Below are 56,733 nucleotides of genomic sequence, written 5' to 3'. Positions count from 1 at the left end.
CCGCAGTCCCATCCCGAAAGATACTCCGGAAGCTCCGCATAGCGCTTCATGCCGAGCCAATGAATATTCGGGCGCCGCGGTAGATCCGCCGGTTCAATTTTCACGACCGGGCCAATCATGACGAAATGCCAGTCAGGCCTGAGATCCGCCACTTGCGAGACCAGATCGACATCCATTCTCTCGTCGATCACGCCAAAGAAACCGATGCGCGGATGAGGGATCAATCGCTGATCGTCCGGTGCAGTCAATCCAAGCCGGGCCGTGGAGAAATGAGGCGCATCGATGCTTGAAGGAAAGGGATGGATGTTCGCATGTCGATGACGCTTGGCCTCGTAGAGGCTCATCCCGCCGGTGAAGACCAGGTCAGCACGGGCAAATAGCTCCTCCTCCAAGGTGATCAATTCCGGAGAGGCCCCCAGGAACGCGGATAGCTCGTCCATGTTGTCATACACGACCACATCAGCGGCAAGATCTCGACTGATGCATACCGCCTGGGCCGTATAATACCAGAGGACGCGGCCCAGTGAATCGCGATCTTCCAAAAGCGTTTCCAGGAGGTCACGCACGTGGCTGACGGCCTCGGATCTGTCGCAAGCCTCATCAAGGACCGGCACCACCACCGTGACGCCCTCGTCTGTCACCTTAATCTCCAGGTGCGCGCCCTCCGCTTGTCGAAACACGGGCTCTTCAATGAAGAAGACCTGAAAGTATTTTACGGCTCGAGACATCAGATGCTGCGGCCGCTGATAAACGAAATCCCACCTTAGATGTGAGAAGCAGATTAAATCCGGTAGGGCCGCAATGCTACGATGAAGTGTCATTTTACTCACATCCAAGCGTGAGCCGGGCAGGACTCGTTGCTCCCTTGCACAGCTCGCTTCAATTTGGCCTCTTTTCCGGATATTTACATCTGGAGAAGAGAGCCCCGCCGCTGAATATGACACATGAACGGCAGCATCCGTACATTACCTATGTTAATGAAATTGTTTAATTATGATTATTCCTTTCGGGAACAATTATAATATCCCCGGGCTTTAGCCTCGAACATAACATCGGAATCCAATCACCTTCCGACTTGCTTTCTCTTATAGCATATACCGCGCGCTTCATTGGGCTCTCCCTCTGGCGACTGAGGAACTCTTCATGTTCGATTGGCTGATTGTCGGAGCGGGATTTGCAGGCAGCGTGCTGGCGGAGCGGCTCGCCGTCGAACGTGGAGACCGTGTCCTTGTCATCGATCGCAGGCCTCACATTGGAGGCAACGCTTATGATTACTATAATGACGCCGGCCTTCTCGTTCACAAGTACGGCCCGCACATCTTCCACACCAACAGCGCTGAGATATTCCGTTATCTCTCCCGATTTACGGAGTGGCGTGAATACAGCCATCGCGTTCTTGCTGAGGTGGACGGACAACGGGTTCCTGTCCCGATAAATCGCACGACGATAAACCTGCTATACGGGTGTGATTTGAAGACGGACGCTGAAGCGGAAGATTGGCTGGCTTTGCGAGCAGAGGCACGGCCCTCCATTCAAACATCCGAAGACGTTGTTATCAGTAAAATCGGACGAGAGCTCTACGAGAAAATATTCCGCGGTTACACACGAAAGCAATGGGGCCTGGATCCCAGCGAACTCGACAAATCCGTTACTGCACGCGTGCCGACGCGTGTTAATACCGATGATCGTTATTTTACAGATACATATCAAGTCATGCCCAAGAACGGCTATACGTGCTTGTTCGGGCGGATGCTCGACCATCCGAATATCACCGTTATGCTAGACACTGACTATGCTGATATCTCTAGCATTGTAGAATATGATCGAATAATATACACGGGGCAGATCGATGAATATTTCGGAAGCTGCTTTGGACCGCTACCCTACAGATCGCTGCAATTCGAGCATGTCACACGCGCCTGCGAATGGTATCAGCCAGTAGGAGTCGTAAACTTCCCGCAGACGGAAGACTACACGCGTGTGACAGAATACAAGCACCTCACCGGACAAGAACATCCGATGACGGCCCTGACATTTGAATATCCAAGCGCGAGCGGCGATCCTTACTACCCTGTTCCACGAGCGGAAAATCAGGCGCGCTACCAGCTCTATGAAGAGCTTGCGCGAAATACTCCCAATGTTTGGTTCGTCGGGCGATTGGCGACCTACCGCTATTACAATATGGATCAGGTCGTCGGACAGGCGCTCGCAACGTATCGCAAAATCAGCTTGTCAGTCCCACGCTTGGCCGGCCACGACCTCCATGCGAGCAGCCCACCTGCCAACGACCCGGTGATCAATTGACCGCCGATAGCACGTGGGCGGAGAGCACCCAGGTCATTGGTACCGAGTTCGAGCGTCAAAGCGGTGTCAGGCAGCGTGCCGCAGTCGCCGATGCAGGTAATTCTCGTCAAAGCCGGCAATCTGCACCAGCCTGGCCGGATCATCGATGAGCAGACATCCACGTTGCAAGGTCATGGCTCCGCCTAAGCGCAGCTCCTTCAGGACGCGGTTCAGATGGACCGGGGTCATTCCCAGCGAGTCCGCGATCAACAGCTGAGACAACGGGAGCGTGAGCCTGGGTTCGTGTGTCAGTCCGATGTTGCGAGCCCTGAGATACAGCTCGCACATCAGATGTGCGACGCGCTCAATGCTCGTGCGACGTCCCATGCTTGTGATCCACGCGCGCATCGTGCCCTCATCGATGAGCTGCGCCACATAGATCGCTTTTGCTATCGCTCGGCGATTGTCCATCAGCAGGTCCATCTCAGCCCGATCGATGGTCGCGACAAGAGCGGGCGTGATGGTCTGAATGCTGTGGTCCATCTCCGCGAGCAGACCCACATGATGGTCGCAGCAATCGCCCGGCATTAGGAATGCCAGCACTTGCCGCGTGCCGCTCGGCAAGATCTTATAACGATAGGCCCATCCTTCGAGGATAACGAAAACAGGGCCAGGACGGTCGCCTTCCCGGATCAGGTCGCGCCGAGCCGCAACCTGTTGCGGCCGGGAGGTTGCCGCTCCCAATGCTGCGATGTCATCCTCGCCCAACTGACCAAAGCCAGCGAGCTTCTCGATGAAGCGGTTGTCCATCTCGCCACACTCTCATGCGGCAATATTTTTTAATATTGTTTAAAGTTATAGTAGAATGTTGATATGGATGATAGCAGGGCTCACACGCCGTGCTAAGCTCCAACCATCGTCGGCCCGTTTTCAGGCTCCGGCGGCTGAGAGACGAAGCGCTCTCGCCTGAATGGAGCTACGCCCATGGCCGAGGGAATCTCCAACAAGGATCCCGCCCGCGCTGCCGCTCAGCGATCAGAACCCGACGCTCACGGCCAAGCCGCGTTGCTGCTGGTGGAGAGTCTGATTCATGCCTTGATTGCGCGTGCACTGATCAGTGCGGAGGACGCAGTCGAGATCGTGGGTGTCGCGACAGAGGTGAAGGCGGAAATTGGTGCAGATCTTGGTGACTCACCCGCCACGATGGAGAAGTCGCTTACTCTTCTCAAATCGATCAGCGCAAGCCTGATGCACGATGTAGCACGCTGATGCGTGCCTGCTTGCGCTCACGATGAATCGCAAAGCTTAGCAGTATTATTTATATACAACTTTATAACCCATGTTGTACGCAGGTATTACTTAATCGGATACATTTGATCCACGGCGAGAAAACACTTTCTCCCTCCTGCCGCCGCCATGTCTCCATAGCGAGGTCTAGTCGAGCGCCCTCGCTAGCGGCTCTGTCTTGCTTCAGGATCCGGTCCAATAATGCGCACTCACGAGTCCCTGCCAAATGCAACGTCGTCGAAACCGGCCGCAGCTTCACACCTCGATGCCATCGCTTGGATGCGGAAACTGGCCCATTATCGGCAATGCTCATTCCGACGCAGCACCTTCGAACTTATCGTCACTCTGTTTCCCTTCGCCCTTGCATGGGGCCTGATGCTGGCTGCCCTGAAGCTTGACCAGGTTTGGCTTTACGGTGCCGTGCTGTTGCCGGCGGCTGGTCTTCTGGTTCGCCTTTTCATGATCCAGCACGATTGTGGGCATGGCTCTTTCTTTCCGAGCCGGCATAGCAATGACTGGACGGGCCGTATCGTCGGCATTCTGACCCTGACGCCCTACGATCATTGGAAGCGCAGTCACGCGGTCCACCATTCCAGCTCGGGCAATCTCGATCATCGTGGCATAGGCGACATCGACACACTGACGGTCCGGGAGTATCGCGCCTTGACGCGTTGGGGCCGCGCCCGCTACCGCATGTATCGGCACCCCTTGGTGATGTTCGGCCTGGGCCCGATCTATGTGTTCCTGCTGCAAAGCAGGCTGCCCCTCGGCGCCCTGCGTGGGGGATGGCGACCTTGGACCAGCACAATGGCCACCAATCTCGCCGTGACGCTGGTGGCCGCCGCAATCATCTATATGGTCGGATTCTGGTCGTTCATCCTGGTCCATTTACCCATCGTAGCGCTCGCCGCCGCCGCGGGGGTCTGGCTCTTCTACGTCCAGCACCAGTTCGAGGGAACGCATTGGGCGGGCGATGACAGCTGGAGCTTTCACGAAGCCGCCCTGCATGGCAGCTCGCACTATGACCTGCCGGCGCCCCTGCGTTGGTTCACCGCCAATATCGGTATGCACCACGTGCACCACCTCTGCAGTCGCATTCCCTTCTACCGCTTGCCGGAAGTCCTCCGCGACCATCCCGAACTTCGGGACATCGGGCGCCTGACTCTGTGGCAAAGCTTTAGCTGTGTCAGGTTGACCTTGTGGGATGAAGAAAGCCGGCGGCTTGTGGGGTTTGAAAGCGCAGATCATGCAGCGAATATTCCGTCAAAATAACTGGGAGGTTTGCGGGCCCCTCTTTGGATGTATCACGGCCTTCCGACCGCAGTGCCAGCTGATCGTCATGGGCGCGTTTAGTCATTATAATATTATTGTGCGATGCAACATTATGGGATTCTATGCGTTACTACAAAGGTTTTATAGAAGCGTAGGACCATATGTTACACATACAGAACGAAACTAAACAGCTTACAGAACTCGTCGACTTTGGATCAAATCCAGGTTGTCTGGGTTCCTATATTTACATCCCGACCGGTCTGGAGAAAGACTCCCCGCTTGTGGTCGTCCTCCATGGCTGCGATCAGACTGCAGAGAGCTATAATCGCGGATCCGGATGGTCTGAACTAGCCGAAGAGTATCGCTTCATTGTCCTGTTCCCGGAACAGCAAAAATCCAACAATCGCACACTTGCCTTCAATTGGTTTCGGATGGCTGACTTAGATCAGGGCGATTTCGAAGCGAAATCCATCCGGCAGATGATCCAAAAAGTCTCATTAGAGAACGCCGTTGATCTATCGAAGATCTATATTACTGGCCTCTCCGCTGGAGGCGCGATGACCTCCGCAATCCTCGCCGTTTATCCAGACGTTTTTGCAGGTGCGGCGATTATTGCCGGCCTCCCATATGGCCGAGCGAACACGCTGCTCGGTGCATACTGGCTCATGCAAGGGTGGGAACTCCCATGGGAGGCCTACTTGGACAAGCCATTGAAAATGCCGAAAAATCACCCCGAGGGACGCCCCAGCATATCGGTATGGCAAGGCAGCCACGACAGGGTCGTCTCCCCTTCAAATGCTGACGCCATCGTCAGGCAATGGCAGACGGCTCACGACCTTTGCCGATCTCCGACCCGAACGGACGAAGTGTCCGGTTTTACGCGCCGCGTCTGGTGCAACGGGGACGGCCGCGAATTGATCGAGCAGTTTATCATCCCCGATATGGGGCATGGTGCTCCGTTGGACGTTGCCTCGGGACAGGGGGGCGAAGCGGCCGGTGATTATATGCTCGACATCGGCATTTCATCGACGAGGCAGATCTCACAATTCTGGGGAATTTGCCAGGGGACGACCCTCGCAATTCCCGAGATCACGCCTGATCATGACGCCTCTAGAGCGCTGGAATGCGCGCTGCAGGGCTGATCATCTCAGCCCTGTCGCTTGCCTGGAGGAAGTTATGGATGTCGCTTGCAGCGATAGCGGCATGTCCGAATGCCACAGCGATCTGGTTGATCTCGTTGACGACATCACCGGCAGCATAGAGGCCGGGGATGGCGGTGCGCTGGTGTGAATCCACAATGAGGTTGCCGGCGTCGTCGCACTCCGCCCCCAACCCTATGGCGAGTGTTGACCGGATCGTGCATCCCATCGCCGGGTAAATTGTATCGAACGTGAGCGTCCTGCCGTTGGCCAGCGTGACGCTTGCCCTTGTGCCATCTGGTCGGATCGGATCTGTTGCGCAGACTGCCAGCTGAATCCCGGCATTCGTAAGCTGGGTGCGCAAGTCAGGGTCAGTTGCTGCGTCCGTCGCGAGCACGGTGACATCGCGGCTGTAGGTTCGCATGGACAGTGCCTTCTTTGCCGCGGCCTCAAGGGTCCCCATCACGGCCACACGCTTATCGATCACCTCGTAGCCGTCGCATATCGGGCAGAGCCGCAGGGTGCCAGCCTTGAGCATTGCCGGCACGTCCGGACTGTCGGGAAGCGCATCGACGATGCCCGTCGCCATCACCACGGAGCGCGCCCGGATGGGAAATGACGCGATTGCCGTAAATGCATTTTCGGCCCGGCAAAGATCGTGCACCGTGTCATCGAGAAGCACCGCACCATACTTTACGGCCTGCTGCCGCAGTCGCTCGAGCAGGTAGGGTCCGGTGACCCCATCCGGAAAGCCGGGACAGTTGCGGGTGACGGGAATCCACTTCGCACGGCTTTCTCCGGCATCGATAACGATAGTCCGACGGCGAAACCTCCCGAGATAGGTCGCAGCTGTCAGTCCGGCCACGCCGCCACCGATGATCAGGCAGTCGAAAACACCGTCGTCATTTGTCGTGTCCAGGTCCATCACTCTAAAATCCTGACTGGTCGCGGCAATTATTGAGGTAAATGCTACGGCGGCACTTGAGCGAAACGCCGAAGCGCCCGTTTGGTTACATTCACGACGAGGAGGCGCCGCGGAAATGGGGCTGTTTGCGGGGAATGCGCTGGAACTGGCGCCGCGCCTGATCGGAATGACGCTGCTTGTCGATGGTGTCGGTGGGACAATCGTGGAGGTTGAGGCCTATCTGCGGGACGATGCCGCTTCACACAGTTTCCGAGGACAGATGAAAACCAATGGCTCCATGTTCGGCGCCTCCGGCCATGCCTATGTCTATCGGTCCTACGGCCTGCATTGGTGCTTCAATGTCGTTGCCGAGGAGCACGGTGCCGTACTTGTACGCGCCCTCGCTCCGGAATTCGGCGCCGAGCTCATGCAGGCTCGTCGCGGCACATCCATCGATCTTTGCAGCGGACCGGGGCGCCTCACCCAAGCGCTGGGGATATCGGGCGTCCACGACGGCCTTCCGCTCGACCGATCACCATTCGAGTTCAGGGATCGCGCTGAGAAGCCGGAGATCGTCGTTGGCCCTCGCATCGGTATCACCAAAGCTAGGGAGCAGCCCTGGCGTTTTGGATTGAATGGCTCCCCTTATTTGAGTCGATCCTTCGGCAAGACATCGGCACAGATATTCTATAGTATCACAATATAATCATCTGATTACTCAGATTGTAAGACATAATTATTTTAATTACCGCTCCCCGTAGGCGAGCCAAACTGGGGGTTGACCCAGACGGCATATTGCGGCGCCCAAGCCCTGCTAAGCTTCTAATCTCCCAATACCTCCATGAAAATGATAGAGCTTATTCGTAAGCTAGGCGCTGCCCATTAGATTTCGTCGTGACGGAACGTTCACTCTTGTTGTTCGTTTTCTAGGTGGAAAATGCCTCTAAATTTCACCTGTAGCCGGAGCGCGGCCATGGATTCATCAAGCCTGAAGCAACAAGCGCATCAATTCGCCGATGAGAAGAAAGAGCAGGGCGCCGAGCGGATTGATGGCTTCGCGGACGCAATCCGAGGAGCCGCCCGTTCCCTCGAAGAAGAGATGCCCATGGGCGCCTCCTATATTGATAGCGCCGCCGAACAGCTTGAGCGCGCCGCCGCCGCTTTGAAGGGGCGCAGCGTAGAGCAATTGCTCGGCGACATGGAGAACCTCACACGGGGTCGTCCCCTTGTTCTCTTTGGCGGCGCCGTTGTCGCTGGCTTCGCCCTCACGCGGTTTCTGAAGAGTTCCGCACCCGCCCCGGCCCGTGAGCTGGGGAGGCCGTGATGCAGACCGACGCAAGATCCATCCCGAGCTTGATGCTTGATGCCTGCGGGCAGTTCACCACGTTGCTCAGCAAGGAGGGGCGGCTCGCACGGGCTGAGATTTCCGGAAACATCGCGAAGGCGGCCAACGGCTTGTCCTTTCTCGTCGGCGGCGCAGTCCTGCTGATCCCGGCGCTCGTGATCCTCATGCAGACCGCCATAGAACTCATGACCCGCCAGGGGATCGATCCGGTAACGGGCGGTGCCTTGCTCGGCGGTCTCGTGCTCGTCATCGGGCTCCTGTTCCTTCTCGTCGGAGCATCCCGCCTCCGGGTGGAACAAGTGATGCCCGACAAGACCATTCACCAGCTTCAGCAGGACGCCCGTGTCGCCCAGGAACAGATGAGGCCCAGCCATGACGCACACCGACCAACTTGAGCAAGAAGCGGAGTTCGCCCGCGGCGAACTCACCGGCACACTGGATCAGCTGCGGACGCGGATGAGCGTCGGGCAGATTCTTGACGAGGTGATGGACTATACAAGGACGGGAGCGGCCGGCGAGTTTGCTGGCAATTTGCGCTCTCAAGCCATGGCCAATCCTGTTCCCCTGGTGCTGATGGGCGCCGGCATGGCGTGGATGATGTTTGCTGCCAGCAAAGGTCCATCTAGCCACCACGATATCGCTACACGGGACAGCAAAGCCGCCGAAGCCCGAGACCGGGTCTCCCCGCCGGACTGGGGCGGGGTCGAAAGCAAGGCCAGTTCGACGGCGGACAAAGCATCCAGTCTCGCGAGCACCGCCGCTGCCGGTGTGCGCAATGGAGCCCAGGCGGTCGGCGGATCGCTCTCGGCCGCTGGCGGATATCTGAAAGATGGCGCGGAGCAGGGTCGAGATACGGCTCGGCGGACATATTACGACGTGACTGACGCCGTGTCGGACACCGCGCAGCAGGCTGCCCGCGTATCGCAGAATCTTGCATCCAGCACGGCGTCAGTCAGTCAACGATTCATGGCCTTCTGCAAAGAGCAGCCGCTTGTTCTGGCGGGGCTTGGTCTCGCCATCGGGGCTGGGTTGGGTGCCCTCCTGCCCAATACGGATACAGAAAACAATGCCATGGGAGAGGCAGCAGAGGACGCCAAAACGCATCTGGCGGACGCAGCAGGAGGCGCCATGGACAAAGCTACCGCGGTGGCCGAAAGCGCCCTGACTGCCGCGATGGACGAGGCGCAGAAGCAGGGCCTCGCTGCTCCTGCCGATCAAACGGCTGAAGCGCTGGAAAAGAACGAGAATGGTGAGGCCGCTTTACCACCGTCTCCCGAACTGACCGACGGCCAGAGGCGTCAGGATCCCGTGCATTGACGCTAAGGATCGGGCCGCCCACAGAACGACCTATGAAGACTGCTGCGCCCGCATTTCTATGCGGGCGTAGATCATCATGCCGGCCACTTGCGGGAAGGCTGACAGGTGCAATCAAAGACGACCGTCATACATCCAGGAGGCTGTAGCGAGCGCCACCAGCAGAACAACCAATCCACCGAATATTACCGCCCAAGTTCGGACGTTGGGCAGAGCATTAACAGGCGCCCGGTGATCTTCTTCTCCAGGGGTCTTGCTCCATTCGGTAGACACGGGCGCACCATGTATACCTTTGCTTAGTCCTTGTGGGGTTTCGCCTGCGGCTTCATCGTCGGTACCGAGAGGTGCGGCGGCATGGTCAGGAAAGGCGACCTTATCCCTGGTCGTCCCCGCATCGATGTTTGCCCTCAACTGGGGCGGCGCTGATTTGTGTTGCATGGTGTCAATCCTTCCTGAAGGGAACCCCATACAACACCAGCTGTTCCGGCTCCTCTCCCATCACGCCGGCGTTTTGCCGGTGAGGCCGGGTTCTCTGGGGAGCGAAGCGGTAGTCCCTCAAGCCAGGGCTGGTGGAAGGCTCCAGTGGACTTCCTGGAGTTGTTCTCCATGGCTGGAAAGCGCATAGACCGCCATGCCCGGCTCGCCGACCTTGATCCTGCCGGAGGCAAGATCGTCCAGGGCGTTGCCCAGGTCAGCGCGGCCCATCCGCCATCTTGCCGCGGCCGACTCCGGCGAGAAGTCGAAGGCCTTGCGCTTATCTCTCGAACCTGATCCGAATAGGCGATGTGCAGAATGGTGACCGAAGCTACCGTGCCGTGCCGCGAACGCTCGTCGAACAGCGCAGCGCGACGTTAGAGTCGCAATATCGGCCCGATGCCTCGTTCGGGCCTGGAGACGAGAGCTCCCGCGGATCCGCTTCGGACGATGGACTTTCGGACATTTTGATTCCTCGACGGTATGGCTCCGATGTCCAATGGCGACGCTTCATTGTCTTTCCACATCGTCGCCCGCGGGCGGAGCAGTCAGCCCGTCCGCGCGACGAGGTCGATTGAGATCTGAAGCCCGACGATCCGTTTAGCCGCGTTCAGCGGCCCCAGCCCGGACCGGGAGCAGGGCCTCCCATGCCACCGCGGTATCCCGGACCACCACCAACACGCACATTAGTGCATCGCTGCACAATGATGCGATGACCATTTCGCCATGTGGTTGTGGGGCGGCATACGCGGCGCCATGCCACTTGCTCCGATCCGAAAATGCCCGTGGCGATCGAATGCTGCAAAGAAGGCGCAGCAGATAGCGGAGAGGCCGAAGCTGCGGGCGCCCCTGCGATAAGGCCTAAAAACGCGGCGCCGCATAAGGACACATTAAGGTATTTCATAAAGTCACAGCTCCTACAAATATTCGACCCTACATAAGTGGGACCAAATATTATAACGCCGGTAATCGGCATCCGTTCCAGTGAACTGGATATATTATTAGATTAACTTGAAATAATATTTTCAGTTATAAATAATTAACCAGAAATTTTACGCTGAAGGGATGATGCACAAAGCGCCAACCTGTCTCCGCCTTCGCGTATGACTGAGTAAGAGCGCCGAATGGCGGCTACGTCAGCGCGTCCGGACATGCCGGGCATCCAGTAGAAGACATGCGGGCGCGGTGTCGTCCAGCTCGGCGCGGAATTCATCGACACGGGGGAAGGTCTTCACATCCAGATCGAGGGAGCGCAAAAGCCTGCTAACCCTACACACGCGAGGCTCTGGCAAGAAAACTCCGGCATGTGCTCGCGAATGCTCCGCAGCGAAGGGCTGGCCTCACTCCAACGCCGTTCGTAAACGCCGGTACGCCGGGAACTCCCGTGCGGACGCTGACCATCCTGGTGTGCGAGGGCGATCCCCTGATCCGAAGCAGCACCGCGGAGATGCTTCAGGCACTCGGCCACGTCGTTTTCGAAGCTGGCGACGAGAAGGCTGCTGTCGCAGTCGCCGAGCAGCACATGATCGACGTCTTGCTGACCGATGTTGGTCTGCCAGACATCTCCGGCATCCAACTCGCCGACGAGTTGCGGTCCCGCAAGCAGGGATTGAGAGTCATCTTCGCGACCGGAAGGGATCACATCGCTGGAAACATGCCGGATCCATCGGTCAGACTTCTCATGAAGCCCTATAGCTTGGAGAACCTGAAGGCTGTCGTTTCAGACATTGCCTGATGCTCCGCACAACCAAGCAGCCGAACGTCCCTACGGAAGCGCGCCTTCGCCTCCGGAGGCCCGACGTCCCTGGAAAGCTTCTCGGGCGTTCGGGCGAGCTGCATTGATCTTGAATCTCCAGACGCGTGAGGGAACGCCGTTAGATTGACCAATGCGATGGGCTGAATATTCCGATCACCGCCACATGCTTCGCATGCGGGCACCCACATCGATCCGGACGTTCCGGGCGGCCGCCTCGGCCTGTGTTTCCCGGCTGGCGAGGGGCCACGTCACCTGCTCGAAATGCCCGAGCAGGGTCTTCGGAATGAAGCGGGTGCGGGAGGCATAGACATGCCTGTCCCCCTGCGCCGCCTGGCCGTGGGTGAAGAAGCGTTGCGGGATCATGAGGTGAAGGCGGTCCCTCGCCCGCGTCATTCCCACATAGAGCAGCCGCCGCTCTTCCTCGATCTCGTCCACATGCCCGACGCCGAGATCGCTCGGGATGCAACCGTCGACGACATTCAGGATGAAGGTCGTCTTCCACTCCTGCCCCTTGGCCGAATGGAGCGTGGACAGGATCAGGTAGTCCTCGTCGAGTGTCGGAACGCCCGCCTGGTCGCTCGTTGCGTCTGGGGGATCGAGCGTCAGTTCGGTGAGGAAGCGTTCGCGCGACGGGTAACCTGACGCAATCTGCTCGAGTTGGATCAGATCGGCGAGCCGGGTGCTGGCATCCTCGTGAATTCGCTCGAGGTGGGGCTCATACCACCGCCTCACTGCTTCGATCTCGGCGGGCCATCCGACGTCGTCGGCACTCACCTCGCGAAGCATGGCAATGAAGGCGGTCCACTGGTCGCCCGCCCGCGCGGGCGGTGGAGCTTCGGCCAGCGCTTCCATTGGGCTGGGGTGTGCGCCCGCGGCATCGAGCGCCCGCTGGGCGGATGCAGGGCCGACGCCGGGAATCAACTGCATGACCCGGAAGCCCGCAACGCGGTCCAGCGGATTCTGGACGAACCGCAGGGTCGCCAGCAGGTCCTTCACATGCGCCGCATCCAGGAACTTGAGGCCGCCGAATTTCACGAAAGGAATGTTGCGGCGGGTGAGCTCGACCTCCAGGGGACCGCTGTGACTGGACGTCCGGAAAAGGATTGCCTGCTGCTTCAGGGCAACGCCTTCTTCCCGGTTCTCGAGCACCCGGTCGGCGATGAACCTTGCTTGATCCATCTCATCCCGGACGGTCACGAGTTGCGGCCGCTCGGCGGACGTGCGGTCGGTCCAGAGGTTCTTGGTGAACCGCTCGGGCGCGAGCTCGATCACAGCATTCGCTGCGGAGAGGATGGACTGTGTCGAGCGATAGTTCTGCTCCAGGGTCACGACCTCGGCGGGAGGACTGAACTGGCCGGGAAAGTCGAGGATGTTGCGCACCGTGGCCGCGCGAAACGCGTAGATCGATTGGGCATCGTCGCCGACCACGGTCAGCCCCTTCCCGTCGGGCTTCAGGGCAAGGAGAATCGTCGACTGAAGGCGGTTCGTGTCCTGGTATTCGTCGACCATGACGTGGTCGAACCGACTGCCAATATCCTCGGCGAGAATGGGATCGGTGACGAGCTGGGACCAGTAGAGAAGCAGGTCGTCGTAATCGAGAACGTTCTGTGCCTGCTTGGCTTCCACATAGCCCGCGAAGAGCTGGCGGAGCTCATCATGCCATCCCGCGCACCAGGGGAAGGAGCGCCGGAGGACATTCTCCAGCGGCATCTCAGCGTTCACGGCGCGGGAGTAGATGGACAGGCACGTGCCCTTCGCCGGAAACCGGCTCTCGGTCTTCGAGAAACCGAGATCGTGGCGGGCGAGGTTCATCAGGTCGGCAGAATCTTCGCGGTCATGGATGGTGAAAGCCGGGTCGAGTCCCATCTGCTCGGCATAGTCCCGCAGGATGCGGGCGCCGATCCCATGGAAGGTTCCAGCCCACATGAGGGCGTCGGCCGATAGCCCACCCTTGTCGTTCAAGACGCGGTTGCAAATGCGTTCGACGCGGCGGGCCATCTCGGAGGCCGCGCGCCGCGAAAAGGTCATCAAAAGGATCCTGCGCGGGTCGGCACCGTTGACGATAAGATGGGCCACGCGGTGGGCCAGGGTGTTGGTCTTCCCTGAGCCCGCGCCAGCAATGATAAGGAGTGGGGTCGTCGCTGAGGCCCGATCGCCCGAGACCCCATGCTCCGTTGCACGCCGCTGCTCCGGATTGAGAGCGTCAAGGTACGCAGCGGTCGCGGCCAACGATTCAATCCCCGTCCAAGCATTGGTGGCGGGAGGTTCTCAGATTCCCGTTTTGTTCGCAATGGCCGCTGGCAGATTGCTGCCTCGCTGCCAGGAGGATATCAATCTGAGATCAACGATGGAAAGGGCGGCGGCCGTGCCCCACGATTATCAGGCCGACATTGATGCAATATCGCGCATCCCGGCGGTTGCACAAATTCTCGACGTAGTCTGCGAGACCACAGGCATGGGTTTCTCGGCGGTCGCGAGGGTGACCGAGCAGAGGTGGATCGCCTGCAATGTCAGGGACCGGATCTCATTTGGGCTGACGCCCGGAGGGGAGCTGGAAGTCAGATCGACGATCTGCCACGAGATTCGCGCGAGCCGTGAGGCGGTGATCATTGACCATGTCGCCGAAGATCAGGAATTCTGCCAGCACCACACTCCGCTGAGATACGGCTTTCAAAGCTACATCTCGATGCCGATCATTCTGGCGGACGGGACATTCTGGGGCACGCTCTGCGCGATCGATCCCCATCCGCGCAAGCTCAACAACCCGACCATCGTCAACATGTTCAAGCTCTTCGCAGAGCTGATCGGATATCACCTCAACGCCGAGGAGCGCTTCCATCGGACGGAGGCAGCACTCGTTGACGAGCGCACGAGCTCCGAGTTGCGGGAGCAATTCATCGCCGTGTTGGGGCATGACCTGCGCAACCCCCTCGCCTCCATTGATGCGGGAGTCCGCCTGCTATCGAGGAAGCTCGTCGACGAGGAAAGCAGGTCCATCACGAATGCCGTCCAGGGGAGCGTGAGGCGAATGGCTCTCCTCATCTCCGACGTCATGGATTTCGCCCGCGGGCGCTTGGGAGGCGGCATCGCCGTTTTCGAGCAGCCGGATATCGAGCTCGGCGAGCTGCTGGAGCCAGTCATCGAGGAGTCTCGGGCAGCTCACCCCGACCGCCGCATCGTCAGTAAGTTTGCGATCCACGATACCGTCCGGTGCGACCCCTCCCGCATGCAGCAGGTTCTGTCGAATCTGGTCGCGAACGCGTTGATCCATGGTTCTGCTGCGTCACCCATTGACGTATGGGCGGCCACGAATGGGGGCACGTTCGAGCTCTCGGTCACGAACGCTGGCGAACAGATTTCGCCCGCAGTCATGGCTGATCTCTTCAAGCCCTTCGTTCGGGAGAGGCGAAGCGCGAGCAAGCAGGGCCTTGGCCTTGGACTCTATATCTGCTCCGAGATCGCCAAGGCTCATGGCGGAACGTTGACAGCCACATCCTCGCCGTCCGAAACGCGCTTCACTCTTCGAATTCCAATGACCTAAGTTCGTGACAGGCACCTCGGAAGGAATGTCAGCAATCAGTGCGGACGCGCGGAGTATCACCGGCAATCTTTCGGGGTTCTAACACGTGGCGCCCCGGACAGAGGCGCAATCTGATCGAACGTGCATTGCCGCGGCGCCTTGTCCGGGCGCCAGCGGATCAGCTTCGTGCCGTGGCGAAACCGATCGCCCGTAACATGGTCAAACCGCACCTCCACGACCAGATCGGGCCGTACCGCTACCCAATCTCCTGTCCGGTCCGTGCTCCAGCGACTTGGACCGCCAGGAGCCTTCCCCGTAAAGCCCGGAGAGTGCTCCATCGATTCAAGCCGATCGGTCAGTTCTGCCCGCTCCGCATTCGAAATGGTGGACGTGAACCCGACATGATCAAGCAAGCCATCATCGTCATAGAGGCCGAGGAGAAGAGAGCCGACCCCTCGTCGATCCTGGGCATAGCGAAATCCGCCGACGACGCAGTCTGCCGTGCGTAGGTGCTTGACCTTCACCATGGCACGCTCGCCCGTCTCATATAAACCATCACGCCGCTTGGCGATCACCCCATCGGTTCCGAGCACCCCTTCATCAAGCCATCGCTCGGCTTCCTGGTGCTCGTAGGTCAGGGGTGAGAGAGCCAAGGCTTCCGGTGCGTGGACACGGGCGAAGAAGGTCTCCAGTTTTTCCCTTCGACGATCCAAAGGTTGGTTCAGAAGAGAACGCCCATCCGAGCCGGCCAGGATGTCGAACAGCATGAGCCTGGCGGGCGTCGCCGCTGCGAGCTTCCGGACGCGACTTTCGGCCGGATGAAGCCGCATCTGAAGGGCATCGAAGGCAAGATGTCCGTCGATCTCGATGAGGAGTTCACCGTCCAGCACGAACCGGCGCACGGGAAGGGATTCCAGGTGGGCGACGACTTCGGGGAAATAGCGTGCGAGCGGCTTCCCGGACTTCGCACGAAGATCCACGTCCTGCCCGTCCTTGAAGGCGAGGCATCGGAAGCCGTCCCATTTCGGTTCGTATTGCCAGGAACCGTCCTGTACCGGAAGGCTGGCGGCCGCGCGCGCCTCCATCGGCGGCGTCTCGATGGGCAACGCAAACGATGGTCGTGAAGACCTTCCAACGTCAGCGTCGCCGATCGGCTCTGGTTTGGTCTTCCGGGCTCGATTTATCACGCGTCCATCATCTGCATTTTGCCTCGTGAGCCTCAGGAACAAACACCGTCTTTCTGTGTTCCGGCGTCACCTCACATGGGAGACGGTCATGGCCAAGGACAAGACACTTCACGACCTGTTCCTGGAAACCCTGAAAGACATCTACTACGCGGAGAAGCAGATCCTCCGGGCGCTTCCGAAGATGGAGCGCGGCGCGCAGTCGCCCGAGGCCAAGAAGGCGTTCGAGACGCATCACGACGAGACCGAGATCCACGTGGAGCGCTTGGAGAAGATCTTCGACTTGCTGGGCAAGCCCGCACGCGGCAAGCAGTGCCCGGCGATCCTCGGCATCATCGAGGAGAGCAAGGAGATCATGGAAGACTTCGCCGGCAGCCCGGCGCTCGACGCCGGTCTGCTGTCCGCCGCCCAGGCGGTCGAGCATTACGAAATCACCCGCTATGGCACCCTGAAGACCTGGGCCACGCAGCTCGGCATGTCGGAGGCTGCCTCTCTCCTCGACCAGACGCTCCAGGAGGAAATCCGGACCGACAAGCTGCTCACCCAGCTTGCCCAGTCCGGAGAGAACGCCAAGGCCGCATAATCAAGGAAGGCCCGCGCGCCACTCTGGCGCACGGGCCTTGCGTCGTGTTCGGAGTTGCGTCATGGACCCGTTGGAGATCCCTTCGTCATCGGTCCGACTGCGCCCTGCGCCGTCCGTTCCGGCCCGCTGGCGCCGCGCGGCCATCTTCAAGCAATTAGGTCCAGGGCTCATAACCGGTGCCGCGGATGATGATCCCAGCGGCATCGCCACCTATTCGCAGGCCGGAGCTCAGTTCGGCTTCAACATGCTCTGGACCATGATCCTGACCTATCCGCTCATGTCGGCGGTGCAATTGGTCAGTGCCCAGATCGGTCGAGTTACCGGGAAGGGCCTTGCAAGCAATATCGGATGCATCTTCCCGAAGCCCGTCGTGCTCGGCCTCGTCCTGCTGCTGTTCGGCGCGAACACCATCAATATCGGCGCGAATCTCGCAGCCATGGGCGCCGCCTCCGAACTCGTGGCGGGGGGATGGAGCCAAGTCTACACCGTGATCTTCGCCTTGGTATCCCTGACGCTTCAGCTCTTCATTTCCTACGAGACCTATGCTCGGTATCTCAAGTGGCTGACGCTGGCTTTGCTGGCCTATGTGGCCGTCGTGTTCGTGGTGAAGCTTGACTGGGGAGCAGCGGTGAAGGGCATCATCGCGCCGAGCTTTCCGCTGAACTCGGATAGCATCACCATGATCGTCGCCATCCTGGGTACCACGATCAGCCCCTATTTGCTGTTCTGGCAGAGCAGCCAGGAAGTGGAGGAGATCGACCAGGACGAGGAGGCCAAGCCCCTGAAGGATTCCCCCACGCAGGCATCCCGGGAGATGCAGCGGATGCGGCTGGACACCTTCGTGGGCATGGCGGTCTCGAACATCGTCGCTATCGCCATCATGATCAGCACGGCCGCCACGCTGCACGCCAGCGGCAAGACCGAGATCGCGAGCGCGGCGGAAGCGGCCGAGGCGCTCAGGCCGATTGCGGGAAACTTCGCCTTCTTCCTGTTTAGTCTCGGCATCATCGGCACCGGCCTGCTTTCGCTTCCGGTCCTTGCAGGGTCCGCCGCCTATGCGTTCGGCGAAGCCCAGGGCTGGAAGTGCGGCCTGGAAAACAAGCCATGGGAGGCCATCGGGTTCTACAGCGTGATCGTGGCCGCAACCCTCCTCGGCATCGGTATTGACCTGGCTGGCATCGATCCCATGAAGGCGCTGGTTTGGAGCGCCGTCATCAACGGCTTTGCCGCCGTGCCGATGATGGCGGCAATGATGTACGTGGCGACCCGGCGCGATCAAATGGGGCGGTTTACGGTGTCGCTGCCCACCCTGATCCTCGGATGGTGTGCAACGGGACTGATGGCGCTGGCCGCGGGTGCTTCGATCATCGTTTAGGGGATCGCCGCCTTCGAAGGGCGGAGGCCGATATAGGAGCTCACGCTCGGCGCTCCGGTCTCCCTAAGTCGCTCGGAGGAACAAGGGGAAGGCCGCTCGGTTAATGCCGCAGAACACCGAGTCTCATCAGCCGCGAAACCGTTCGGAGATCGCCCATGAAAGCTCTAACTTGGCATGGCAAGGGTGACATCCGATGCGAGAGCGTGCCGGATCCTCAGATCGAGGATGGGCGGGATGCGATCATCAAGGTGACGGCCTGCGCCATCTGCGGTTCCGACCTGCACATCTATGGCGGCATCATCCCCGGCATGGAGCATGGCGACGTGCTTGGGCATGAAACCATGGGCGAGGTAGTGGAGGTCGGCCGCGAGAACACCAAGCTGAAGGTCGGCGACCGGGTGGTCGTCCCCTTCACCATCGCCTGCGGCGAGTGCTTCTTCTGCAAGCGTGGCTACTTCTCGGGATGCGAGCGGTCGAACCCGAACAAGTCCGTTGCCGAAGAGATGTGGGGCTATTCCCCTGCCGGGCTGTTCGGCTACTCGCACATCCTCGGCGGCTATGCCGGGGGGCAGGCGGAATTTCTGCGCGTGCCCTTCGCCGACAGTGGTCCGATCAAGGTGCCGGAGGGCATGTCGGACGAGCAGGCGCTGTTCCTCTCGGACATCTTCCCGACCGGCTACATGGCCGCCGATTTCTGCAATATCCAGCCGGGCGACACTATCGCCATCTGGGGCTGCGGTCCCGTCGGCCAGATGGCTATCCGCAGTGCGTTCCTCCTCGGCGCCGAACGCGTGCTTGCCATCGACACCGTACCGGAACGTCTTGCGTTGGCGCGGGCGGCCGGGGCCCAGACCCTCGATTTCATGGAAGAGGACATTTACGAGCGCATCCGCGACCTCACGCAGGGGCGCGGAGCGGATGCCTGCATCGATGCGGTGGGGACGGAGGCCGAGCCCCGCTCCTCCACCTACGCCATGATCGACCGGATCAAGACCGCCACCTTCATGGGCACCGATCGGCCCCATGTCCTGCGCCAAGCCATCCAATGCTGCCGCAACTTCGGCACCGTCTCCATCGTCGGAGTCTACGGTGGCTTCGTGGATAAGATCCCCATGGGCTCGGCCATCAACCGCGGCCTCACCTTCCGCATGGCCCAGACCCCGGTCCAGCATTACCTGCCCATCCTGATGGAGCGCATCCAGAAGGGCGAGATCGACCCTTCCTTCGTCATCACCCATCGCGCAGGCCTGGAGGAAGGGCCAGACCTCTACAAGACCTTCCGCGACAAGGAAGACGGCTGCATCAAAGTCGTCCTGAAGCCCTAAGGAGACATGCCATGGCCCATTCCCGCCAGCTTGCCGTCGTCACCGGCGCCTCCTCCGGCATCGGCTACGAACTCGCCGTCCTGTGTGCGAAGGACGGCTTCGACCTGGTCATTGCCGCTGACGACCCGGGCATCACTTCCGCGGCGGAGGCCTTGCGCGCGATCGGCGTTCAGGTGGAGGTGGTCCAGGCCGACCTGTCCACCACTCAGAGCGTGGACCGGCTCTATGAGGCGGTGCGCAGCACCGGGCGGCCGGTAAGCGCGCTGCTTGCCAATGCCGGCCATGGTCTCGGCAAAGGCTTCCTCGACCAGGACTTCTCCAAGGCCCGCCACGTGCTCGACACCAACGTGACGGGCACCATCTATCTGATCCACAAGATCGGCAACGACATGCGCGCCCGCAGCGAAGGCCGCATCCTCATCACCGGCTCCATCGCCGGCTTCATGCCGGGCGCGTTCCAGGCGGTCTACAATGGCACCAAGGCGTTCATCGACTCCTTCTCCTGGGCGCTGCGGAACGAGCTGAAGGACACGGGCGTGAGCGTCACCTGTCTCATGCCCGGCCCCACCGAGACCGAGTTCTTCGAGCGTGCGGACCTCATGGACACGAAGGTGGGCCAGCAGGAGAAGGACGATCCTGCGATGGTCGCGAAAGCCGGCTTCGACGCCATGATGAAGGGCGAAGGCGATGTGGTGGCAGGCTGGAAAAACAAGTTCCAGGCGGCCATGGCCAACGTCACGCCAGCAAGCACCCTAGCTGAGATGCACCGCAAGATGGCAGAGCCTGGCTCGGGCACGAATTGAGGGAACATCGGTGGATGAAGGGGCCGCTTTCAAAAGACCCCTAGTATTTCCGGAATTCTTCAGAGGTCCGTTGCTTTCTTGAAGGCGTCCTTGGCCTTCCCGACTGCCTTCTGGCCTTCACGCTTAAGTTCCTGCGCCTTGCCATCAGCTTCAAGGCGCTCAGAACCTGTGGCCTTTCCAGCAACCTGTTTCACGTTACCGATCGCTTCATTGGCATGGCCTTAACCTTGTCTGTCGCACTGCCCGTGCGAGTGACCTCCTATTCGACCGCGGTTTCGCGGCATGTCGAACAACGCAGAGACCACTGCCGAGTTCATCGCCGGCCCCTTTGCTACAGCCAGGAACGAACCTGCCCAAGGCGCGTTCAAACCGCACAGTTTCTAAGCATAGAGGTGGCTAAAATGAAGCGCGCTTTGCCCATCGTCATGGCAATGGCATTCGCGGGACCTGTCTTTGCACAGGCGCCCGCGGCAAATCCAAATCCCAACACCCCCGCCGTGAGCACGCAGAGCACCCCTCAGCCCGGGCAACCGGCCAAGGGATCGAATAGCTTCACGGAAGACCAGGCGAAGTCCCGCATCGAGGCCAAGGGGTTCACGAACGTGACCGGCCTCGCGAAGGACAATGACGGCATTTGGAGGGGCAAAGCTTCGAAGGGCGGCACCTCCCAAGACGTCGCCGTGGACTATCAGGGCAACGTCTTTCCGAACTGATCAGCCACGCTGAAACGCAATGGAGGAAGACATGGCAACTGTTTCTGGTCTGTTCGACAATTACGACGAAGCCCTCGCAGCCGTGAGCCGGCTGGAGGCCTTTGGGACCGACCGCTCCGATATCAGCATCGTCGCGAACAATGCTGATGATTGGTACGGTCGGCGCCCGGCCGATGTGGAAACCGACAGCAAAGCGGGTGAAGGCGCTGCTTCCGGCGCGGGTCTCGGCGCTGTCGTGGGCGGCGCCGGGGGCCTGCTTGCCGGTCTGGGCTTGCTTGCCATTCCTGGCATCGGGCCGGTCGTCGCCGCCGGATGGCTCGTGGCTACCGGCGCCGGCGCCGTTGCCGGGGCGGCTGCGGGCGGGGCGGTCGGGGGGCTTGTCGGCTCAATGGTTTCGGAGGGCGTGCCGGAGGACCGTGCGAACGTCTACGCTGAAGGCGTGCGCCGCGGCGGCACTCTCGTTTCCGCCAAGGTGCCCGACGACCGAATCGTAGAAGCCCAGGCGGCGTTGGACGATGAGGTGAGCGTGGATCTCGTCGAACGGGAGCGCGCTTATCGTGGCGAGGGATGGTCGCGGTTTGATCCCGACGCTCCCGCGTACACCACCGAAGAAGTTACCAAAGAGCGTGCGCGTTACAGGATTTAACATACAAAATCAGAGGCCAGCGATCTCTCGCTGGCCTCCTTTGGTTACTCAGATATAGGTGGCTGCATATCTTGACGCTACCGTTGGCAGTGAGACCGCGTGTACCTCGCAACACCGTCCTCGGTGGGTCACCGGAAATCCCTCGGTTTCACCTTGAGCGTGTCGATATGTAGGTCCGGGACATAGATGTCTCGCGGTCGAAGCCCTCTAGGCGGGAGATCTCGGGGATCAGGTCCGGAGCCACCGTGCCGAACCTCATCGCCGCGTCCATGCGGTATCGGGAACGATCTCTCACGTTCCCCGATGCTCGCCAGTTCCGCCGACAGATCAGTCATCCGGTGGGCAACGAGATGGACGACCTCTCCCTCCCGCTGGATCCGCCCCCACACGGCCATCATCCCGGCGCCGAGGACAGTCCGCCTATGGGCCTCGAACACCTTCGCCCACACCACCAAGTTCGCGATGCCCGTTTCGTCTTCGATCGTGATGAACATGACGCCCTTTGCTGACCCGGGCCTCTGCCTGACGAGGACGATGCCCGCCGCCTCGAGCCAGCGGCCGTCACGGGCGTCCATGGCCTGCCTGCATGAGGCGATCCGTCTCTTCCGCAGGTCCTCGCGCAGGAAGGAAATCGGGTGGGCCCGAAGCGTCAGGCCCGTATGGCCGTAGTCCTCGACGACCTCGCTTCCTGCCGTCATCGGGCGCAAAGGCACCTTCGGCTCCTCGAGTTCAGGACGGATCCTAGCCTCCCGTGCGGATGCCGCCGCGAAGAGCGGAAGCGGTTCGTCCCGTAGCGCCTTGATCGCCCAGAGTGCCTCTCGCCGAGCCAGACCAAGGGACGGACGGAAGGCATCTGCCTCGGCCATATTCACCAGGACAGCGGACGGGACGCCCGCGCGATACCGTAGCTCCTCGACGTCGGCGAAGGGTTGGTCGGCACGGGTCGCAACCAATTCCGCGGCATGTGCATTCGCAAGTCCCTTCACCATCCTCAGGCCGAGCCGAACCGCGAAACGCTGATCGTCGTCCGTGGGTTCGAGCGTGCAATCCCATCGCGAGGAATTCACGCACACCGGACGGACCTCGACGCTGTGCTCCCGCGCGTCCCTGACGATCTGCGCGGGCGCGTAAAACCCCATGGGCTGGGCATTCAGCAGCGCGGCACAGAAGACGTCGGGATGCCACGCCTTGAGCCACGCGGAGGCATAGGCGATGAGCGCGAACGAAGCCGCGTGGCTTTCCGGGAAGCCGTAGGATCCGAACCCCTCGAGTTGGGTGAAGGTCTTCTCGGCGAAGTCGCGCTCATACCCGTTCGCCACCATCCCCGAAATGAGCTTCTCCTTGAACTTCGACACGCCGCCGGTGAACTTGAAGGTGGCCATGCTTTTGCGCAGCAGGTCGGCCTCGCCGGGCGTGAACCCCGCGCACTCGATGGCGACCCGCATGGCCTGCTCCTGGAAAAGCGGGACGCCAAGAGTCTTCCCGAGGACCTTTTCCAACTCCGGCTTGGGGTAATGCACCGGCTCCTGGCCGTTCCGTCGCCGCAGATAGGGGTGGACCATGTCGCCTTGGATCGGACCCGGCCGGACGATCGCCACCTGCACGACGAGGTCGTAGAAGGTCCTCGGCTTTAGCCGTGGAAGCATGCTCATCTGGGCCCGGCTCTCGATCTGGAAAGTGCCGAGGGTGTCCGCCTTCCGGATCATCGCATAGGTGCGCGGATCCTCGGCCGGGATCGTCGCCAGATCGAGGGCGATGCCCTTGTGATCGGCCAGGAGATCGAAACCGCGCTTCATGCACGAAAGCATGCCCAACGCGAGGACGTCGACCTTCATGAACTTCAGCGCATCGATGTCGTCCTTATCCCATTCGATGACTTGGCGATCCTCCATGGCCGCGGGCTCTATGGGAACGAGCTCGTCAAGGCGATCATGGGTAAGTACGAAACCGCCCGGGTGCTGGGAGAGATGCCTTGGCGCGCCCATAAGCTGGTGCGCGAGATCGAGCGCCAGCCGAAGGCGGCGGTCGGAAAGATTGAGGTTTAGACCTTCGACGTGCTTGTCCTCGACGCCCTCCTCGGACCACCCCCAGACCTGACCGGAGAGGGTCTTGATCAGGTCTTCCGTGAGGCCCAAGGCCTTCCCGACGTCCCGCAACGCCCCCTTGGTTCGATATCGGATCACTGTCGAGCAGAGGGCGGCATGATCGCGCCCGTAGGTCTCGTAGACCCACTGCATGACGATCTCGCGCCTTTCGTGCTCGAAGTCGACGTCGATGTCCGGCGGCTCCCGCCGCTCTTCGGAAACGAACCGCTCGAAGAGGAGATCGTTACGGCCGGGATCGATGGATGTGACGCCCAATACGAAGCAGACCGCGCTGTTCGCGGCGGAGCCGCGGCCTTGGCAAAGGATGTCCTTGGATCGGGCGAACTTGACGATGGAGTTCACCGTCAGAAAGTACGGCGCGTACTTCAGCTTCGCGATGAGACCGAGCTCGTGCTCCAGTGAACGACGTACACTGTCAGGAATGCCCTCGGGATATCGTCGGCCTGCCCCTTCCCAGGTCAGCTTCTTGAGCGTCTCCTGCGGGGTCAAAGATGTGTCGTCACGTTCCTCAGGATACTGGTAGGCGAGCTCGTCCAAGCTGAACCGGCAGCGCTCGACGATCTCGACGGTCCGAGCCAAGGCCTCCGGATATCGCGAGAAGAGCCGGTGCATCTCTTCCGGCGCCTTGAGGTACCGGTCGGCGTGGCGCTCCCGACGGGAGCCGAGGCTGTCGATGGTGACGCCGTGCCGGATGCAGGTGACCACGTCCTGCAACTGGCGCCGCCCTGGCTCATGAAACAGGACGTCGTTCGTGACGACGGTAGGCACGCGCATGCGTGCTGCCAGGTTCGATAACTCATGAAGGCGAAGCTGGTCGTTCGGTCTGCGGCGGAGGGTGAGCGCGAGAAAGGCCCGCTCCCCGAAGGCGTCACGAAGCCGCCGAAGCCGCATGCCGCAGCTCTCATCGGCCTCCTCTGGGACGAGCACGCCGATCAGCCCGTCGGCATAGGCGACGAGATCGTCCCATCCGAGCACGCACTTGGCCTTGCCGCCGCGGCGCTTGCCGAGGGACAGGAGGCGGCAGAGCCGCGAATAGGCTGCCCGGTCCGTCGGGTAGACCAGGACCGGCGTGCCGTCGTGAAGGTCGATCCGGCAGCCGACGATAAGGCGGACGCCCGTGGCCTTCGCTGCTTCATGAGCCCGGACGATCCCGGCGAGGGAGTTGCGGTCGACGATCGCCAGCGCATCGATCCCGAGGGTGGCGGCGGTCGCGAACAACTCGTCGCAGGATGACGCTCCCCGCAGGAACGAGAAGTGCGAGGTGACCTGGAGCTCGGCGTACCTCACCCGAACAGCCCGTGCAGGTACCATTGGTGCGACCCGGTCGCGGCGTCCTCGCCGTCGCCTGCCCGGAAGATCCAGAATCGCTCGCCGCCAACGTTCTCCACCTGGAAGTAGTCGCGGACGGCGGACATCTCGCCGTCTCGCTTCCACCACTCCCCGAACACCCGCTCGGGGCCGTCGGCGCGCCGGACGCGGTGGCGGACGCCACGCCAGGAAAACCAGGCGGGCGGATGGTCAGGAAGGAGCGCCATCGCCTCGATGACCTCGGGCCGCGCCAAGAGCCGCGACGGGCGAGGCCAGTGCTCTGGCCACGAGGTCCCCGTCGCAGGCGCCATGGGCGCGATCCGCTTGGCCGACCTCTCGGGCACGTCGCTCGCCACGGGTGCCATCCGGTAGAGTCGACTCTCACCTACCTGGTTAACGAGGATGTCGACCAACTCGGAAATGTCGGGAACCGCTTCCTCCACGAGACTGCTGGTGGCCTGACGCTCACCCAAGGGTTCGGCAAGCGTCGCCGCCAGGGAGAGGCGCTCGATGCCGAACCCGGGTTCGATGGTCTCGAGCTTGTCGGCGAGGAGGCGCGTGAGGCGCTTCACGTCCCGAACGGGTAGCGCCGTGCCCACGCGGACGGCCTGCACCGTGTTGTCGACGCGATGGCACAGGAGATCGAGGCGCTTCGCCCCGAGGCCTCGCACACCGAGTTCCTCGCAGAGGATAACGACCAGCTTCCCAATGTAACGCTTGATCGTCTCCGGCGCGCCGATGGGTTCGGCGAAGGCACGCTGGACGTTGGCGATCTCCTGCGGCCGGATCGGGACGATCGGCTCGGCCAGCAAGCCTAGCGCTTGGTCGATGCGGCGACCGAGCTCCGGCCCGAACCTCAGTGTCAATGGGGCGCGTGGCACCTCCAGGAGGTCACCTATGCGCGCGAAGCCGAGAACGTGTAGGCCCGACAGGATCTCCATCGGCAAGCGAAGGGCCATGATGGGCAGTCTTTCGATGGCCGTCCGAGCGTCACCCGGGGGGACGGCGGCATGGGCCCGACCACCGAACCTGGCGACGGCGTGGGCGGCCCCCCAGGTTTCGGCCACGGCCGCGCGCGCCGACACGCCAGAGGCCGCCAGGCGCTGGACCATGGACACCAGCATGACCTCTTCCCCGCCATGCAGATGATCGGCCCCGGCTGTGTCGAGCACGATGCCATCGGGTGGGTCGGCAGCGACGATCGGCGCATATCGCTGAAGCATCCATAGGGCTATCCGACCGAGCCCTTCCGCATCGCCTACGGCGTCGTGTTCGTGCACGATCAGGTGGGGAACGAGGACCCGGGCCGTGGTCGCGGGCATTGCCTCGCGAAGCCCCGCCGCTCTCGCGGCGCGGTCGGCGGCGACGACCACCTGCCGCTGTCCTTGACGTCCCACCAGCACGAGCGGGACGTCATCCGGCAGCGCGGCCGCTCCGGCCTTCCGCCGTACCCGATCGGTTGGCCAGGTCGGAAGGTAGAGAGAGACGACCCTTTGCATCGCAAGCGTCCACTTCGAAATCCGCACTCTCACCCGCCCGGCAGCGGATCAGCTCGAGGAGCCAGCGATGCCGTCCGACTCCGGGTACGGGCAAAGGCGCCGAGGGCAGGACCGACACGCGCCATCTCGTCATCGCCGCCGTGGGCTGCCCGAAGTCGAGGGCTTCCGTCGGGCGCCTCCAACGCCTCAGGGCGATCCCCATCGTCCCCGTTTCCTCGGCCCGCAATTGCAGCCGTCGGGACACGGTCATCGAAAGTCTTGCGACTTCGCCGACGGCGGCTCCCAGGCCTCCATGGCGGAGCCCTTCCTCGAGGCAAGCGAGGACCGCCTTGTCGTCTCCGGCCTCAACGTAGATCACCCGATCTGGGGCGAGACCGACCTGCGCGACCGCTGGGGCGAAGAGATCCGATCTCGTAATGCACCATAGGATTTGACCACGGGTTCGCGCCGCGATCCCGGCGACGAACAAGGCTGCGGCCGCGCCGTCGACCGCGCCGTTCCCGCCACCGGCGACTTCATGAAGCGCGCCCATCGCAAGCCCGCCCCCTGGCAGCTTCTCGTCCATGGGTGGGACGCCGAAGGGCAAGACCTTCCTGATCCGCCTCTTGGTCCCTTCGATGCTTTCGATCCGCTCCCGAAGGGCGTCGAAGACCTGGCCGCGGCGCCGGTCGGCACCGTGCCCTAGAACGCCTCCGCCATCACTGCCTGAATCCATCGGGGTCGCCGGAGCGTAGGCTTGTTGCCGTCAGGCAAGACTGCTCCCATTCGAGCCAAGCGGCTTCCCGCGCTTCGCCATGGATATGCCAGGGGATGCGGTCGGCAATGACCCAGACCCAGCGCTCAAGGCATTCCGGGCGCTCAGGAACAGCCCTCTCGTTCGCGCGAATGGTGTCGCTCGGCATGGCACTCTCCGTCGCAAAAACAGGCGATATGGATTCCATGAGAACGAAACGGGAACAAGAAGAATCTGCCGACCCGACTGAAACATGGTGAATTGCGTGGATTCCTCGGGCATTTGGAACACCTATCACGGGGCCCGAGTTCGGCCGGATACGCCCGCAGGGGGAAAATTCGGAGGAGAGATGAGCCATCTGGCACATGAGGTACGCCACGAGGAGACTACGGGACACGGCCGCTATTTCATCCGCCTCGCACCCGGCGCCGAGGCGGAAATGACCTATCGGCGGTCGAGCGATCGAACGATGGTCATTGGGCATACCGAAGTCCCGCGTGCATTCGAAGGCCGTGGGATTGCGGCCCAGCTCGTCGACGCGGCGATAGCCGATGCCCGGAAGGAGGGATACAAGATCGTCCCCCTGTGCTCCTACGTATCGGCACAATTCCTCCGGCACCCGGAATGGAGGGATCTGCTCGCGTGACGGGTCCGTCATAGGCGCAGAATTGGGCTCACCTGGCTTCAGGCAGGAGCGCGAGCTGCGCCTTGACGACCGTACACGGGAGTAACTTTGAACGTACCGGTTGGCAGGGGCCGAAGGAGCTCGCCCACAGGGACCTTCGAGTCCAACCACGCCATCCGGCTGTCGCGACTCAACACTGCCATCTGCCGCTCCATGAACGGCGCGGCATCGGCGTTCGCTGGCATCGTCAGGATCGCGTAGGCTTCCGGCCAATCCCGCGTCGCGGGCCGCCAAATACCAGCGAAATAAAACCAATCACCGTCCGAAAGTGAGAAACGATACTGCTTGCCATTGGTGCGATGGAGAAGTTCAGAGGCTGGCACTAGGCAGCGATGGGTCGGAAATACTCGCCCTTCGGCACGCACCAGGGTGAAAGGACGGTCACCTACCTCACGGGGTTGAAATCCCCACGACAGTTCCACCATCTCCACATCTTCGCCGTGGCGCCGTATGATCACCCGGCGCTCGTCGATCGGCGTGTCGAGATCAAATGCCTTGACCTTCATGGACAGGAACATATCAAGAACACAAGTCCACGACAACGCCGATCCAGACGGAGGACCCCATGTGCAATGACTATCGCCTGCGGGTGGATATGGCCTCGATCTTGGACGACTTCGCGGACCTGAAGATCAAGATCCGCTTCGGCGAGGGGGCGCCCAACATCGAAGCGCGCGACGACATCACGATCACGGATCTCGGTCCCATTATCCGCACCGTCGACGGCATACGCGACGAAGGCGAATTGGTGCAGCGGCGCTGGAGCTGGCCGGGGCAGAACAAGCGTCCGGTTTATAATTTTCGCTCCGACGATCGAGAGTTTGCTTCAAGCCGCTGCTTGATCGTGGCGGATGGATTCTACGAGTTCACGGACCCCGTCGAGAAAGGCAAGAAGCGCAAGGACAAATGGCTCTTCACGAAGCGGCAGGAGCCGATCTTCTGCATTGCCGGCATCTGGCGCGCTACCAAGGACGTAGGCGAGGCGTTCACCATGCTCACCATGCCGCCCGGGCCGGACATCGCCCCCTATCACGATAGGCAGATCGTTATCCTGGAGCGCAACCTCTGGAGCGATTGGCTCGACCCAAGCGTTCCTGCGCAATCCCTGATCCGGCCGCTGGCACCCGGGACGTTGCAAGTCGAGCAGGTCGGTTGAGGTGGAAGACCGCATGCGGGCCCCTTCCCTGCACTCTCCGCTCACCTCTGAGGTGAATGAAGCCGGTGCACAGCACCGGAAGATCATCCACGTGGACATGGATGCCTTCTACGCGTCCGTCGAGCAGCGCGATAATCCGGAGCTTCGCGGGAGGCCCGTCGCCGTCGGCGGTTCGGCTGCTCGCGGTGTCGTGGCTGCCGCGAGCTATGAGGCGCGCGTCTTCGGTGTGCATTCGGCGATGCCCTCGGTCGCGGCGAAACGGAAATGCCCGGAGTTGATTTTCGTCCCGCCACGCTTTGACGTGTACCGAGCGGTCTCCGCTCAAATCCGGGAGATATTCGCCGAACACACCGACCTCATTGAGCCGCTATCCCTCGACGAGGCCTATCTCGACGTCACGGTCAATCACCGAGGAATTCCCTCCGCCACGAAGGTCGCCGAGGTGATCCGGGCGAAGATCAAGGAGGTGACCGGTCTCAATGCCTCCGCGGGGATCTCCTACTGCAAATTCCTCGCGAAGATGGCGAGCGACCTCAACAAACCGAATGGCCAGGCGGTGATAACGCCAAGCATGGGTCCTAGCTTCGTGGAGGCGTTGCCCGTGAAGAAGTTCCATGGGGTCGGTCCCGCGACCGCAGCGAAAATGGAGCGGCTCGGGATCACGACGGGCGCCGACCTGAAGGAGCAGTCGCTCGAGTTCTTGCAGAAGCACTTCGGCAAGTCCGGCTCCTGGTACTACCGCATCGCCCGCGGCATCGACAAGCGATCGGTCGAACCCAATCGGCCGCGCAAATCCATTGGCGCCGAGGATACCTTCACCACCGACATCTTCGATCTCGAGGTTGCCCGGCAGGAGATGACCGCGCTGGTCTCGAAGGTCTGGCGCCATTGCGAGGCTCACGGACTGCGTGGACGAACCGTCACGCTCAAAGTGAAATACGCCGATTTCCAGCAAATCACACGCAGCCGGTCGGCGGGCACGGCGATCCTAACGGCAGCGGATATGGAAGCGTTGGCTGGCGGGCTTCTCAAGCCACTTTTTCCGACGCCAAGGGGAGTCCGCTTGATCGGCGTGACAATCTCGTCACTTGGAGAGGGGAACGCTTCCATCGAAGGGGAAGTCCAACTCCCGCTCCTTTAGCCGAACCTTCGGCGTTTTGCGGACCGCGAGGAAGCGGATCATGGAACACGTCCGATACGGGGGAAACGATTCCACCGAGATCGGGTTGCCGTGGACGTAGAGCTTCGGGGAGGACGGAAAGGCCAGGGAAGAGCCGGTCACTGGCTTGAGCATTCTGATGCTTCTTCAAACGGCTAACCCAGCCTGATTTAAATGCTAACGCTCACACTATATCCCTACTACAATACCATTACCTGAGTAGGAGGCGTATGGCGTCAATGTTATAAGCAATTGAAATATATGGGTATTTCTATATCTGGCTGTGACGATCTGTTTTGTAGGGCGCGGTTATTGATCCATCGAGTTTTTGTGCATCGGCTGCCCGTCAGGTTCCATTACTAAGCCTGCGGGATTGAGATTCCTGTTCAGAAATTTGATGCTTTCGGGCGGCATATATTTCGAACTCCCAGCCTGAGAAGAGTTCTTGCCAGGCTCCCTCTTTGAAGGCTGAACGCACTGTCAATCCTCGCGCTTGATCGGCCTTCATCCTGGTAGCGCCGATTCCGGTCGATATCCTTAGGCGCTTGCCCTGAGGTATGCCGCTTGCTCGAAGTTCGCGCGGCTGCAGGCCGAAGGCCTTCGCCAGAGGAGTGTGTTCGGAACCAAGGCGGACGCTGAGGTCCGGATCAATTCCCCGTAGGAGCATGCGCACACCATTCCAGTGCCCCTTGATCTGTTGAGCTCGAGTTTCGCTCCGCACAGCATTGGTCCAGACCGCAGCCCGTTCGATATCAGGGGCGTTCGGAGCCATGCGCACCAGGAATCTGTCGGAAAGCCAATGGCGGCACTTTTCATGGACCTCCGAAGGTATGTGAAAAAGAACCGACCCCGTCGTCGACTTGCCGTCGGACCGCTCCAGCAGGCAGATATAATTGAAATCAAAGCCCTTGAAGCCGATGCGTCGGACGAGCTGGCCAATCTGGTGACAGAATTTCTCGCATAGCTCCCCGACGGTTATCTTATCTTCGGACGAAAGGTACGCTTCGTCAAAATGAATGAGGGTGTTGAAAACGCGTCCGCTCGACTGAATTTGATAGGATGCGGCGTCCAGAATTGTCTGAACATCGCTTCTTCCCAGATACATTTTCCGTCCGCGGGACGAGGCGACCTCGGCATTGCGTGAGCTTCGCCAGACCGGTGGGTGATGGATGCGCTCGGGGCGGCGCTGTAGATTAGGCTTTGGCGTGATGGCCGGTGTAGAGGGGCGGGCCAGCGACAGCATGTCATTGAAGCGCACGAGCTGGATGCGAAGGTTCTCTTCAGTAATTCGGAGCGGGGTAAAAGCCCAGAACTCCAGCACCTCATCGAACAGCGCTTCAATGGGAATCTCCAATTTTTCAGCGCACCTCCTAAACACTGCTGCCGCTAACGCCTCGACTTCCTTCTCGACCATCCAAGAGATAATCGCGTTGGGGATGACGCCAAAATGAGGGCCGACTGAGGAGAGCTTGATATGGGTCAAAACTCCTTGGAGAAGTGTAACTATCTCCTGAGGCATAGCCCCATCTCCCATCATCGCATCCAATTGGCCTGTATTGTCGCGATGATCGAGGGCAGTGAAATATCGCAAAAGCTTTGCCGATGTCCGCGAAAATAAGCTCTCTCGGACAATCTCCGCGGTAATGCTCGGTCCTTTCAGTGGGGTGCCGCCGATCTTCGCGTGGAGAGCGATCCTTTCCAGGTTCTCTAGCAATTCCCGGTAGCCTCTTGATGCACGGGCAATAAAGCGCATAACATCGTCACTTGCTGACGCCTCTAGATCGCGTAGAACTCTGCGTATACACAGTAGGGAATCGTCCTCGGTCGGCTGTAAAAGAGGAACATTCAGGCACCGATTCCTAAGGGGCGTGGGAACATCATTAGGCGAAATCAAGGCAAATATAAAAGTGGTCTCGTACTTTGGGTTTTCGAGCTCGAGTAGGAGGGCGCTCACCGCTTTAGGGGTAAGCTGATCTGCCTCATCAAAGAAAATCACGTGCTGACGCCCATAATCCGGCACACGATTCAGGTCTTCCACCAATTCGGCGACGGACGAAACGTTGCCGTTTTTAGCCGATGAAACAACGCTAAAGAAAGCGTGATCGTTCGTGTGATGTGCTTCGCACGATCCACACTGATTGCAGGCGCTCCCATCATGACAAGGACGCGAACATTGCAGCGCTTTGGCAAGTATGCGTGCAAGTGTCGTCTTTCCGACACCAGATGGGCCTGTGAGTAGAACTGCCCTGTGCGCGTTCGCCTTAATGAGTGTCCTAAGGAGTGCTACGGCTGAGCTTTGCCCTATCACCTCCTCGAAGCAATTAGGCCGATAAGTGGAGGGAAAATCGAGTTGCACGAAACGCTCCTCTTCACCGCAGGCAAAAAATCCATGCGACTCACAATGCGGTTTGATATATGGCGCTTACAATTGCATTGCGAGGAAGTTATGGGCAATGAAGTCGATCTCGATCTTGATAATTCAGATGTCGATGTCGATCGTGAAAGTACAAATGCAAGATTAGCTGTAAAATATTTGCATGAAGAGCAATTTGAATTTCCCGAAGCCGCTGTCTGGGACGCCAGCAATAATCTTGTCTTAAATGCGATAGAATTCTCGGTCAGGCAAGATTTAATTGATAACGCGTGTAGGGCAATATTCTTCGGAACCGCCGAAAGTCGAGGGCTGTCGATCGAGAAAACGAGTGAGATTGCCGATATTGAGGAAGACAAAGCCGCATGGTGTCTTCACATACGAAGCGATAGAGTTCAAATTTTTAATATTGTGAAGGGGTTTTCTCTTTCGGCAACTATTCCACTTATTGAAGCGGTTGCTGTTCCTCCATCGGGAGTGATTATCAGCCTGGCAGGCTACCAGTTAAATGAGCTGGTGAAGCATTCTAGCTCCGGTGCGACTGTCGAATTCGAAATCGACCTGCAAAAATCCGCCATGACGCTGACCCAGAAGGAAAGTCACTTCCGGATAAAGATTGCGCGTTTGAATGTTCAGTTGGACGCGGGCGTTGACGGCCCCGTGCACGCGTGGCCATTTAGAACGGCTGCCCGTGCGATCGATCGAGTTAGGCCGTTCGCATCTCGCAATCGTGCTCGGCCGATTTCTGGCGTTATAGAGCTTCGCGGGGGAGTGGCCTTCGCAGCCTCGGAGGGCTCTTTCGCAAGATATCAGAGTCCGCTGTTAGAGGACCTTGAGCTGCGCGTTCGATTCGAGCACGCCAAGCGACTGTGCGCGTTTTTTCGTCGCATGCATGGCTGGGCTGCAAGTATTGTTCACTCGGGAGATAATATAACGGTGAAAAATAGTATCTTGTCTTGTACATTTGATGTACCTAAGGAAAAATTTGCAAATGCGCATATTAATCCAGACCTCGATAAATGCTTCAGATCGTCGGTCGATTTTCTTAGGATGAGCTCCTTTTCGAATCTCCTCAATGCGAAGTCCACAGGAGACACCTTCGCGTGGGTTGGTTTGGAAGAGCGGGGTTCAGAGGGAAGCCTATTATTCTATCGGCAGAGTGTGCCAGAGATGGAAATATCGCTTCCGTGCACCTTCGTGTCGGACATAGAGGCGGGCACGGAACCTGCGAAAGATGCCTCCCCACTCATCAGCATTCTTACTAAGTCTCTGGTTAAAGGCATAAATGCGTCGCGCGGAGAGGATTTGCTAATCGGAATTGTGCCCATGCAACGTATGACTATTGAATCGTCCGATGGGGACGGAAATTGCTTGGTTTCTCTCTCGCATTACAAGGCGCTGAAACCTGCGAGTTTGCGCAGCATGGAACCCCACAAGGAGGACGAGGCCACCTTCTCGACTTAGGCGTCTGGGCTTCACTTGCATGGTCGGCCAACGCCAGAAACGCTGTGGGTGTGGGCTAAAATAGAGATGTGGAATGGCTGTTTAAGGAGCTTTATTTCATCACCCCCCCTACACCTCCATATCCATAACCACTCAGCGATCAGCTGAGTACAGCGTCCCTCCATCGAGGGACGCTATCCTCGTTATCGAGAGGTGACCTTTCTTTAATCTTTGATGCCTAGCCTCTAAGCTCGCTGTAAACTTAAATCTGATCTTTGGGAAAATCCTTTGTCCGCAATTCATGCGGCGATGATGCAAAGGATGCGCTTATGACTGCGCCTGCTAAGATCAAGGTTCGGACCCGTGCCAACCTCGCTGTCTCCGACACCGTGGCAGCTGAGACCGCCGGCGGTGCGGAGCGCATGCTGGAGGGGGGCGCCGCGCTTTTCGATCCCGCCGGCCTCGGTGAAATTCCCATTATCCCGCTCTTGCCCACTGAAATCCTTGAGCGCCACCACGCCTTCGTCGTCAGTGACACCCGCTTCCGCAGCGCCGCCCGCCTTCTGCAAGCTCTGTGGCGCGAGGACCATGATCTCGCCATCGGCTACGACACCGACGCCGAGGGCGAAACGCGCTGCCTCGGCTCCCTCATCGGCCGCGCAGCCGGCCGGGCCGGAGGCAACTTCTTGTCCCCCTCCATCAGCCGCCTCGTCACCCGCGAACTGGCCTATCGCGAAACCGGGGCAGTATTCGACGACGACCGCCTTCGTATGAACCTCCTGTCCAGTCAGCCTCTGGTTTTCAACCTGTTTGGCCCGCTGAAGCTGGACAAAGGCCTGGCAACTACCGTCTTCGCTTCGCTGCTGCCCGGCTTCATTGCTGAGGTGGTGGACATTCGCTTCGAGCATTCGCCCGCCCGCGGCCACAGCTCCTTCACCGCCGACGGCACCGCCTTCGATCTGCTCATCAAAGGCACCACCGCCGCCGGTAAGCGCGCCTTCATCGCGATTGAGGTCAAATACACGGAAAGCTGTTTCGAGCCGCTGCCGCGCTTCAGCGGACGCTTCGATGCCATCGCCCCCGCCAGCGGCCTGTTCAATGATCCGGAGGCGCCGGACCTGATTGCCAATCCGATCCAGCAGCTTTTTCGGCAGGCCTGCCTCGCCTCAACCATGCTGGATCAGGAGCTGTATGACGTCGGCCTCCATCTGCTCATCGCGCCGCGCCACAACCACAATGCTCAAGCCGCCGGTTCTGCATTTGCGCAGCAACTGAAAGACCCGGCCGCGGGCCGCATCCCGTTCGTCTCTCTTGACTTGGAAACCGTGATTGCGGCGATCGCCACCGCGGGCGCCTCCGACCACGCACTGGCACTTCATCGCCGCTATACCGACTGGTGGCTGCTCGACGGCGAGCTGGAGCTTGCTGACGCCGACGCCTCCTGAGCTTTTCTCGATCCGGGGGTTTCTGTGCCCCTGGATCTTTTGGCTGACCGACCAACTCGAACTCTGTGCCAGCCCCAGCCTCTTATTCATTGGGGGTTAGGGGCTGGCTCGATTCTTAAGTTAGAAGCTCGAACATCAGCGCAGAGCTCCGAAATTTGGGTGGTGCATCAGTTCTCGCTATTTGGGCTTTCGTCCGCTTCTGAGCGGCCGCGGCGGCAAATCGCCTTCCTTCGGTTTGAAGAAAAACTCGCTGATATCAATCGCGAGTGCCGCGGCTAAGCGATCCAAAATCTCGATGGACGGATTGAAAGTCCGGCGCTCTATCCCGCTGACATATCCGCGATCAACACCGGCGTCGACAGCCAAACTTTCCTGGGAAAGCTTCCGCTCAACCCGCAGCCGCCTCAGATTCCATGCCACCCGCGAGCGCCCATCCATATCGATGAGGCATCAGGTTGCACAGCATTAAACCATCGAATATGTTCGACACATTGACGATGCGGCTCGTTCCTGGGCGGCTCATTTCCAGCCCTGAGCTACCCTATGCAAATCCGCATTCATCGCGGCACCCAGGAGATCGGCGGCACCTGTATCGAGCTTGAGGCTGCGGGAAAGCGCCTGCTGCTGGACCTCGGGCTTCCCCTGGATGGGGACGTCGAAGATGATGGCATTCATCCGAAAATCGAAGGCCTTGCGGGCTCGCCTGACCTTCTCGCGCTCATCCTCTCTCATGGGCATGTGGACCATTGGGGGCTTGCCCATCTCGCAGGTCCGAACATTCCGGTCGCGCTCGGAGCCGCCACCCATCGCATCCTGCAAGCCGCCGCTCCTTTCGTCCCCCGTCCGTATCTGCCCGCCCAGCCCGTAGAGTTCACTGGCGGCACGCCTCTGACCTTCGGCCCCTTCACGGTCACACCGAACCTCGTCGATCACAGCGCCTACGATGCCTATGCACTGGAGGTGGAGGCCGGAGGATGCCGCCTCTTCTATTCCGGCGATGTCCGGGCTCACGGTCGCAAGGCGGCGCTGTTCGAACGCATGGTGGCGCACCCACCCCGCAACATCGACGTCTTGCTGTTGGAGGGCTCCACTTTCGGCCGGCTCAACGCGGAGCACCGCTTTCCCACCGAGCACGATGTCGAAGCGCAGTTCGTCGACATCTTCCAGCGCACCGAAGGCATGGCGCTGGTGGCCGCCTCCGCCCAGAACATCGACCGCATGGTCAGCCTCTACCGGGCCTGCAAGCGCACCGGCCGCACCCTCATCATCGACCTTTATGCTGCCGAGGTGCTGCGGGCCACCGGGAACGCGAACATCCCCCAATCCGATTGGCCGAACATGGCGGTCTACGTGCCGCAGTATCAGCGCGTGCGCATCAAGCAGTCCGGCCGTTTCGACCTTCTTGAGCCGCACAAGCCGCAGCGCATCTTCGGCGAGGATCTCAAGGCACGCGCCGCAACTTCGGCCTTCCTCTTTCGTCCTGCCATGCTGCCAGACCTCGATCGGGCCGAATGCCTGACCGGCGCTCGTGCGGTCTGGTCGCAATGGGACGGCTATCTGAAGCAGCCACGGGGCGAAGCGCTCTGCGCAGAGCTGGAGAAGCGGCAGATCCCGCTGGAGCACGCCCACACGTCAGGCCACGCCGCCATCTCTGATCTACAGCGCCTGGCGAAGGCGGTGGGACCGAAAATGCTGGTTCCCATCCACACCTTCGAGGCGCACCGGTTTCCCGACTTCTTCGACAATGTCACCGTCCGTCGCGATGGCGAATGGTGGTCGGCAAGAACTCAATCCGAAAGCAGCCTGGCAAGCTGAGAGGGACCACCATGAACGAGTGGGCGTCTGCGCTTGGTACGACCTCCGGTCGGGGTTTGAGCCCCAGCTTTCTCAACGCGCTGGAGGCCCTCGCTTCAAGTTCGGAGGGAGAATGGTGGCATGATGTTCTCGCCCATCGAGACGTGTTCATCGCGGTGCGCCGGGAAAGCATCAACGTTTATCACCGCGGCGCATCCATTTTTCAGGTGAATTTTGAGAATGGGAAGCTGGTCCCCGTTACGCACGCGAAGTATCTCGTCAGGCAGCAGCAGGCCTATGCCCGCCTGCGGGAGGACGGCGCCTTCTCCGCCGACGCCGCGGCGACCCTTTGGCCGCGCTACGAGGGGCCCACCACCCTGCAGGAGATGTTGCGGGCCGCCGCTGCCCTCGCTGGCCCGGAGAAGATCGGCCTTCATTCGCTCCTGATGAACAGCCCGCACGTGGTCGACGTTGAGATCGCCCTGGATGGGCTCGCTGGAGGCATGGCGATCGAATCGATCGCTCCAGGCGTTTCCAGCTTTGCCGAAGAGAATGGCGAGCGGGCTGAAATTGCCGAAGCGATCGAAGCCGCTTCAGCCGTCGCGATCGCACCAACTCGCCGCATCGATCGTTTGGATGTGGCGACGGTGGAAGAGCGCAACGGCGCTCTCGCGCTCGTCTTTCATGAAGCCAAGCACTTCGCGAACAAGGAACTGCGTGCCGCCGCCAATCGCCTGCCGCCGGTTCTGGAGCAGATGGAGCGATATGAAGCGACATTGCGCCTGCATGAACAGCGACTCCTCAGTGAGTACAGCGCGGTTTGCCGGTCACTGGTGGCGATCGATGCCATGCGACAGGCTATCTCCGCGCGGTCCGGAAGCCCGACCGCTTCTGCGCTGAGCCCACGCACTCACCGCGTTGCCGGTGGCGAACCGCTGAAGCTCGATCCTCATCCGCGTCTGGTGCTCTTCGGCTTCGACGAGGACCAAAAGAACGGCACAGTGTGGGCGAAGCACCGCGACCGCCTCCAGGAGGTCCTGGGTCCCGACCGCATCTACGCCGTGGGAAACACCCGCGCCAAGTCGAGTGCGGCTTTCAGGTAACACCCGAATTTTCTTCTCGTTTCGAGTCAATTTCTCGGGGCCATTTTTGAATATGCCATGCGGCGAGCCTCTGGCAGCTGCCGCCGGGGATGTCAGAGGTGATGCCCCGCTCCTCCAGGCTGTTCAGGAGCGCCGATGAAGGCCGTCATCTATTTTCGCACGAAGGGAAATGCGAAGGCGGACGTCGACCTGACCCAGCAGCGGGAGACTGTTGCAAGTTGGCTGGCAGAGACCGGCGCCGAAGTCGTCGGTGAGTTCGTTGAAACCGAGACCGGCCGCAACGCTCGTCCTACGTTCGGCAGAGCGCGCAGGGCCGCTCTCGAATGTGACGCCACATTGGTCGTTGCCACGACGAAGGCGTTTGGCGGCTCGGCGTTCACTCCAACATCCGGGTTCGGCGAGCGGCCAGCGATCCTCTGCCTGCGGGATGCCGAAGAGATCGCACGGGAGGCCTGGAAGCGCTCGCCTCTCCTCGTCTGCTATCTCCGTTCGGCCAGCGGCGAGGAGACCGCCTCTAGCTCCACCCTTGCCAAGCAGCGCGAACGTCTCGCCGACCTTATCGTCCCGGCCGTCCACACCGTGCTCGGCGAGTTCATCGAGGACGAGCGCCGAGATGAGGCGACATCGGCGGTTCGCCCGGCGCTCGCCGCCGCGCTGGACCTCTGCCGGCAACACAAGGCCAGGCTTCTCATTGGCACCACGGATGCCATTGGCTCCGGTGCGGCCTTCCTGCCGGAGTTTCGCGACGTCCCCTATGAGGTCGCCTATCGGCAGCAGGACGAATGGCCTGCGATCATCAAAATCTCGGACAACCCCTTCGCCGTGGGCCTTCACTTTGGCGACCATTTGGTTCGCAACTGCGTCCCCGTCTACGTCGTCAACGCAACCGGCGGCGACTTCGCAGAGGTGATCGTCGAAAGCATCGGCACCACCATGATGGACGACGAGGTTCTCAAAACTTCACTCTCCCAGAAGCTTTTGGGTCGAATCCCCGCCGGTCACGGGTGCCTATTGGAAGGCTACGACCTGTTCTTCGATAGCGACTTCACCACTGAATACGAGGTAACGGCCAGAACACCAGATGGCTCCATCTTCCAGGGGACGGCCGCAACTAACGGCCGGCCCACAAGCAGATGGTTGCCGATCTCCGATTGGGCGCAGCTGTCCGCCTCACGCGCGTAGCGCGCCACGTTCCAAGCGCCAGGTCGGAGCTCGGCGCATTCCACTTCCTCATCTCTCCGCGGAGACAATCTTGAGCACGAGCTTCTTCACCTCCTGGAAAGGGGCGTTCGTCTGTGCCGGCATCGCCGTGATCCTGGTCAGCGGCTACAAGCTTTTCTTCGGGCCTGACCGCGAAACGCGACTCCTTCAGACCCGCATGCGCATCGCCTATCCCAGCGGTGAGCCGTCGGCCGAAATCATGGATCGGCAGGTGGTCGCCGCAACACCGTGGACGCCGGTGCAATTCACATTGCGGCAGTCCACGAACTACCTCGTGGCGTCACGCTTCACTCTCACCTGGGATCCTGTCGATCCCGAAGCATTCGTGCTGCGCGCTAGCGGAGTAGATGCTCTCACACGCAAGCCCGAAGAGTACGCCTTCAGCTTCGTCCGGTTGGCCGGCCCTGAGGCGGGCGGAGGCATTCCGGGATCGTTCAAGGGACCAGCTGTTGGCCTGAGCGGCATGGCATTCAATCGGGTTCAGATTGGTGAAGGCGAGATCGCGCAGTTCCTTATCGCCAACGTAACCGACATCCGCGCGCTGCCAACCGATCTCCCCGCAAGCCAACCCTCTTCTCAACCGTCGCCGCGATAACGCGGTGCGTCCCCATCTCCGCCATTCATAAGAACGCCGAGGTACACATGAAAACGACATCCATTCGCTCATTTGCCTTGCCGGGGCTCATCTGTCTCCTGACATGGCATTCCCCGGCGAGCGCGTCCGATCTCGTCGGATCTTGGGTCAAGGCTGGCACTGCTTGCACCCGCGATACGACGATCAACGACAGCCTCTTATTCATCAATAAGGATCAGATTGTCGGCTACGAGTTCCAATGCGACATCGTTCGGCAAAGCACCACGAAGAACCGCACCACGATCCGCACGGTGTGCGCCGGAGAGGGTGAGACCTACCGCAAGACCTTCAACATCGATCGGCTTGCGAGCAGCCAAATTCGTGTGGATTCCGGCCCCGCGCTCATCAAATGTTCCACATCGGGCAACCCATCCGCCCCCGGCACTTCGTCGGACACGTCTCTCACTCGCGGGTGCCTAAAGAGCGACACCAAGATGAGCCTTAGCGGGCGGCTTTCATTGGAGGTTTTCCCGGGACCGCCGAACTTCGAGAGCATCAAGGACGGGGACCGCGAAGACCCCACTTATATTTTGACGCTGCGGCTGCCTGTCTGCCTGGACGACGGCGGAGAATTCGCGGACCCGAAGAAGCTTTTCGATCAAGTCCACGTCAGCGCGATCGACCCGACCATGTTCCCACGCCTAAAGCAGGCGATCGGCAAAGAGGTGGCCATCACCGGAGAGGCGTTCGCCGCACATACCGCACATCACCACGCGCCGCTGGTGATGTTCGCGTCGGACCTCATGCTGAAATGAGAGAAGCGGGGGAGCTGGCAACTGGATGCTTCCCCGCCTTACGGCCTAAAAGCGAGCCCGCAGATGTACGAGCAATGCAGAAACCCGGAATTAGACAAGATATGCAAGCAGCCACACGCTCGTCTTGGAAGACGCTACCGCTCCCAGTGCAACGAAAGCCGATAGACATCGCGCTGCTATACTCCGACGCCGAAGGTGAGAGAATCAGGCTCGGTCACGTGCCAGGAGATATGGACGATAGATGGTTCATATTTTTTGAGGATGATTGGCTTTATTTTCATCGTTCTTGGACAGGGGCCTGCATCTATGGCGCCCGATTTGAGGGGTCTCCGAACGGATTTAGTGTAATCGAAGCGTGGGTCACTCTTGAAAAGAAGTATCGATCTCGTGACTCGGAGCCTGATGCATGTGTCATTGAGAAACTCATTTCCTGTTTTCTGCTGTCCTGACTCCGACGTAAAACATCGTTAACTGCTGCGCAGGACCCACACCATGAGCGGCATTGAGAAATCTCAAGGCCGACGATGCTGCTGTCTGGTTCTCCGATGACCCGCGCAGCCGAAAAGAGGTCATGTCCCTGCGGCGATGGCCCCATTCCCAACCGACGGGAAAGAACAACGCGTACCCTATTCCCTCGCGCGCGACACGGGCTGTTTCCCGCGTGCAAACGAACAGCGCCTCGTGTTCCAGGCTGCTCGGAAGGCGTTTGAAGAGCTCAGCCATGGTTTCACGGGCAGCCACGAGTACCTCGCAGCGCAGATGGTCAGGATCGTCGAGACGTTCCGGAAGTTCGACCGTCTCGCTATCCCGTCCCTGTTTCACTCTGACCCTCTCCGGCGACGAATCGTCATCGCGCTGAACATCGACCTCGTCGTCCAGCATGGGTCGATAACGTCCGCGCACTTTCAGCTGCGATAGATCGCGCAAAGGCAGAGCTTTCATCTTACGAGGCCGATGTCGCTGCTGGCGCTCCCCGAACCTATCACTGGGATAACGACTGGCGGCTCTGGGAACACGGTGAACTACTCAGGAGCGAAATTGAAACCGCTGAGGCATCGCTCGTGGAGTGTTTGCAACATCGATGAAAATATCGGTGCAGGGCAGACCTTTAATTCCGCTGAGCGCCATTTTCAGACCTTGGCTCCCCGCCGGAATGCGGACCTTCGGCTTCGCGCCCGCATCTCGGCCATTGATCTGGTAACGGCCGCGGCCCAAAAGCGGACATTAGCAAGGTGGGGCACCTCGGCACCTTTGCGCCAGGAGCGGAAGTTGGCATCGGGCCAGGGAGCGGACGTTCACGCCCTCGGTTGTGAGACGCGCCATTCGCATGAGGTTCCTGGAGCTTTAAGGCCTCCCTTCGTCCGGGACTGGAGTAGACTCGGAATCTGGGAGGCCGGAGCGTGGACGAAGTACCGTTTGATCAGCTGGCGCAGGCCGATCTGCATATCGATGCGCAGTATAGAGGGGGCCGCACCGGCAATGCCGGTGATGACCCGCTGCCGCGCCTGCTGCGGGTGGACAGCCAGGGCGGATTTCGGAAGCGCGGGCGCAGCGGAACCGTCGAGCTGCTGGTGCTCACTTCGAGCATGAACGATCCGGACTGGCCGGACGCGCTGGACCCGGAGACGGGCGTCTTCACCTATTACGGCGACAACAAGAAGCCGGGCCGTGAGCTGCATGACACAGGCCGCAGAGGCAACCTCATGCTGCAGAATGTGTTCGGCAGCGCGCGGGGTGGCCCGGAAGGGCGGGCACAGCTGCCGCCGATCTTCCTGTTCTCGGGGACGGGCAGCTGGCGCGATGTCCGGTTTCTGGGACTGGCGGTGCCGGGGGTAGAGGGGCTTGAGGCGTCCGAAGAGCTGGTGGCGCTGTGGCGCAGCTCGGGCGGGCAGCGGTTTCAGAATTACAGGGCACGCTTCACGGTGCTCGACACGGAGGTGATCCGGCGGGACTGGCTCGACAGCATCATCGAAGGCAGACGTGACGACGCCCTCGCGCCGGAGGCGTGGCGCGCCTTCGTGGAACAGGGCCGACGCCGCCCGCTGCAGGCGGTCCGTTCCCTCGAATGGCGCTCGCGGAAAGAGCAGTTGCCCCGTGATGCGGAAGGGCAGCAGATGGTGGCGGCGATCCGTGACCATTTCAAAGCGCGGCCACACGGATTTGAGCACTGCGCGGCAGCACTCGCCCGGATGATGATGCCGGATATTGCGAGCCTGGATGTGACCCGGCCCTCGCGCGACGGCGGTCGGGACGCGGTCGGCCAGATGCGCATCGGCAGAGGGGCCTCTGCCGTCCTCGTGGATTTTGCTCTCGAAGCCAAATGCTTCAGCGAGAGCGCAGTCGGTGTGAAAGAGATGTCGCGGCTGATCTCGCGCCTGCGGCACCGCCAGTTCGGTGTGCTGGTGACGACAAGCTGCGTCGATCTGCAGGCCTATAAGGAGATCAAGGAAGACCGACACCCGATTGTGGTGATCGCGGCTTCCGACATTGTCGAGATCCTCAGAGCTTCCGGCTATGGCAGTGTGACTGCCGTCAGAGCTTGGCTAAGTGAGGCGTTTCCGGAGCGGTGATGAGCCCTGCTTCGCGCACGGCGTGCACGGCGTCGAGCGCGGGTTTTGCCTGTTTTGCGGAGGGTTTTCTCTGCCATTTTCCGGCAGCGTAGCCGGCAATGGTCCGGCAGATCCCGGCCACTTTCCAGTGAATGGTGCCCGTGCTCTGTCCGCGTTCGGCAACCTCCATCCAAGTAGCGCTGGTGATCGCCATGCAGGCGGCGATGCGCTCGTAATCGGCGGCGGACACACCGGGCTCCGCGGTGAAACGCGCGGGCGCGCCGTCTTCGGCAAGGCCGGGGGCAGAGGCAGTGTAGGAGAGTTCTGGCGGCAGCGGATCGGTGAAGGAGGGCAGCTGTGTCTGCAACTCATTCCAGCACTCTTCCTTTTTGTACCACTCGCTGGGATTTTTCTGGCCCGCGGAGGCGCGCATGAGAGCGTCCATCTGCGGTGCCCAGGTCTCGATTAACTGTTCGAGTTCAGGGCTGATGGCTTGGTGGGACCAGATGCGGGCAAAGTCTATTCTTCCTCCGGTCCGATGGCTTAACCCGGAGACTATGTAGGCGGCGATCTGTGCCCCGTAGGCCGGGAACCTCATGCTGCGGATTTTTTTGACGATGGCGCGGTAGAGAATGGCGATGGCAACCAGCTGTCTGAAGGTGGCGGTGTCGAGTGGCGGGAAGCGCTCGTCTTTCATGCCCTGCATGAAGTGCTGGAAGTTTTTCTGGCCCCCGAGACAGACGCGGTGCGGCAGGCCGCGCCAGGCGTTGAAGTATTTCGCGACGTCGAGCTTGGAGAGTCTTCTGGTTTTGGGGGTCTGGGTGCGGAAGGTTTTTTCTTCGGTCTTGCGGTAGGAGGCTTTCTGTTCGGCAGCGGTGTAGGAGCCGCGCGCGCGTTCATAGAACCAGCGGCCTTTGCCGTCGTCGAGCCAGGTGTTGTTGGCCAGGGTTTCGAGTTCCTGGTGGAAGGGATTGTTCGCGGAGAAGTCGGCGAGCTGGACGGTGTTCTGGCGGTTGGCAGCCCGGCTGATCGAAGAGACCATGTCGGCAAGATCGGCGCCTCCCACCTTGATGATCTTGAGGGGCACGGCGATGCGGTCGAGGTTGAGACTTTCTTTGCGCCTTGCTCTGTGCAGCGAGGCGGTGGTCTGCCCGCCATTGACGATCTGCAGACCGCGTAACCCGGTGATGGTGCACATGCCGCTGGCATCGGTCACGACGTCGAGATCATCCACGGTCGCCACCAGCCCATTATTGTAGGCGAGGAACATGGAGGGCTGTTCGACGATGGTCCGGCGCAGTTCGGCGTTAACGCTCTTGCGTCCCTGAAGACCGAGGAAAGCGCGCACGTTCAGCTCGAGCAGGCGCACCCCGTAGCGTTCATAGATAGTCGAAAGCGTCTGCCCGGGAAGGACAGCGAGATAGGCGTCGTATTCATCGTCCTGACTGGGCACGTGCAGACAGGGCACAGGCGCCCCGGTGAGCGAGACGAGATCAACAGAGATGTCGGCGCGGGTTTCACCTTCACCTAGCACACGGTGCAGGCGCACCATGTCATAGGCTTCGTGACGGACCGGCGTGCCGCACAGATCGGTGTTACTCGGCAGATTGCCGACAGTGCCGTCGGTCAGAAGGATGATGCGGATCCCGGAGAGTTCTTCGCGCCGTGTCTGGATGAGGCGCGCGAGATCACTGGCGTCGGTGTTGGAAGGCTCGAGCTGGGCGGCCAGACCGTCCACGCAGGCAGAGGCAAAGCGCAAAGCGCGCTCGAAGATCCGGGTCACATCGAGCGTTGTCAGCTTCTCCGGCTGACCGTCACCGGCGTGGAGCGTGGTGAAGAGATCGAGCTGCAGGCGGTCTTCATCAAAGGCGTAGCCGTCGATCCGGTAGGGCGCGTTGCGGATGCGGCCTTCCTGATAGAGATGGAAGGTGTTTGCGAGGTGGCCGGCCTCTTCGAGGCGTTCGAGCACGAGCTGTGTGAACACGTGTTCGGGCACAGGGCTGTCGCTGCCGACGCCTTCTTCGACGTCGCGGTTCAGATCTTCAGCAAAGCGCAGAAGTGTGTCTTCAGTCATGCGGCACCTCCGGCTGCAAAGTGGGAAAGAGACTCCTCCGAGTCAGAGGCGTGAGCGGCAAGGGCGCGCAGTTCGAGCGCGTAGGAAGCGTCAGCAACCGCCATCGGCACATCGGCGCGCAGCAGGCGCGGAAAGCGCGCATCCACCGTGTAGACATCAAGACTGCGAAGAGAGACACGCAGCCCGTGCCGCGCCTGATGGTCATCAGGATTGAGCCCGCGGCGCAGGACGGCGTTGGCCAGTGCCTGCCGTGACGTGTCACCGGGCAGCAGCGCAGACAGCACGTCGACGAGTTCTGAAAGCGTGCGCCCTTCCGGATCTTCGAGCAGGCGGACATGGACCAGATCGAGGCGGCGCAGGCCACTGTCATCCAGCTGATCGAGTGTGGAGATGCGAAGGCGCGAGGAGGCTCCGGCGCTGGTCTTGATCTCCAGCGCGTGGCCCGCATTCACAAAGTCATGCAGAGCACGATCGGGTGCAAGCCAGGTGGCAAGCAGATCAGAACGCACACCGAGCAGGCGTTCGAGCACCAGCAGCTCACCGATCAGACCGACTGTGTCTTCGCGCGACAGCCCGTGCCGGCGTTCGCGCAGGAAAGCGCGCCAGGCGTTCAGCCGCGCGTGAAACCGTCCCAGGGCCACGGTCCTGTCGGAGCCTGCAGCGTCGATCGCATCGGCACAGAGCTGTGTGAACAGATCGCGCTGCTCTGAATCTTCGAGAGCGAGCAGCAGCAGCGGCCCCTGTTCGTCGCGATCGACATAGAGGCGCAGACCGTTCAGTTCGAAGCGCAGCCCTTCCGGCGCTTCACAGCGTATCAGCAGACAGGGCGCCTCATCCGGCGCGCGTAAGCCGGCATAGGCATCCATCGGACAGGCCGGCGCCAGTGTCTGCGTGCGGTAGCGGCGGCTCTGCGCCGGCGCAACCGCCAGCGACGTCCACGCGCCTCGCAGTGTGTCCTGCCAAGCCGCACTCACTCGCCCTCCTCCAGCATCTTCACGCGGTTCAGGAGGTAGACGGTTTTGTCAGCCTTCTCGCTGGCGGGGAAGCTGATCATAACGCCGAAGACGGCGCGGTCTGAGGCAATGCCTGCCACTTTCGGATCGAGCGGATAGAGGATCAGCAGCGCGTTCTCGGGGCGTCTGCCGCGGGCCAGACGGATCTCAGAACCGGATGGGCGTTCAGAGGGATCCTTGCCCTCTTTAACGCGCTGCTCATTGGTAGCGATGAGTGCGTTCGCGTACTCATCGTCCGTCAGATCGATCGCTTCGTCTTCGGGGCTGAGAATGGTGCCGATGATGTAGCGGCCCGGTTCATCACGGTCTTCGCGCGGCGTGCGCTTTATGCTTCCGAACTCACGGCTTGCAACGGTCACTTTCGTGCCGGCGGCGGAGGGCAGGAAGACGGACCAGTCGGTCAGTTCGCCTTCGCCTATCATCGTGCTGATGTAGGCAGCGAGGCGGTTGCTTTTGATGTCCACATTCTCGGCCGGGAAGGTCAGGCGGCTGAGCAGATTGGCGATCTCACGTCCCGGAACGCCGGACCAGAGTTCGCCGCCTGCTCGTGAGTTGCCTGGACCAGGACGCTGCGGCGAGACGGTGCCGCTGCCGAGATCAGCCACAAACGCATCGACGAGGTCGGCGTTGGCGGCCACGAGCCCGGGATCGCTGAACATCACCGTCTGGATCTTGCCGGCACCTGCAAAGCTGCTCGCCCGTTCGGTGGCGTGACGCCGCTTGTTGCTGGCCGTCACGTTCATGATGTCGTGTGTCTCGACCTTCAGACCGTAGTCTTTGGGCGTACCGCCGGTGGTCTGCATGTGGAGGAAGCTGGAGCGCAGATCGCGTGTGGCGGTCGCGATATGCGTCATCCAGTCGTCCATATCGTCGGTGGTGTAGAGACGGCAGAGATCGGCGTAACGGCGACGGTAGCCGAACCAGCGACCCATCTGCAGCAGACTGTCATACTGCTTGGAGATACGCAGGAAGTAGCTGACCGAGAGGCCTTCCAGCGTGAGACCGCGCGAGAGTTTGTCACCGCCGACGGCAATCACCGAGTAGCCGGTCTTTTTATGACTGTCGTAGTCGATGTCGGTTTTGCGGGTTCCATTGGCGATCTGGACATCGATCTTGTCGGCATTATCGGCGAGCTGATCCAGAACCTCCTGCCAGCTGATCCGCTGTGTCTGCCGTCCGTAAACGGTGGGCAGAACGGCCTCAGTTGTCGGCTCGAAATCTTCCTCCCAGAGAGCCTGCAGACGGGAGAGTGTTTCAGCGTCGCCGCCGGAGATCATCGCGCGCGTTGCGTCCAGGGAGCTCTGCACCTGCCTGCGCACTCGTTCATGGACGTCTGTAAAGCGTGAGACGTGCACGAGCATCGAGTTGTGCACGGCCACGTGGCCGCGCGCGGCGCGGGCGGCACAGACTAGCAGGAAGGAGTCGATGGCCTCTTCAAGGCTGGGCGGGATCTGATCCTGTCCGTCAAAGCGTGGGCGGTGTGCTTTGTCGTGCTTCTCCGGAATCCAGTCTTCTTCGGTCTGCTGGATTTCGCGCTTGAGCGGCAGGCCGGGCTCTTCACCGTCATTGGTGCCGAACACGGCCACCGGCCCGAAATAGTCGTCGGGCGGTGTGAGCGAGACGAGGAAGGTGGCAGGGAAAAGATCCGGTCCATACTCTCTGGCACTTCGCTCGTCGTGCATAAGGATGTTGGCGAACGGCGTGGCCGTGTAACCGACATAGGCAGACCGGCCGAAGCCCATGAGCAGTTTGCGGATCTCGCCGTTGACGCGCGTCGGATCGTAGTCTTCGGCAAACGTGCCTTCAGGCAGGAAGGGCTGGTCTTTCGTATCGACCGACGCTTGGTCAGCTTCGTCGTCGATCACCACCAGCGGCACTTGGCGGGACTCATCGGGAAGGCCGGCGATCCAGCGGTTCAGGTTTTCCAGGATGCGGGCGTTCTTCTTGATCACCAGCAGACAGGGTTTGGCGATCGGTGCGAAGTTGGCCTGATTGGCAACAGCCTGGCTGAAGTCGCCTTTCGGGACCGACATGGTCAGGCTGTCGACGATGAGGCGCGGATTGATCTTCCCGACACCGAGTGAGGTGCGGGCACCGCCTTTGCGGTTGCGGGGATCGGTGTCGTAGCCGAGGAAGTCGGCGTCGAGACGCTTCTGCGTCTGTAGGCGCAGCACATCGTGCATGCCGGCGAGCACCACGATCACGCGATAGCCGGCATCGGCGGCGCGGTTGATGACCCCGGTGTAGTGGGCGGTTTTGCCGGACTGCACGTCGCCTACGACAAGCCCGCGCCAGTCCCACGGACCAGCGCGTTCCGGATCATCCAGATCTTCGAGCACGCGCGCCGTGCTGTCGCGCAGCTCGTTGAGGGAGTTTTCCGGCCAATCGTCTTCGGCGAGTTTGTCGAGGTAGCGGGTGAGGAACGGACCCGGCTTCCTCTTTTCGCCGACATACCAGCGCGGCGGACGTTTCTCTCCGCTGAGAGCGAGCGCCGGTCCCTGCTCGACGACATAGACGGTTTCGAGACGGCGGACGGCTTCAGCGAGCTCTTCGGTTGTGAATTCGTGGCGGCTGACCAGCGTGATGGCGGGCGCGTCATTGGCCACGGCGCGCTCGATCAGGGCGCGGTCGATGGTGCTGCCGTCTGCAAGGCCGAGCAGTTTGCGGGCTCGGTAGACGAGGGCCGTGACGGGATCGTTCTGGTTCATGCGGCCCTCTCTTCGAGCAGCATAAGAAGTCGGTTGCGAAGAGCGGGGGGCGGTTCGTTCATATTGGCGAGCAGCAGATCGGCCCGCTGGGCGGGGGTGAGGTCCTTCGCAAGCGCTCCGCCGAGACCAGCAAGGCGCACAGCGAGATCTTCGACGGCGTCGGCTTCCGGTGTCGGCGGCGGTGCGCCTTCCGTATCAGAGACATCGAGCCAGATGCGTTCGACGGGCACGGTCTGTTCAATGAGCGTGAACAGACCGCTGAGCAGCTTCGGGGAAATGCCCGTCGTCTCGACAAAGCCGAGCACGGCAGGGTGCTTGCGGTTGATGGCGTAGCGCGTGCCGGTTTTGACGTCATACGCCTGCCAGACAGGATCGTGGACACGTTCGGTCCGCGTGCCGCCGCCGGTACGGCGTCCGCGGAAGGCAAACACTTCGCGCGCTTCGTTGCGGCAGCTGCCGGCAATGTCGGTCAGGCGGACGCGCAGTTCGCCGGGCGGGCGTGCCTGGGATTTGCGGACATCAATGCGCCATTCATCGTCGAGATCGGTGGGCAGATCGACTTCGATACGGGCGAGGCGGTTGGCTTCTTCGCGCGTCCAGGCGCGTGAGCCTCCGAGGCCCAGCCAGCTGCCGGCCACCAGCAGGCGGTCGCCACGATAGATGTAGAAGCCCTGGCGGGCGCCCCACCCGCCGGGTCCCCCGGCATCGGCGTATTCGGTGTCGTTCGCAAACCGATCCCGGTGTGGCAGCACGTAAGGGCGCACTGTGATGCGCTTGCCGGCAAGGCGCAGGTTCACTTTGCCTAGAGCCCTGGTGGCGGCGTGGCTGCGCTGAAATGGATCCCACGGCTTCAATGCCCGCTCGTTGACGGCAATCATGAGCTTGCGCGCATCGCCCGACAGGAAGCGGTGAAACACCATACTTAGATGCGCGCGGATCTCGGCGAGGCGCAGGAAGAAGGTTTCGCGGGTGAGGCCGGTGAGACCGCTGCGCGAGTCCATCTGTTCCCAGAGGACGAGCGTGCCCCGATCCATCCCTGCAAGTCCCGTCATCAGGGGATGATCGGGCAGCGTGTCAGGCACCACCGCCACCCAGCCCTGTTTTCCGATCACATCGATGTCGAGGACAAGGGCTGCGTTCTGTCCATTACAACGGCTGACCACGGTCATGCGCCGACACTGCGAAAGGGAGGCGGTCTTCAGACCCATGCCGAACCGGCCGAGATCAGAGAGATCGCGCACCGCGGTCGGGCCGACACCGCCGAAGCGAAGAGCTGCGGCAAGGCGCGCTTCGTCCATACCTTCGCCGTCATCGAGCACAGCAAAGACAGGCGCGCCATCATTCCACTGCGCGTCGATCTCGATACGGGTGGCGTTGGCGCTGATGCTGTTGTCGAGGAGATCGGCGAGCGCGGTTTCGGTGGAGTAGCCTAGGCCGCGCAGCGACTCCACGAGGGCGGAGGCTTCCGGGACAATCGAGACAGTCCGCAGAGCCTCAGTCGTCATCAGGCGACTTTCCTCCCGGCTCCGACACTGCCTTCGTCCCTGGCTGCCTCATCGAGCTGGCGGCGCAGAACTTTTGCAACAGCAAGACCGAGCAGCGGCGGCACGGCATTGCCGATCTGGCGGAAGGCGGCGTTCATCGCGCCGGCAAAGCGGAAGCCGTCCGGGAAGGACTGCAGGCGGGCGGCTTCGCGCACCGAGACGGTGCGGCACTGCCGGCTGTCGTAGTGGATGTGGGAATAGGTGTCCTTGCCCATATGGGCGGTCAGCGTGCGCGACGGTTTGGCGGGATCAAGCTTCCACCATTTGTTGGGGAACTTGGCTGGGTCATAGGGCGGTACGATCGAGGCATAGAGATCTTGGAAGGTGGCGCTGCGCTGCGAGCGCCAGGTCATGCCGCTCTTTTTGAGCGCTTCTTCGAACATGGTTTCGGCAAGGGCGCGCGCCTGCGGATAATCGGCGCCGTGTTTCATGCGCCCGAAGATCGGAAAATCCCGCGGGGTGAGACGCACGAGGTGGCCGTCGGCCCCGTCTTTTGTGCCGAAGCCGCGCCAGTTACGCATGTGTGCGGCGTAGTCCGACATCTCCACGTTGCGGTAGGGCAGAACGTCAGAGAGCTTCCGCTTCCGGATGACCTGCGGGTCGGTGGCGTGCTCGCGGATCGCGGGCAGATCGTCGAGGGCTTCTTTGACACCGACGGCGCGCGGCAGAGACGGATCCGGCTCACGCAGTTCATGGAAGCGTCCGCTGCTGCGATCGACGTGTTTGAGAGCGACGTTGCGCGAGCCTTCATAGCCGCGCGGCAGATCGAAGAACCGGATCGGCTCTGGAAACTCGACGTCCTGACCCAGCACATCGGCGAGGGCAACGATGAAGAGGCGTTCGCGGAACTGCGGCACGCCCTGCCAGGCGGCATTCATGAGTGTGTAGCCGGTGCGGTAGCCGTGCGCTTCGAGTGTCTCGCAGATTTCTTCGGGCACGTTGTGGCTGCCGAAGTTGAGAATGTCGGGGACGTTCTCGATGAGGATGATGAGGGGCTGCGTGTCCTGCACATACTGCAGGAAGCGCCGGTAGAGGGCAGCGCGCGGATCCTTGCGGAAGGCGTCGTCGTTGCCGCCCGAGACTTCACGCAGTTTGGAGCGCCCGATGCGGGCAAAGGCCTGACAGGGCAGACCTGCGGCGAGCAGATCAAAGGCGGTGTCGGCCGAACCTAAACCGAGTTCGCTAGTCAGCTGACCGGCCGAGTAGGCTTCCATGTCGCGGGGCAGCGCCCATGGGTCACCCTCGGAGCGGCCCTTACCAAAATTAAGCGCATAAGAGGCAGCGGCCTGGGCATCGATCTCGACATGGGCGCTGAGTTCGAAGCCGGCTTCCTTGAGGCCTAAGGACAGCCCCCCGCAGCCGGAACAGATCTCGAGCGCGCGCGGCACCGAACCGGCACGCAGGCGTGCCAGTTTCTTTCGCCGAATCGACTGCTGCACGGCCGTGACCATCAACCCAGGATACCCTTCAGTGTTCCGGCGAGGCTATCGGGTTCTCCGGTTTGGCACTGCCAAATGACGGCAGTTCTCCACCCCAGCGCTTCCAGCTCTTTCCGGACGCGCTCGTCGCGCGTCACATTAGTCTGGAATTTTCTGACCCAGAACTCAACATTAGATTTGGGTTGATAACAGTACTTACAGTTGTCGTGGCGATGCCAGAAGCATCCGTGAACAAAAAGCGCGATCTTTCTTTTCGGAAATACCAGATCGGGCGAGCCGGGCAGGCTTTTATGGTGCAGGCGGAAGCGATAGCCTAGTCCGTGCGCGGCTTTGCGCACCAGGAGCTCAGGCTTTGTGTTACGGCCGCGTATGCGGCTCATGTTCTGCGAGCGGCGCTCCTGGGAAATCCTGTCCATCGCCCTCGAATTTGGTACGAAACACCCGATTTGACTAGGTGCCGGCGTCAGAAAAGATGATCACTCACGTCGTCGCTGGCACCGAAAAAACCTGGCCTTCCCGGCAACTGGCAGTCCGACGCGTCCGACAAGCGGACCTTCCGAACGCCGCCTAAGAGTCAGTTTCGGCCTCGGACATTCATCGGCGATATGTCCGCTTCTCGTTGGAAGTCCCCAATAGCGGACAGTCTGCAAGCGGCCCCTTTTCAGCCGTTTGGGTTCGGCGATGTGAAGCTCAGGAAGCGGACGCTCCGAGGGCCGGCCTTGGGTCAACTTTCGTGCTGCGGCTGGGCGTTGAGCTAGACCGACGGAAAACGGACCTCCCGAACGTCGTCAACGGGTCAAACTCCCGCCCCACGGGAATTCCAACCCTAACGGCCTCCTTCAATCTCCGTAGGGCGCCTAGCCGCAATCTGAAAGCGTTCGCACGGAACATCGCCCTACGCGGCTCTCTCGCATATCCTTGTAGAGTTTCATCAATTTCGGAAGGGTCGCGTGCCTTTTGGTTTTTCTCGGTCGTACTTTTGGATTTAGCCCGTCATTCCAGTCAACCACAGGGAGGGCACGGTCTGATTCAATTTGTCGTCCTTGTCGTGCTACAGACCTCTGCTACAAAGAGGGCGTGCGTCGGATCAAAGTGCGCTGCGCAACAATGCTTTCGTGAATGTTTGTAAAGTTGGTGTAGAATCCTAGTCCCCCAGCCAAGCGCCTCACGAAACCATCGCTGCCAACGCCTGAGCCGGTCCGCACCTGCGGATTGGGCCTGTTGCTACAATCCGCTGCTACAAAGCCCGCCCTCGGCGGGCTCATTGGGAGCAGCATGAGGGCCATCGCGAACGTGACGCGCCGGGGCGGCGTCTATCACTTCAGGCGGGCAGTTCCGGAAGCGCTTCGTCGCCATGTACGGCGCCGCGAATTGGTAGTGAGCCTGCGCACGCGTGAGAGCTGCCGTGCCAAGGTCGATGCGGCTCAGCTATATGTCGCGTCGGAAACCCTCTTCGCGAAGATTCGCTCAACGCCTATGCTCAATGACGACCAGCTTGCCCGTCTGGTGCAGGACTTTTACCGGACCATCCTGGAACGGGAAAACCTTGCCCGGCTCAATCAGGGCCATCTTGACGACGAATTCCGGATCAAGCGGCTCAACTATTATGCGAACGTCGCTGAAAGGGCCCGATCCGACCTGGGCAGCAACCGGCTGGATGCCGGCCGCGTGGTCACGGAGGCGATGCTCCACAAGCAGGGCATGACGGTGGCTGAACTCGACCGGGTTGAACGCGCCCAAGCTCAGCAGGCGGTGCTGCGTGCCGGCATCGACCTCGCGGAGGCTTTGACCGCGCGTTAGAACGGCGACTTCAACTACGAGCCCAAGGACAAGCTCCGTCGGCAGGAGCTCAAAGCGGCCGACGCAGCCAGCGCCCCCCAGAAAGACCTCGTTGAAGTTACCGGGCCCGCAGCGAAGTCCCCCCTCGGGGAGCCACTGTCCAAGGTGGGGGAGACGTTCCGCACGGCACAGGTCCTCACGAAGGCATGGGACGCGCAAACCGCGTTATAGGCACGAGCCACCTACCGGCTGTTCATCGAAGTATGCGGGGATAAGCCCCTTGCGGAATATACGCGCGGATGCGGGCAAATTCCGGGAGCAGATCGAACGCCTCCCAAGCGACTATGGCAAGGCAGCCGCTTACAAAGGCATGACTGTCGCACAGATCCTGGCGGCCTTCGGTGCTGCATCGCCTGACACGCGCGGTGGCGTGATCTCGCAGACCACCGTCAAACGGCATTTCTCCGCTCTCTCGGCGCTTTGGGCGGCCAAGGTTCCTTCATGGTTGGCGTGCGCCGCATGCCGGCTTACCGATGCCCCGACGAGCCGCCGGAGTGAGAGGCGCACACGCTGCATTAGCCTTAGCGTAACGAAAAGGCGTTCAGTCTCGCGGTTGATTGTCGAGCAACCAATCGCCAGAGTGAGCGTTGTATAACGATGGGCAACATGGCGCATCGCTCTAGTTTGGAAGGTATCGCCGATGAAAGTCTTGTCGGTACTAAAGGTCGGGCTCCTGGCATTGGCGACGCTCATCGGCGCCGTATCGATGGCGAGCGCCGCTGACGGTTCAATCAGCATCCGTATCTTGAAGGCCGGGTTCGTGGTCGGCGGATCAGCTGGAGACGGCGTGCTGACGTTTCAGGGCCGCAGATATCCACTCTCGGTCGGGGGGCTGAGTTATGGCTTCACCTTCGGCGCTTCAGAGACACGATTTCATGGAAGGGTCAGAAATATCCGACGTGCGTCTGACGTTTCTGGGGTCTATGCCCAAGGCGGTGCTGGCGCCGCCCTCGGAAAGGGCGCGCAAGTCGTCGTCCTGACTAACCAGAACGGCGCCATTTTGGAGCTGAGCGGCGAGCAAAAGGGCGTAATCGTCAGCCTTGACTTGAGCGGACTAGCTTTGTCGCTGAAGTGAGGATTTCCTTGGAGTATCGGCGCCCTCGATGAACTCCCCACCCCTTCATCAGCCCAGCGACATCGCCCGCTGGCTCGGTTCTTCTGAGCGCGCGCTGCGCCAATGACGAGAAAGGTTGGCGCATGCCGGATTTTCGGCAAGACTATGGTTCTCACCGACAACGGCGTCATGGCCCTAATGGAGGCCGCGCGTCCATGCCCATCACCATCTGTAAGCGCGGGGACGTCTGGCACTTCCGTGGCTCCGTTCTCAGACCTTGGATACGACGACTACTGACACGGCAAACCGCACGTTGAGGTGTCACCAAGACACCGCGGGCGGACTTGGGCCGCGAAATAACAGGTATTCGCCGGTGATGCGGCCACCCGACTGGCCTCTGCTGGCGCCGGCATGCCAACGCCAACCTTTTCGCGACCGGCTCTTATGGCAATAGCCTAACTAGGACTGCTCCTCGGAAGGAGGATGCCATGCGCGTCAATCAAACGCCCCACTCACAGCACGAGCCTTAGAACGCTGGCCGGATCGTCGGTGTCAAACCTCCGCTGAAACCCAGGCATATCCGGGCGTTGCGCACGCGGCTGCAGTTTGCCGATCGGGTGCGCGATCTCGCCATGTTCAACCTTGCCATCGACAGCAAATTGCGTGGCTGCGATCTGGTCACACTGAAGATAGGCGACGTATTCTCCGGAAGCGGCATTCGCGCGAGATCGGTGGTCGTCCAGCATAAGACCGGGCAGCCGGTACCCTTCGAGATCACCGAACCGACGAAGGACGCACTCACTGCGTGGCTCGCAGTCCGGCGTGCAAAGGGAAGCGACTGGCTTTGGCCGAGCCGCTGCCATAGTGGAGGACATGTCACCATCAGGCAGTATGGACGTCTCGTCGACCAATGGGTCAGACTGATTGGTCTCAACCCGGCGGATTACGGCACGCACAGCCTGCGGCGAACAAAAGTCTCCATCCTCTACACGCGGACTGGAAATCTGCGCGCCTGCCAGCTCCTGCTCGGTCATACGAAGCTCGAAAGCACGGTGTGGCCTGCTGCCGGTTTCGTGGACACCGAGATAAGGTGTTCAACGGGACTGGAGAGCTGGAATGCAACGACGGAGGTTCAGCCGCGAGTTCAAGCTTGAGGCTGTAAGATTGGTGAAGGACCGG

At 60.8% G+C, this 56,733-nt stretch carries 49 protein-coding genes and 2 pseudogenes (1 of these 51 only partly in view); 30 read left to right on the top strand and 21 right to left on the bottom strand.

From position 1 onward, the window contains the following. Positions 1–728 carry the 5' portion of a glycosyltransferase gene (locus ABLE91_RS26980; protein ID WP_348935645.1) on the bottom strand. It extends 367 nt beyond the left edge of the window, so only the first 728 of its 1,095 coding nucleotides appear in the window; its start codon is at positions 726–728; the stop codon falls past the left edge of the window. A gap of 415 nt (positions 729–1,143) precedes the next feature. Here ABLE91_RS26980 and glf point away from each other — a divergent pair, with 415 nt between their 5' ends. Next, positions 1,144–2,304 carry a UDP-galactopyranose mutase gene (gene glf, locus ABLE91_RS26975; RefSeq protein WP_348935644.1) on the top strand — a complete coding sequence of 387 codons (1,161 nt, stop codon included), beginning with the start codon at positions 1,144–1,146 and terminating at the stop codon, positions 2,302–2,304. A 66-nt stretch (positions 2,305–2,370) separates the two neighbouring features. Here glf and ABLE91_RS26970 read toward each other — a convergent pair whose 3' ends face one another. Next, on the bottom strand, positions 2,371–3,093 hold the full coding sequence (locus tag ABLE91_RS26970; RefSeq protein ID WP_348935643.1) for a Crp/Fnr family transcriptional regulator: 723 nt from the start codon (positions 3,091–3,093) through the stop codon (positions 2,371–2,373). A gap of 174 nt (positions 3,094–3,267) precedes the next feature. Between ABLE91_RS26970 and ABLE91_RS26965 the strand changes: the two genes are divergently transcribed. The 3 genes from ABLE91_RS26965 to ABLE91_RS26955 all read left to right on the top strand — a co-directional run bounded on the left by ABLE91_RS26965 (position 3,268) and on the right by ABLE91_RS26955 (position 5,984). After that, positions 3,268–3,552 (top strand): hypothetical protein, encoded by a 285-nt coding sequence (locus ABLE91_RS26965; RefSeq protein WP_348935642.1) that lies wholly within the window; start codon positions 3,268–3,270, stop codon positions 3,550–3,552. Positions 3,553–3,849: 297 nt separating this feature from the next. Beyond that, complete coding sequence (locus ABLE91_RS26960; protein WP_348935652.1) at positions 3,850–4,842, top strand: fatty acid desaturase; 993 nt, start codon at positions 3,850–3,852, stop codon at positions 4,840–4,842. Between the two features lie 161 nt (positions 4,843–5,003). Next, positions 5,004–5,984 (top strand): extracellular catalytic domain type 1 short-chain-length polyhydroxyalkanoate depolymerase, encoded by a 981-nt coding sequence (locus ABLE91_RS26955; RefSeq protein ID WP_348935641.1) that lies wholly within the window; start codon positions 5,004–5,006, stop codon positions 5,982–5,984. Here the strand turns inward: ABLE91_RS26955 and ABLE91_RS26950 are convergent. Continuing rightward, on the bottom strand, positions 5,953–6,906 hold the full coding sequence (locus tag ABLE91_RS26950) for an NAD(P)/FAD-dependent oxidoreductase (protein ID WP_348935640.1): 954 nt from the start codon (positions 6,904–6,906) through the stop codon (positions 5,953–5,955). The genes ABLE91_RS26955 and ABLE91_RS26950 overlap by 32 nt on opposite strands. A 115-nt stretch (positions 6,907–7,021) precedes the next feature. Here ABLE91_RS26950 and ABLE91_RS26945 point away from each other — a divergent pair, with 115 nt between their 5' ends. The 4 genes from ABLE91_RS26945 (at position 7,022) to ABLE91_RS26930 (ending at position 9,547) form a co-directional block, all read left to right on the top strand. Further along, complete coding sequence (locus tag ABLE91_RS26945) at positions 7,022–7,591, top strand: DNA-3-methyladenine glycosylase (protein ID WP_348935639.1); 570 nt, start codon at positions 7,022–7,024, stop codon at positions 7,589–7,591. Positions 7,592–7,858: 267 nt separating this feature from the next. After that, on the top strand, positions 7,859–8,209 hold the full coding sequence (locus ABLE91_RS26940; RefSeq protein WP_348935638.1) for a hypothetical protein: 351 nt from the start codon (positions 7,859–7,861) through the stop codon (positions 8,207–8,209). Further along, complete coding sequence (locus tag ABLE91_RS26935; RefSeq protein ID WP_348935637.1) at positions 8,209–8,625, top strand: phage holin family protein; 417 nt, start codon at positions 8,209–8,211, stop codon at positions 8,623–8,625. The genes ABLE91_RS26940 and ABLE91_RS26935 overlap by 1 nt, the downstream gene beginning before the upstream one ends. Then, the gene (locus ABLE91_RS26930) at positions 8,603–9,547 is read left to right on the top strand and encodes a DUF3618 domain-containing protein (protein ID WP_348935636.1); all 945 of its coding nucleotides are present in this window, start codon (positions 8,603–8,605) and stop codon (positions 9,545–9,547) included. The genes ABLE91_RS26935 and ABLE91_RS26930 overlap by 23 nt, the downstream gene beginning before the upstream one ends. Before the next feature lie 552 nt (positions 9,548–10,099). Here the strand turns inward: ABLE91_RS26930 and ABLE91_RS26925 are convergent. Next, entirely contained in the window at positions 10,100–10,249 is a 150-nt protein-coding gene (locus ABLE91_RS26925; RefSeq protein ID WP_348935635.1) for a hypothetical protein, read from the bottom strand. 1,153 nt (positions 10,250–11,402) lie between these two features. Here ABLE91_RS26925 and ABLE91_RS26920 point away from each other — a divergent pair. Further along, entirely contained in the window at positions 11,403–11,753 is a 351-nt protein-coding gene (locus tag ABLE91_RS26920; RefSeq protein WP_348935634.1) for a response regulator, read from the top strand. A gap of 174 nt (positions 11,754–11,927) precedes the next feature. Here ABLE91_RS26920 and ABLE91_RS26915 read toward each other — a convergent pair whose 3' ends face one another. Continuing rightward, positions 11,928–14,003, bottom strand: a complete 2,076-nt coding sequence (locus tag ABLE91_RS26915) for an ATP-dependent helicase (protein ID WP_348935633.1) — start codon at positions 14,001–14,003, stop codon at positions 11,928–11,930. Positions 14,004–14,121: 118 nt separating this feature from the next. Between ABLE91_RS26915 and ABLE91_RS26910 the strand changes: the two genes are divergently transcribed. Then, a complete protein-coding gene (locus ABLE91_RS26910; RefSeq protein ID WP_348935632.1) occupies positions 14,122–15,315 on the top strand; it encodes a GAF domain-containing sensor histidine kinase in 1,194 nt (397 codons plus the stop codon). A 56-nt stretch (positions 15,316–15,371) separates the two neighbouring features. Here ABLE91_RS26910 and ABLE91_RS26905 read toward each other — a convergent pair whose 3' ends face one another. After that, positions 15,372–16,445, bottom strand: a complete 1,074-nt coding sequence (locus tag ABLE91_RS26905) for an ATP-dependent DNA ligase (protein WP_348935651.1) — start codon at positions 16,443–16,445, stop codon at positions 15,372–15,374. Positions 16,446–16,569: 124 nt separating this feature from the next. Here ABLE91_RS26905 and ABLE91_RS26900 point away from each other — a divergent pair, with 124 nt between their 5' ends. The 4 genes from ABLE91_RS26900 (at position 16,570) to ABLE91_RS26885 (ending at position 20,564) form a co-directional block, all read left to right on the top strand. After that, a complete protein-coding gene (locus ABLE91_RS26900; protein ID WP_348935631.1) occupies positions 16,570–17,061 on the top strand; it encodes a YciE/YciF ferroxidase family protein in 492 nt (163 codons plus the stop codon). Positions 17,062–17,122: 61 nt separating this feature from the next. Next, positions 17,123–18,436, top strand: coding sequence for an Nramp family divalent metal transporter (locus tag ABLE91_RS26895; RefSeq protein WP_348935630.1), 1,314 nt, complete (start codon positions 17,123–17,125; stop codon positions 18,434–18,436). Between the two features lie 155 nt (positions 18,437–18,591). Further along, positions 18,592–19,761 carry a zinc-dependent alcohol dehydrogenase gene (locus ABLE91_RS26890; RefSeq protein WP_348935629.1) on the top strand — a complete coding sequence of 390 codons (1,170 nt, stop codon included), beginning with the start codon at positions 18,592–18,594 and terminating at the stop codon, positions 19,759–19,761. Between the two features lie 11 nt (positions 19,762–19,772). Continuing rightward, positions 19,773–20,564, top strand: coding sequence for an SDR family NAD(P)-dependent oxidoreductase (locus ABLE91_RS26885; RefSeq protein ID WP_348935628.1), 792 nt, complete (start codon positions 19,773–19,775; stop codon positions 20,562–20,564). A 59-nt stretch (positions 20,565–20,623) separates the two neighbouring features. On the opposite strand, the pseudogene ABLE91_RS26880 reads toward ABLE91_RS26885, so the two are convergent. Next, positions 20,624–20,811: pseudogene (locus ABLE91_RS26880) on the bottom strand (CsbD family protein); the annotation flags it as partial. A 250-nt stretch (positions 20,812–21,061) separates the two neighbouring features. Here ABLE91_RS26880 and ABLE91_RS26875 point away from each other — a divergent pair. Then, on the top strand, positions 21,062–21,277 hold the full coding sequence (locus ABLE91_RS26875; RefSeq protein ID WP_510182008.1) for a hypothetical protein: 216 nt from the start codon (positions 21,062–21,064) through the stop codon (positions 21,275–21,277). Positions 21,278–21,308: 31 nt separating this feature from the next. Beyond that, positions 21,309–21,923: a general stress protein gene (locus ABLE91_RS26870; protein ID WP_348935626.1), complete on the top strand. Its 615-nt coding sequence runs from the start codon at positions 21,309–21,311 to the stop codon at positions 21,921–21,923. 128 nt (positions 21,924–22,051) lie between these two features. On the opposite strand, the gene ABLE91_RS26865 is transcribed toward ABLE91_RS26870, so the two are convergent. The 4 genes from ABLE91_RS26865 to ABLE91_RS26850 all read right to left on the bottom strand — a co-directional run bounded on the left by ABLE91_RS26865 (position 22,052) and on the right by ABLE91_RS26850 (position 27,737). Continuing rightward, the gene (locus ABLE91_RS26865) at positions 22,052–25,339 is read right to left on the bottom strand and encodes an error-prone DNA polymerase (protein ID WP_348935625.1); all 3,288 of its coding nucleotides are present in this window, start codon (positions 25,337–25,339) and stop codon (positions 22,052–22,054) included. Next, a complete protein-coding gene (locus ABLE91_RS26860; protein ID WP_348935624.1) occupies positions 25,312–26,835 on the bottom strand; it encodes a Y-family DNA polymerase in 1,524 nt (507 codons plus the stop codon). The genes ABLE91_RS26865 and ABLE91_RS26860 overlap by 28 nt, the downstream gene beginning before the upstream one ends. Beyond that, on the bottom strand, positions 26,750–27,463 hold the full coding sequence (locus tag ABLE91_RS26855) for an ImuA family protein (protein ID WP_348935650.1): 714 nt from the start codon (positions 27,461–27,463) through the stop codon (positions 26,750–26,752). Before ABLE91_RS26855 ends, ABLE91_RS26860 begins: the two co-directional genes overlap by 86 nt. A gap of 70 nt (positions 27,464–27,533) precedes the next feature. Next, positions 27,534–27,737 carry a hypothetical protein gene (locus tag ABLE91_RS26850; protein ID WP_348935623.1) on the bottom strand — a complete coding sequence of 68 codons (204 nt, stop codon included), beginning with the start codon at positions 27,735–27,737 and terminating at the stop codon, positions 27,534–27,536. Positions 27,738–27,917: 180 nt separating this feature from the next. Between ABLE91_RS26850 and ABLE91_RS26845 the strand changes: the two genes are divergently transcribed. Next, entirely contained in the window at positions 27,918–28,214 is a 297-nt protein-coding gene (locus ABLE91_RS26845; protein ID WP_348935622.1) for a GNAT family N-acetyltransferase, read from the top strand. A gap of 38 nt (positions 28,215–28,252) precedes the next feature. Here ABLE91_RS26845 and ABLE91_RS26840 read toward each other — a convergent pair whose 3' ends face one another. Next, positions 28,253–28,759 (bottom strand): SOS response-associated peptidase family protein, encoded by a 507-nt coding sequence (locus tag ABLE91_RS26840; RefSeq protein WP_348935621.1) that lies wholly within the window; start codon positions 28,757–28,759, stop codon positions 28,253–28,255. Between the two features lie 59 nt (positions 28,760–28,818). Between ABLE91_RS26840 and ABLE91_RS26835 the strand changes: the two genes are divergently transcribed. Beyond that, positions 28,819–29,409, top strand: a complete 591-nt coding sequence (locus ABLE91_RS26835) for an SOS response-associated peptidase (RefSeq protein ID WP_348935620.1) — start codon at positions 28,819–28,821, stop codon at positions 29,407–29,409. 13 nt (positions 29,410–29,422) lie between these two features. Further along, positions 29,423–30,550 (top strand): DNA polymerase IV, encoded by a 1,128-nt coding sequence (gene dinB, locus ABLE91_RS26830; RefSeq protein ID WP_510182007.1) that lies wholly within the window; start codon positions 29,423–29,425, stop codon positions 30,548–30,550. 364 nt (positions 30,551–30,914) lie between these two features. On the opposite strand, the gene ABLE91_RS26825 is transcribed toward dinB, so the two are convergent. Then, positions 30,915–32,924 carry a DNA polymerase III delta subunit-related protein gene (locus ABLE91_RS26825; protein ID WP_348935618.1) on the bottom strand — a complete coding sequence of 670 codons (2,010 nt, stop codon included), beginning with the start codon at positions 32,922–32,924 and terminating at the stop codon, positions 30,915–30,917. Here ABLE91_RS26825 and ABLE91_RS26820 point away from each other — a divergent pair. Together ABLE91_RS26820 and ABLE91_RS26815 are read left to right on the top strand one after the other, a co-directional pair. Next, on the top strand, positions 32,919–34,403 hold the full coding sequence (locus ABLE91_RS26820) for a hypothetical protein (protein ID WP_348935617.1): 1,485 nt from the start codon (positions 32,919–32,921) through the stop codon (positions 34,401–34,403). The genes ABLE91_RS26825 and ABLE91_RS26820 overlap by 6 nt on opposite strands. 308 nt (positions 34,404–34,711) lie before the next feature. Further along, on the top strand, positions 34,712–35,827 hold the full coding sequence (locus ABLE91_RS26815; RefSeq protein ID WP_348935616.1) for a PGN_0703 family putative restriction endonuclease: 1,116 nt from the start codon (positions 34,712–34,714) through the stop codon (positions 35,825–35,827). Between the two features lie 177 nt (positions 35,828–36,004). Here ABLE91_RS26815 and ABLE91_RS26810 read toward each other — a convergent pair whose 3' ends face one another. Beyond that, positions 36,005–36,247, bottom strand: coding sequence for a helix-turn-helix transcriptional regulator (locus ABLE91_RS26810; protein WP_510182006.1), 243 nt, complete (start codon positions 36,245–36,247; stop codon positions 36,005–36,007). A gap of 123 nt (positions 36,248–36,370) precedes the next feature. Here ABLE91_RS26810 and ABLE91_RS26805 point away from each other — a divergent pair, with 123 nt between their 5' ends. The 5 genes from ABLE91_RS26805 (at position 36,371) to ABLE91_RS26785 (ending at position 41,334) form a co-directional block, all read left to right on the top strand. Beyond that, a complete protein-coding gene (locus tag ABLE91_RS26805; RefSeq protein WP_348935614.1) occupies positions 36,371–37,642 on the top strand; it encodes an MBL fold metallo-hydrolase in 1,272 nt (423 codons plus the stop codon). A gap of 11 nt (positions 37,643–37,653) precedes the next feature. Continuing rightward, positions 37,654–38,724, top strand: a complete 1,071-nt coding sequence (locus tag ABLE91_RS26800) for a hypothetical protein (RefSeq protein WP_348935613.1) — start codon at positions 37,654–37,656, stop codon at positions 38,722–38,724. A 135-nt stretch (positions 38,725–38,859) separates the two neighbouring features. Beyond that, positions 38,860–39,906: a recombinase family protein gene (locus ABLE91_RS26795; RefSeq protein ID WP_348935612.1), complete on the top strand. Its 1,047-nt coding sequence runs from the start codon at positions 38,860–38,862 to the stop codon at positions 39,904–39,906. Positions 39,907–39,976: 70 nt separating this feature from the next. Further along, positions 39,977–40,540 (top strand): hypothetical protein, encoded by a 564-nt coding sequence (locus ABLE91_RS26790; protein ID WP_348935611.1) that lies wholly within the window; start codon positions 39,977–39,979, stop codon positions 40,538–40,540. A 47-nt stretch (positions 40,541–40,587) separates the two neighbouring features. Continuing rightward, positions 40,588–41,334 carry a DUF4431 domain-containing protein gene (locus ABLE91_RS26785; RefSeq protein WP_348935610.1) on the top strand — a complete coding sequence of 249 codons (747 nt, stop codon included), beginning with the start codon at positions 40,588–40,590 and terminating at the stop codon, positions 41,332–41,334. 423 nt (positions 41,335–41,757) lie between these two features. On the opposite strand, the gene ABLE91_RS26780 is transcribed toward ABLE91_RS26785, so the two are convergent. Further along, positions 41,758–42,216 (bottom strand): hypothetical protein, encoded by a 459-nt coding sequence (locus ABLE91_RS26780; RefSeq protein ID WP_348935609.1) that lies wholly within the window; start codon positions 42,214–42,216, stop codon positions 41,758–41,760. Positions 42,217–42,734: 518 nt separating this feature from the next. Here ABLE91_RS26780 and ABLE91_RS26775 point away from each other — a divergent pair. After that, positions 42,735–43,904, top strand: a complete 1,170-nt coding sequence (locus tag ABLE91_RS26775) for a restriction endonuclease (RefSeq protein ID WP_348935608.1) — start codon at positions 42,735–42,737, stop codon at positions 43,902–43,904. Here the strand turns inward: ABLE91_RS26775 and ABLE91_RS26770 are convergent. Genes ABLE91_RS26770 through ABLE91_RS26745 form a run of 6 tightly spaced genes read right to left on the bottom strand, consistent with a single transcriptional unit; the run spans position 43,867 to position 53,077 of the window. Beyond that, positions 43,867–45,957, bottom strand: a complete 2,091-nt coding sequence (locus tag ABLE91_RS26770) for an AIPR family protein (protein ID WP_348935607.1) — start codon at positions 45,955–45,957, stop codon at positions 43,867–43,869. The genes ABLE91_RS26775 and ABLE91_RS26770 overlap by 38 nt on opposite strands. Then, on the bottom strand, positions 45,954–46,931 hold the full coding sequence (locus tag ABLE91_RS26765) for a PD-(D/E)XK motif protein (RefSeq protein ID WP_348935606.1): 978 nt from the start codon (positions 46,929–46,931) through the stop codon (positions 45,954–45,956). The genes ABLE91_RS26770 and ABLE91_RS26765 overlap by 4 nt, the downstream gene beginning before the upstream one ends. After that, entirely contained in the window at positions 46,928–49,678 is a 2,751-nt protein-coding gene (locus tag ABLE91_RS26760) for a Z1 domain-containing protein (RefSeq protein ID WP_348935605.1), read from the bottom strand. Before ABLE91_RS26760 ends, ABLE91_RS26765 begins: the two co-directional genes overlap by 4 nt. Further along, entirely contained in the window at positions 49,675–51,183 is a 1,509-nt protein-coding gene (locus tag ABLE91_RS26755; protein WP_348935604.1) for an ATP-binding protein, read from the bottom strand. The genes ABLE91_RS26760 and ABLE91_RS26755 overlap by 4 nt, the downstream gene beginning before the upstream one ends. Continuing rightward, positions 51,183–52,673, bottom strand: coding sequence for a DNA cytosine methyltransferase (locus tag ABLE91_RS26750; RefSeq protein ID WP_348935603.1), 1,491 nt, complete (start codon positions 52,671–52,673; stop codon positions 51,183–51,185). Before ABLE91_RS26750 ends, ABLE91_RS26755 begins: the two co-directional genes overlap by 1 nt. Then, a complete protein-coding gene (locus ABLE91_RS26745) occupies positions 52,673–53,077 on the bottom strand; it encodes a very short patch repair endonuclease (RefSeq protein ID WP_348935602.1) in 405 nt (134 codons plus the stop codon). The genes ABLE91_RS26750 and ABLE91_RS26745 overlap by 1 nt, the downstream gene beginning before the upstream one ends. Before the next feature lie 859 nt (positions 53,078–53,936). Here ABLE91_RS26745 and ABLE91_RS26740 point away from each other — a divergent pair. The 3 genes and pseudogenes from ABLE91_RS26740 to ABLE91_RS26730 form a co-directional block, all read left to right on the top strand. Next, positions 53,937–54,461, top strand: a complete 525-nt coding sequence (locus ABLE91_RS26740) for a DUF6538 domain-containing protein (RefSeq protein WP_348935601.1) — start codon at positions 53,937–53,939, stop codon at positions 54,459–54,461. A gap of 679 nt (positions 54,462–55,140) precedes the next feature. Next, complete coding sequence (locus ABLE91_RS26735) at positions 55,141–55,575, top strand: lipid-binding SYLF domain-containing protein (protein ID WP_348935600.1); 435 nt, start codon at positions 55,141–55,143, stop codon at positions 55,573–55,575. 521 nt (positions 55,576–56,096) lie between these two features. Then, positions 56,097–56,609 (top strand): annotated as a pseudogene (locus tag ABLE91_RS26730) (tyrosine-type recombinase/integrase); the annotation flags it as partial. Positions 56,610–56,733 lie beyond the last annotated feature (124 nt).

The organism is Aquabacter albus (assembly GCF_040049275.1).
Taxonomy (GTDB): Bacteria; Pseudomonadota; Alphaproteobacteria; order Rhizobiales; family Xanthobacteraceae; genus Aquabacter.
This window is presented reverse-complemented; position numbering and strand designations above follow the sequence as displayed.

What these genes read in the sequence shown, in the direction of transcription:
- glf (WP_348935644.1), top strand. Translation starts at nt 1,144, where the DNA reads ATGTTCGATTGGCTGATTGTCGGAGCGGGATTTGCAGGCAGCGTGCTG.
- ABLE91_RS26970 (WP_348935643.1), bottom strand. Translation starts at nt 3,093, where the DNA reads ATGGACAACCGCTTCATCGAGAAGCTCGCTGGCTTTGGTCAGTTGGGC.
- ABLE91_RS26965 (WP_348935642.1), top strand. Translation starts at nt 3,268, where the DNA reads ATGGCCGAGGGAATCTCCAACAAGGATCCCGCCCGCGCTGCCGCTCAG.
- ABLE91_RS26960 (WP_348935652.1), top strand. Translation starts at nt 3,850, where the DNA reads ATGCGGAAACTGGCCCATTATCGGCAATGCTCATTCCGACGCAGCACC.
- ABLE91_RS26955 (WP_348935641.1), top strand. Translation starts at nt 5,004, where the DNA reads ATGTTACACATACAGAACGAAACTAAACAGCTTACAGAACTCGTCGAC.
- ABLE91_RS26950 (WP_348935640.1), bottom strand. Translation starts at nt 6,906, where the DNA reads ATGGACCTGGACACGACAAATGACGACGGTGTTTTCGACTGCCTGATC.
- ABLE91_RS26945 (WP_348935639.1), top strand. Translation starts at nt 7,022, where the DNA reads ATGGGGCTGTTTGCGGGGAATGCGCTGGAACTGGCGCCGCGCCTGATC.
- ABLE91_RS26940 (WP_348935638.1), top strand. Translation starts at nt 7,859, where the DNA reads ATGGATTCATCAAGCCTGAAGCAACAAGCGCATCAATTCGCCGATGAG.
- ABLE91_RS26935 (WP_348935637.1), top strand. Translation starts at nt 8,209, where the DNA reads ATGCAGACCGACGCAAGATCCATCCCGAGCTTGATGCTTGATGCCTGC.
- ABLE91_RS26930 (WP_348935636.1), top strand. Translation starts at nt 8,603, where the DNA reads ATGACGCACACCGACCAACTTGAGCAAGAAGCGGAGTTCGCCCGCGGC.
- ABLE91_RS26925 (WP_348935635.1), bottom strand. Translation starts at nt 10,249, where the DNA reads ATGGGCCGCGCTGACCTGGGCAACGCCCTGGACGATCTTGCCTCCGGC.
- ABLE91_RS26910 (WP_348935632.1), top strand. Translation starts at nt 14,122, where the DNA reads ATGGAAAGGGCGGCGGCCGTGCCCCACGATTATCAGGCCGACATTGAT.
- ABLE91_RS26900 (WP_348935631.1), top strand. Translation starts at nt 16,570, where the DNA reads ATGGCCAAGGACAAGACACTTCACGACCTGTTCCTGGAAACCCTGAAA.
- ABLE91_RS26895 (WP_348935630.1), top strand. Translation starts at nt 17,123, where the DNA reads ATGGACCCGTTGGAGATCCCTTCGTCATCGGTCCGACTGCGCCCTGCG.
- ABLE91_RS26890 (WP_348935629.1), top strand. Translation starts at nt 18,592, where the DNA reads ATGAAAGCTCTAACTTGGCATGGCAAGGGTGACATCCGATGCGAGAGC.
- ABLE91_RS26885 (WP_348935628.1), top strand. Translation starts at nt 19,773, where the DNA reads ATGGCCCATTCCCGCCAGCTTGCCGTCGTCACCGGCGCCTCCTCCGGC.
- ABLE91_RS26870 (WP_348935626.1), top strand. Translation starts at nt 21,309, where the DNA reads ATGGCAACTGTTTCTGGTCTGTTCGACAATTACGACGAAGCCCTCGCA.
- ABLE91_RS26865 (WP_348935625.1), bottom strand. Translation starts at nt 25,339, where the DNA reads ATGGTACCTGCACGGGCTGTTCGGGTGAGGTACGCCGAGCTCCAGGTC.
- ABLE91_RS26860 (WP_348935624.1), bottom strand. Translation starts at nt 26,835, where the DNA reads ATGCAAAGGGTCGTCTCTCTCTACCTTCCGACCTGGCCAACCGATCGG.
- ABLE91_RS26850 (WP_348935623.1), bottom strand. Translation starts at nt 27,737, where the DNA reads ATGCCGAGCGACACCATTCGCGCGAACGAGAGGGCTGTTCCTGAGCGC.
- ABLE91_RS26845 (WP_348935622.1), top strand. Translation starts at nt 27,918, where the DNA reads ATGAGCCATCTGGCACATGAGGTACGCCACGAGGAGACTACGGGACAC.
- ABLE91_RS26840 (WP_348935621.1), bottom strand. Translation starts at nt 28,759, where the DNA reads ATGAAGGTCAAGGCATTTGATCTCGACACGCCGATCGACGAGCGCCGG.
- ABLE91_RS26835 (WP_348935620.1), top strand. Translation starts at nt 28,819, where the DNA reads ATGTGCAATGACTATCGCCTGCGGGTGGATATGGCCTCGATCTTGGAC.
- dinB (WP_510182007.1), top strand. Translation starts at nt 29,423, where the DNA reads ATGCGGGCCCCTTCCCTGCACTCTCCGCTCACCTCTGAGGTGAATGAA.
- ABLE91_RS26815 (WP_348935616.1), top strand. Translation starts at nt 34,712, where the DNA reads ATGACTGCGCCTGCTAAGATCAAGGTTCGGACCCGTGCCAACCTCGCT.
- ABLE91_RS26805 (WP_348935614.1), top strand. Translation starts at nt 36,371, where the DNA reads ATGCAAATCCGCATTCATCGCGGCACCCAGGAGATCGGCGGCACCTGT.
- ABLE91_RS26800 (WP_348935613.1), top strand. Translation starts at nt 37,654, where the DNA reads ATGAACGAGTGGGCGTCTGCGCTTGGTACGACCTCCGGTCGGGGTTTG.
- ABLE91_RS26795 (WP_348935612.1), top strand. Translation starts at nt 38,860, where the DNA reads ATGAAGGCCGTCATCTATTTTCGCACGAAGGGAAATGCGAAGGCGGAC.
- ABLE91_RS26785 (WP_348935610.1), top strand. Translation starts at nt 40,588, where the DNA reads ATGAAAACGACATCCATTCGCTCATTTGCCTTGCCGGGGCTCATCTGT.
- ABLE91_RS26780 (WP_348935609.1), bottom strand. Translation starts at nt 42,216, where the DNA reads ATGCTGGACGACGAGGTCGATGTTCAGCGCGATGACGATTCGTCGCCG.
- ABLE91_RS26770 (WP_348935607.1), bottom strand. Translation starts at nt 45,957, where the DNA reads ATGACTGAAGACACACTTCTGCGCTTTGCTGAAGATCTGAACCGCGAC.
- ABLE91_RS26760 (WP_348935605.1), bottom strand. Translation starts at nt 49,678, where the DNA reads ATGAACCAGAACGATCCCGTCACGGCCCTCGTCTACCGAGCCCGCAAA.
- ABLE91_RS26755 (WP_348935604.1), bottom strand. Translation starts at nt 51,183, where the DNA reads ATGACGACTGAGGCTCTGCGGACTGTCTCGATTGTCCCGGAAGCCTCC.
- ABLE91_RS26750 (WP_348935603.1), bottom strand. Translation starts at nt 52,673, where the DNA reads ATGGTCACGGCCGTGCAGCAGTCGATTCGGCGAAAGAAACTGGCACGC.
- ABLE91_RS26745 (WP_348935602.1), bottom strand. Translation starts at nt 53,077, where the DNA reads ATGGACAGGATTTCCCAGGAGCGCCGCTCGCAGAACATGAGCCGCATA.
- ABLE91_RS26740 (WP_348935601.1), top strand. Translation starts at nt 53,937, where the DNA reads ATGAGGGCCATCGCGAACGTGACGCGCCGGGGCGGCGTCTATCACTTC.
- ABLE91_RS26735 (WP_348935600.1), top strand. Translation starts at nt 55,141, where the DNA reads ATGAAAGTCTTGTCGGTACTAAAGGTCGGGCTCCTGGCATTGGCGACG.